The sequence below is a fragment of the Bacillus sp. SH5-2 genome (genome assembly GCF_008368905.1).
In the GTDB taxonomy this organism is placed as follows: domain Bacteria; phylum Bacillota; class Bacilli; order Bacillales; family Bacillaceae_G; genus Bacillus_A; species Bacillus_A luti.
This window is the reverse complement of sequence record NZ_QOSD01000002.1, coordinates 57,672-114,072: the sequence shown is the minus strand read 5'-3', so window position 1 is coordinate 114,072 and position 56,401 is coordinate 57,672. Positions and strand designations below refer to the sequence as shown.

The following is a 56,401-nucleotide window of genomic DNA, read 5'->3' as shown; positions in this document are numbered from 1 at the left end:
AACTCACTGTCCTCATGGGAGTAGAAAAAGAAGAATGTAACTTAGATAATCCTTTGTTCCAAAAATATTTACAGGCATTAGATGCTACTGGATATTTAGAATAATAAAGGAAGGGTACTATATGTATCTATAATGCGTAATCATTTAGTACCCTTCCTATTATTATAATATTTTCGTCATAAGGATGTGCGGAATACCATCTTCCATAAATACATCAGAAGAAGTTTGATAGCCTAATTTTTTATAAAATCCTTCCGCTTGTGTTTGCCCATGTAATTTCACTTTTGTTGCATCTTTGTTTCGAGCAATCTCTTCTAATGCTTGAATAATTACTTTACCTAGTCCGTATTTACGATAGTCTTTTAAAATGCAAATGCGCTCTAATTTTCCTATGCCATCAACAAATCGTATACGTCCTGTACCTACAGGAAGTTCGTTATAATAAACTAAAATATGTTTGCACGACTCACCGATTGCATCAAATGTATCGAATTCATCTTCAAGAGGGACACCTTGTTCTTTTACAAATACTTCTTTTCGAATATGAAAGGCAATTTCTAAATCTGTAAGTTCTGTTATGAGTTTGGATCGCAAAATGTTCAGCCCTTTCTAGTATGATGTGCGTATGTTTTCATAGTATATCATAATAAGATGCTATTAAGAGAAATAGAACATATTAAAAAGCCGACTTTAAAAAGTCAGCTTTCATGATAATTCTTTTATCCCATTGTTAGTTCCGATAATTGCTTTATTCGTCATATTTATAAATAAACCTGTTTCCACTACACCAGTAATCATTTTTAATTTTTCGTGTAAAGTAGCTGGATTAGATATATGATTAGGGAACACACAATCGATAATCATGTTATTGTTATCCGTTATAAATATATCGTTATTTTTTAAACGTAACGTTGTTTGACACCCTAAAGATTGAATTTTATTTTCAGTTTGTTTCCATGAAAAAGGTATAATTTCAACAGGCAATGGGAAAGTACCTAAATGTGTAACAACTTTTGATTCATCAGCAATTATAATTAGTTCTGTGGAGGAGGCGGCAACAATTTTTTCGCGAAGTAAAGCACCACCGCCACCTTTTATTAGCTGTAAATTCGAATCAATTTCGTCAGCTCCATCGATTGTCAAATCAAGCGTTTGTATGTCATTTAACGAAATCAGTGGAATGTTTAGTTGTTGTGCTAATGCTTCTGTTTCCTTAGATGTAGGTACAGCTTGAATGGATAACCCTTCTTGTACACGTTGTCCTAACTTTTGTATCATCCAATATACAGTTGAGCCTGTACCAAGCCCAACTTTCATTCCATCTTGTACAAAGTTAGCTGCGTATTCACCTGCAAGCTGTTTTAAATTCATCATATTACTCCACCGGACGTGGCCCAGCATCAAGACCGGAATTTTCGACTGTAAGCACCGGGCGAACAACTATATCTTTATGTACGCGCATTTGACAAGATAGTCGTAAATGATCTTCAATCCCTTTTTCCGTCATCGCATTTTTTTCATTCGTACTCACTTCACAGAAGTCACCTGCTATTATTTCTACTCTACAAGTTGTGCAACGTGCATTCCCACCACAACGATGGAGAATGTTGACACCGCTATCTTCAATTGCTAATACTAACTTTGTTCCTTCTTTTACATCAAAAGTTCCCGTACCTTCAATTGTTAATTTTGGCAAAATTGTTCCTCCTCACGTAAAATTGTACATAACATATTTATGACCGCGAATTATTGAACATAAACATAAATTTTTTATATACCCCGTAACTTTTTTATTTGTTGTATCGTTTATAAAGTAAGCGCTGAAAAGGAGTGGTTATTTTGTGCACAAAAGTAACTGAGATTTTAAAGAATCATATCGATATGAATCATTCAAATAAAAGCTTTTTAATCGAGAACTATGCAGAGCTAAAAAGGTACTGCACATTTTTAACGAAAAACAAATGGGACGGAGAAGATCTCGCCCAAGAAACAGTTTGTAAAGTTCTCCAAAAATACGGTAATAAAGATATTTGTATGACACTTCTATATAAAATAGCTAGAAATCGTTGGTTAGACCAGATGAAGTTAAAATCAGTTCATAAAAAAATAAAGGAACAAATTACTTTTGAAGAACCACATGAGAAAATTGCAGATCTACATGAAATGGTAGGGAAAGTATTAGCATCATTAAATGTACAGCAATCCGCAATTTTATTATTAAAAGATGTGTTTCAATATAGTATCGCTGATATTGCTAAAGTATGTGCTGTATCGGAAGGTGCAGTGAAAGCTTCTTTATTTCGGAGTAGAAATAGGCTAAAAACTGTAAGTGAAGAAGGAATTGAGATAGTCGAATTCACAGATGATATTGATATTGTTGTAACGTCTATTCGTGAAGAAAGCCCGGAATTATTAACAAAACTTCTTCCGACAATAGATTTTACTAAGTTACCATCTAAACAGCCAGTCTTATTATTTAATGCGAAAAAGCCTTCTTCCTACAGTTGTATGCTTTGCGCAGCATAACAATTATTGGAGGGATTAAAAATGAATACAATTCCATACGTCGTAGAACAAACGAAATTAGGAGAACGTTCCTATGATATATATTCAAGGTTATTAAAAGACCGCATTATAATGATCGGTTCAGAAATTAACGATCAAGTAGCGAGTAGTGTAGTGGCTCAATTATTATTTTTAGAAGCAGAAGATGCGGAGAAAGACATATTCCTGTATATTAATAGTCCTGGCGGTTCAACGACAGCAGGTTTTGCGATATTAGATACGATGAATCTAATTAAACCGGATGTGCAAACACTTTGTATGGGATTTGCGGCGTCATTTGGTGCATTGTTATTATTATCAGGTGCAAAAGGAAAACGTTTTGCATTACCTAATAGTGAAATTATGATTCATCAGCCGCTCGGTGGTGCAAAAGGGCAGGCAACGGAAATTGAAATAACTGCAAAAAGAATATTAAAGTTAAAGCATGATATTAATAAAATGATTGCAGAAAAAACAGGGCAATCACTTGAACGAGTAGCCCATGATACAGAAAGAGATTATTTTATGACCGCAGAAGAAGCAAAGGAATATGGGATTGTAGATGATGTTGTTGCGAAAAAATAACATGAAGCAGGCTAGAGAGTAATGGATATTCTCTAGCCTGCTTTTTAATCTTTCATCCATTCATCAACTAACGATTGATTCTTTTTAATCCACTCCCGCGCAGCTTCTTCTGGATCTTTCGTTTTATTTAACATGACCATTAACGTACCAAGCTGTTCATCATTCATTTTCCATTTATCAAAGTATTTCACAACTTCTGGATGATCCGCTTCAAAACCTTTTCGTAATGAGTAATAAATGTCATCTTTTTCACCATATACTTTCTTAGGGTCTTTTAAATATTTTAAATCAAATTCTGAAAAGCCCCAATGCGGATTCCAAAGCGTAACAGCGATTGGTTTCTTTTTCGTATATGCTTTCTTTAGTTCACTCATCATCGCGGCTTCAGAAGATTGGACAAGTTTTAGTTTTATATCATATTCCTTCATTGCTTTATTCGTTAAATTCATAAGACTACTACCGGGTTCTATACCGACGATTTTGTTATCTAGTTCATCTTTATGAGCATTTAAATCCTCGATACTGTTTATGTTTTTCATATAAGAAGGTACGACAAGGCCAAGTCCAGTACCTTCATACCATTTTGATTTTAAGACAATATCATCTTTATAACGATCGTTTAGCGGTTTATCCGTAACGGGTAGCCATACTTCTAAATTAGCATCAACATCACCGCGAGCGACACCAGTCCAAATTGCCGCTTTTTCTAAATACATCAGCTCAACCTTATAGCCTTTTTGTTCTAATAGAACTTTCCACATGTTTGCTGTTGCGATGTTTTCTTTCCAACTTGTTACACCAAGTTTAATTTTTCCTTTCGAATTTGCATTTGTTGCATTACATGAGGTGAAAATCATAGTAATAAATAATGCAAGGCAGATCAGCCATATTTTCTTTCTCATTGAAAACCTCCTAAGAAACGTTTGCCTTGTTAAATAAATGTATAAGTAAGCATTCTTATTATGAACGGAAACGAGAATTTTAAAGAAATCTTATGAATGTCATTTTTATGTAATATTTCTTTGTAAAATCGCAACACTATGTGAATAGATGGGTAGAAAAGGAGTAGTGACATGGATAATACAAAGGTGCGTGTTGAAAACGTAACAAAAGTATTCGGGAAACATCCGCAAAGAGCCCTTTCCTTATTAAAAGAAGGAAAAAGTAAATCAGAAATTTTGAAAGAGACAGGAATGAACGTTGGTGTGAAAAAGGCAACGTTTGAAGTGTACTCAGGAGAAATTTTCGTTATTATGGGATTGTCAGGCAGCGGGAAATCTACGTTAGTTCGTATGTTAAATCAATTAATCAAACCGACAGCAGGTCATATTTACATAGATGGTGAAGACATCGCTACGATGGGAAAAGAAGAGTTGCGGAGAGTAAGAAGAACGAAAATGAGTATGGTGTTTCAAAAGTTCGCTCTATTTCCGCATCGTACGGTTATACAAAATGTTGCATATGGTTTAGAAATACAAGGAGTTCCGGTTGAAGAGCGAGAGAAAAAAGCGTTAGAATCGCTACAGTTAGTAGGACTCGATCATCATAAAGATAATTATCCAAGTCAACTTAGTGGTGGTATGCAGCAGCGCGTTGGAATCGCAAGGGCACTAACAAATAATCCAGATGTATTACTAATGGACGAGTCATTCAGTGCATTAGATCCACTGATTCGAAAAGAAATGCAAGATGAATTGTTAGAGTTACAAGATAAAATGGAGAAAACGATTATATTTATTACGCATGATTTAGATGAAGCGCTTCGAATTGGAGATCGTATCGCATTAATGAAAGATGGAGAAATTGTCCAAATTGGAACGCCGGAAGAAATTATGATGAGCCCCGCTAATGAGTTTGTAGAAAAGTTTGTTGCGGACGTGAATTTAGGAAAAGTAATTACGGCTGAGTCTATTTTAAAACGACCAGAAACTTTATTAATTGATCGTGGACCTCGTGTAGCCCTTCAAATTATGAGGAATGCTGGTGTTTCAACTGTATATGTTGTAAACAAAAAGTATGAATTTTTAGGTATATTAACTGCGGATGATGCGAGTAAAGCAGTACAAAAACAGTGGCCAATTGCTGATTTATTACTTAATGATATTCCACATGTGTATTTAGATACTTTACTGGAAGAGACGTATGCAAAAATGGCGGAGATGAAATATCCGTTACCAGTAATCGATGAGAAGAAAAGGCTAAGAGGAATTATTAAACGTGAAAGTGTCATTCAAGCTCTTGCAGGAAACATTGAGGAAGAGGTGAAAGACGATGAATAGTATACCGCGTATTCCATTAGGGGAATGGGTCGACTCATTTGTTGCAAGTTTATATGAGCACTTTGAAGGCTTATTCCGAGGATTCTCTTATATCATCGGTGGATTCGTTGATTTACTCACTAATTTTTTAACAATAATACCAGCGATATTGATGATTATTATCCTTTGTTTCCTCATTTGGTACACAACGAGAAAAGTATCTTTAGTTATTTTTACACTTATCGGGTTATTATTTATTTTAAATATCAACTACTGGGCACAAACGATGCAAACATTAGCACTCGTACTTACATCTGTTATTATTTCAATCATTGTAGGAATCCCAATCGGAATTTTAGCTTCTCAAAATGAACGCTTCTCAAAATTTTTAAAACCGACATTAGATTTTATGCAAACAATGCCGGCTTTCGTATATCTTATTCCTGCGATTACATTTTTTGGAGTAGGTGTTGTTCCTGGTATTATTGCATCAGTTATTTTTGCAATGCCGCCGACAATTCGTTTTACTGACTTAGGAATTAGACAAGTTCCAGAAGATTTAATTGAAGCAGCGAATGCATTTGGCTCAACCGCATCACAAAAATTATTTAAAGTACAATTACCACTTGCAACGGGAACAATTATGGCAGGTGTAAATCAAAGCATTATGCTCTCATTATCAATGGTCGTAACAGCATCTCTTGTAGGAGCACCAGGTCTTGGAGTTGACGTATACCGCTCTGTAACACAAGTTAATATCGGAATGGGATTTGAAGCGGGACTAGCTATCGTCGTGATTGCGATTATATTGGACCGTATTACACAAGGATTTCATCAAAAAAGAAGATGAACAAAAAAACACACTTTAGTATACAAAGTGTGTTTTTTTGTTCGAAAAGATTACATACGAACAATAACAGAACCGCCAGCCGGTGCACAAACTTGGTTTTGCTGTTGCTCCATTGATTTTATTAATTGATTATTTTCTTCGATTAATGAGATTAATTTCGCTAATTGGCTTTCAAGACTTGCGATGCGCTGCATCATATATTGAGAATCATGGTGCAGTGTATTTCTTACTGGATGCGGGGAGTAAGTATATTGTTGATTTAAATTTGGATGCCAATGAGGATGCATTTGAATCGTTCCTCCTTCAATAAATTACTGATCTTTCCTATAGTAAATGCCTATGTATATGTAATGGTGACTTGAAAATTCTTTCAAACGAAGAGGATTATGTAGAGGAAATGGAAAAGTAATAAAGTACATTTTTTGGAATTTATTAAGTGGAATAGAGAATATATTAGGAAACAGCAACGTTCATGTAAATGGGTATTATATGGGGAGAAATTATGAGAGGAGATGCTATTGTGGCCAATAATAAAAAAAGAACTGATGCAATGACAATAGGTATCGGTATAGGGGTTGTAATCGGTGTATTTCAAGGGTACTTTACAAATAATTTAGTAATCGGAATTGTGATTGGAATTGCAGTTGGAGTGGGAATTACGGTATTGCGAAAATAATAAGTTGCAAATTTTCATAGTGAAAATAGATTAAATCGTATCTTATAAATATTAATAGAAAATAACAATTTAAAAGATAGAATTTTCGGAATAAAAAACCTATTTTTCCTTTTTTTATGATATTATATATAAAAAGGATGGTGATGGATATGTCAATAAACAATCAAGTAGAACAAAACTGCTTTATTTGTGAAAAACATAAAGGAAATATTATAGTTCCAGGTGGTACTATTTATGAAGATGATCTTATATACGTTGGACATGTCCATTGGGATAGAGAAGAAACATACCTGGGTTATATAATGATAGATATAAAAAGACATGTACCTGGCCTTGCTGAACTAACAGATGAAGAAGCGAAAGCGTTCGGACTAATAACAAGTAGAGTAAGTAAAGCGCTAAAAGAAAGTGAAAGTGCGGAACATATTTACACTTTTGTTTCAGGAAATGGTGTACCACATATGCATATGCACATCATACCGCGTTATGCAAATACACCAAAAGAGTTTTGGTCACCAACTGAAATAGCGGGATGGACAGGTGCACCTCATGGAGGATCGGAGCAAATACAAAAACTATGTGAAAGAATACGAAAGTATATGGTAAATGAGTATGCATACAACAAATAATAAACAATATTCATGGGTTGGAAGTAAGGAAATGTGTCTAGGTGAAATCTCAGTTAAGCAATATGGGGATATTGTACTTGGCAAATATGGAGGAAATATAAGTGCTGGAGCAAAAAAGAATGAAGATGGTGCTTTCATTCTATCTAATGGTGATTGGGAATTTACAGCTATTTTAGACGGACATAATAGCGCAGAAAGTGTTGAGCTAGTAGTAGACACAATTGAAAAAGAATATGAAAATATCAACACGATTATGAAAGAACCAATTGAAACAGTTTTTCGATCTGTTGAAAATCATATACTTACAATTTTTCAATCACAATCATTTAAAGAAAAGTGCAAAAGAGTAAAAGGTGAAACAGCTTGCTTAATATGTATAAGAAAAGAAAATTACATATGGTGGCTATCTATTGGCGATTGTTTAGTTTATGTATTTCATGAAGAGTTACATAAATTAGGACAATATACTTTGAATCAACGCCATTTTTATGAGTGGATTGGTAATGTTAACACATTTGATTTACCCGTTCCGTGCTATTCGTCAGGAGTTCGTGAATTGCGTACTGGTAACAATCGAATTGTAATGGTAACAGATGGGGTATTAGAGTGCGGGGAGCGTCGTTATGAAACGCCATTAAATCTGTATAATGATATGAATAGAAATAATATAAAACTTGAAGAAAGTGTTCATCATGTATTAGAGCACGTTCATCATCAATTCGGACGCGATAGTGCGACAATTATTAGTTGGGACGTAAAAAATAAAATACATGCTACGTATCCGAGTGATCAGCCAGAGAAAAGGTAAAGGAGGCACAAATGATTAGACCGTGTTTACGGGCAGAAGTAATGATTGTAAACGAAGAACACACAAAAATACTAGTACAATGTGATGAGAACGAATCATTTTATCGTTTTCCTGGTGGATCAATTGAATTTGGTGAAACGGCCCAAGAAGCTATTATGCGAGAATTGTTGGAAGAGTATGATTTAGAAGTTTTTGTTCAACAATTAGCTATTGTAAATGAGCATATTTTTACGTGGAATAACGAAAAAGGTCATCATTGTACATTGATGCATTGGGGAGCTGCTAGAGAAGTAGTTATGAATCCAATAAGGCATAAAGAACATAAGGATATTATATTAACTTGGAAAAGTTTAGATGAATTAAAGGAGAAACCAACATATCCTGAAGGGATTGTAAATTACTTAGAAAATCATAACCGTAATATAGTCCACTTTATTTTAAATAATTCAATGGAGTAATAGGAGGAATGGAAATGAGAACCTATACGTTTTGAATTATAATCTTTGTTTTTTGTATAGTTGGCTATTTTTTAGAACAATTTTTAAGAAGAAAATTGAATATGCCAAAGAAAGGCTTATGGGGATATAATAAACATGTAAATAGCTTACATAAAAAATTAGAAATAGGACTAATTTTTGTTTATTTAATAACTAGTTTCATTTATATATTCAAATTCGAAAGCGCTAATATTGCGTATGTCATTTTTACTTATTTAGGGGTTTCCTGGATTTTAAGAGCATACATGGAGTGGAAGTATGATAGAGAATCGAAAGAGTACGTTATTTCGTTATTCGGATTATCTTCATTTATCCTTATGATTTCGATGATGTTTTACTTCGTTCCGACTGCTGTATGACAAAATAATTATTGAAAGTACATTAATAATGTGATGGAATTTTAAATTGTTTAGTAGAAAGTCATATGCCACATGAATTTGCAGATATTATTATTGCTGGCACAAATAATGAAATAACTAATAAATAAGAAACCATCTACTGCTAAATGGTTTCTTATTTAAGCATTTATTTTAGCTAAAATAGATTTAACGAAATTTGTTTTATCCTCTGCATATTGATGTTTATCATTAGGATTAGCTTGTGAGAGTTGAATCTTTAACTGCTCATACTGTATACGAGAAATTTTATTATTTATTAAGTAATCTCTGAATTGTAATTGTTCTATTAAATATTTATTCCCTTGTTCATACATATGAATTTGATGAGTTCTTGGCTCGCCTTTATTAAAATAGTATCTTTCAGGCAGTACATCTTTTCTGTATTTATAATTTAGTAGTTCTAACTCCTTAATACATTTTAAACCGTCCGTATAATCTTTTAATTCGATTGCAATATCAATAATTGGCTTTGCACTTAAATGTGGGATAGACGTACTACCAATATGGTGTATCGTTACAATATGTTCACCAATTTGTTCTTCAATGAATTGTTTCTCTTTTATAAACTCAATTGCCCATTCTTCAGTCCACGGAACTAAAAATACTTTCCCGTACGGTAAACCTAACATTTAATTAGCACCTCTTTCAAAATGGTTTAAAAAGTCTATTACATTTTCTTAAAGCTTCTCAAAACAAGGTATTCCCACAATCTCCAAGGAAGAATCTTCTTCGCAAAAACCATAAATTTGACACCTTTTCCGATTGGATAACGTAAATTCGTACGCTGAGATTCAGCGATTTCTACGATTTTATTAGCAACATCTATCGGATTACCAAATGTATCACTGCCACTATTAATATGTTTTTGTATTTTATCCATATATTCTTTGTAAGGAGAAGTAGTATCAGATTGGTTTGTAGCTAGTTGTTTACCAACTTCCCAAATATTCGTGTTATAAGAACCAGGTTCGACTAAAGCAACATCTATTCCGAAAGGTTGTACTTCTAAACGAAGGGATTCACTCCATCCTTCTAATGCGTATTTTGAAGATACGTAAGGAGATAAACCAGGGAATCCGACTTGGCCACTAATGCTACTTATGTTAATGATTTTTCCACTTCTTTGTTCTCTCATATATGGTAAGACAAGTTGAGTGATTGATATTGCGCCAAAAAAATTCGTTTCAAACTGTTTACGGTATTCCTCCACTGGGATTTGTTCTACAAATCCTCCATTTGCATATCCTGCATTATTAATGAGAAAGTCTACTCTATTGATTTCTTTTAAAAATAATTGAAAGTGATGTATAGAATTTTGATCGGTTACATCTAATTGTTGAACTGTTATATTTTGTTGTAAGTTGAGTTTAGTAGCTTGAGATAGTAAGTCTACTTTTTTCTCAACATTTCGCATTGTAGCTATAACTATATAGTCTTTTTTCGCAAGTTCAAGTGTCGTTAATAGTCCGAATCCACTTGAAGCCCCTGTAATAACCGCGATTTTTTTATTCATTGGTCGCTCGCTTTCTTTTTCTTTTATCATAACGAGTTGTAAGCAGAAAATCTATTAATCTTACATATTGTTTCCATATATATTCATTTTATTTTTAATTGCAGGAACTGATGTATGGTTCAAGTACTTAGCTATTCTTAATTTGCATATGTATGGAATGGTTTTAAAGAAGGGAATTGTGCAGAATCACCGTATATAGAGTAGAGAGTATTGTATAAAAGTTGATGAAATGGAGGAAGAAAAATGGCCCATGTGAAAGATGTATTAGCTGATCAGTTATTAGCGAATGCGAATGATCCCAGTTGGTATATTCCATTTTCAGATGCAGTTAAGGATTTACCAGAGAGAGAAGCTTTTTGGAAACCGAATGAAGAGAGTAATAGTATAGCAGAAATTGTACAACATTTACTGTACTGGAATTCAACGTGGCAAACTAGGTACAAAGAATCAAATGTTAATGCCGTACCTGCTATTGGAGATAATAACAAAAGTTTTATGTTATCAAATAATCAAACATTTGAAGAATTAAGAGAAAAACTTTTAGAGAAATTGTTGCAATGGCAAGATCTCATAAATGAAGAAAAGGTTGAAAGTGATGTAACGGGATTTCCTGTTTCTGCAAAGTGGTGGGAAGTGCTAGCGAATGTCACGACCCATAATGCATATCATATCGGTCAAATTATTTACATCCGGAAGTTACAGAAGAGTTTTGATAATGAATAAGATAATAATTCTCAAATTAGGTGAACAAAAGTGGACAAAACGAGACAGATGTCTCATTTTGTCCACTTTTTTATTTTTAAAAGAAAGAGAAAAGCTATTAAATTAAGGATTAGAAATTGGCACGGTACTTGCAATATAAAAGATGAACAAGAAAATAGGAGGGCTGGATATGTTAAAAACAACTGAAAGTAAAGGGAATGAAATTACGAAAGAACAAGCTCGTTGGATGTATGAAAAAATGTTAGAGATTCGTAAGTTTGAAGATAAGGTACATGAATTATTCGCGCAAGGCGTTCTGCCAGGTTTCGTTCATTTATACGCAGGTGAGGAAGCGGTAGCAGTTGGTGTATGTGCCCACCTAACAGATAGCGACAGTATTACAAGTACGCATAGAGGACATGGACATTGTATCGCAAAAGGCTGTGATTTAAACGGTATGATGGCTGAACTTTTCGGGAAAGCGACAGGATTATGTAAAGGAAAAGGCGGCTCCATGCATATTGCCGATTTAGATAAAGGAATGCTTGGTGCGAATGGAATTGTAGGCGGTGGCTTCCCACTTGCTTGTGGTTCAGCATTAACAGCTAAATATAAAGGAACGAAAGATGTAAGTGTTTGTTTCTTCGGTGACGGAGCAAATAATGAAGGAACATTTCATGAAGGAGTTAATTTAGCGGCGATTTGGAAGTTACCAGTTATTTTTATTGCTGAAAATAACGGTTACGGTGAAGCAACGACATTCGAATATGCTTCAAGTTGTGATTCCATTGCAGATCGAGCGAAAGCTTACAATATTCCAGGTGTTCAGGTGGATGGGAAAGATCTACTTGCAGTATATAAAGCCGTGGAAGAAGCGATAGAACGTGCGCGTAATGGCGGTGGGCCAACAATTATTGAATGCATGACATATCGTAACTACGGTCATTTTGAAGGCGAAGCGCAAACATATAAAACTTCAGAAGAAAAAGAGGAACATTTAAATGAAAAAGATGCGATTGTGAATTTCCGTAAGCATTTAATTCATGAAGCTTTATTAACTGAATCTGAACTTGTAAATATGGAAAAGGCAGTAGATGAAGCAGTGAAAAGATCGATTGAATTTAGTGAAATTAGTCCCTATCCAGAGGATGAAGAATTATTAAAAGATGTATACGTTTCTTACAAATAAGAGGAGGGTGAAAAATAATGACTAGAACAGTAAGTATGTCAACTGCAATAAATGAAGCGATGAAAATATCAATGCGACGTGATGAAAATGTAATTTTAATCGGAGAAGATGTTGCAGGTGGTGCACAAGTTGATCACTTGCAAGATGATGAAGCATGGGGCGGTGTACTCGGTGTTACAAAAGGACTTGTACAAGAATTTGGCCGGAATCGTATATTAGATACACCAATTTCAGAAGCAGGTTATATGGGAGCGGCGATGGCAGCTGCTGCAACAGGTTTACGCCCGATAGCTGAATTAATGTTTAATGATTTTATCGGAAGTTGTCTTGATCAAGTATTAAACCAAGGTGCAAAGTTCCGCTATATGTTTGGTGGTAAAGCGAAAGTACCAGTTACAGTACGTACAATGCATGGCGCTGGTTTTAGCGCAGCAGCTCAGCATTCACAAAGTTTATACGCATTATTTACGAGCATTCCGGGTATAAAAGTTGTCGTTCCTTCTACTCCATATGACGCAAAAGGCTTATTATTAGCAGCAATTGAAGATGACGACCCAGTAATCTTCTTTGAAGATAAAACACTATACAATATGAAAGGTGAAGTGCCAGAAGGGTATTATACAATTCCTTTAGGAAAAGCAGATATTAAACGTGAAGGTTCTGATGTAACGATTGTTGCAATTGGAAAACAGGTTCATACAGCACTTGCAGCGGCTGAACAATTATCAAAAAAAGGGCTTGAAGTAGAAGTAATCGATCCACGTTCTTTATCACCGCTTGATGAAGATACGATTTTAGCATCTGTTGAAAAAACAAATCGCCTTATTGTTATTGATGAAGCAAATCCAAGATGTAGTATCGCAACAGATATTGCGGCAATTGTGGCGGATAAAGGATTCGATTTGCTAGATGCACCTATTAAACGAATTACAGCACCACATACTCCAGTTCCGTTCTCGCCACCACTTGAGAAGTTATATTTACCAACGCCGGAGAAAGTAATTGAAACTGTATCAGAAATGATTGGAGACCAATCGTTATTACATGTGTAATGAAACGATGAGAAGGGAGAGAAAACTATGGCTGTAGAAGTTGTAATGCCAAAATTAGGTATGGCGATGAAAGAAGGTATTATTTCGAATTGGAATATTAAAGCAGGCGATCATGTAGCAAAAGGTGAACTAATTGCTAGTATTAACTCGGAAAAAATCGAAACTGAAATAGAAGCACCAGCTGATGGAACTGTTCTTGATATAGCTGTAAGTGAAGATGAAGGGGTTCCACCTGGAACTGTTATTTGCTACATCGGTAAACCGAATGAAAGAGTAGACGTTCATGAAAGTACACATGTTGTAGAAGTAAAAACATCTAATATAGAAGTACAAAATGTACAACATCCAGAACCCTACGCGAAAGAAGTGGCGAAGCAAAGAATCAAAATATCTCCGGTAGCGAAAAAAATTGCAATAACTGAAAATCTTGATATCAAGGCATTAGTTGGTACAGGTCCTGGTGGAAGAATTACCAAGGCGGATGTATTAAAAGCGCTTGAAATAAGAGTGAACGTTCCAGAAGTACTTGAACAAGAAAAAGAAAACAGTAAAGTAATTTCTGTTACCAGTATGCGGAAAGCAATCGCAAACCGTATGCATGCAAGTTTACAAAATAGTGCGCAATTAACATTAACGATAAAAGTAGATGTTACCGACTTAGTAGATTTACATAAAAATATGGCTGATACTGTACAAAAACGATATGACAATAAATTAACAATTACAGATTTTGTTTCTCGTGCTGTTGTATTAGCACTTGGGGAACATAAAGAAATGAACAGCGCTTATATAGATGATGCAATTCATCAATTTGAACATGTTCATTTAGGCATGGCAGTCGCATTAGAAAAAGGATTAGTCGTTCCGGCTATTCGCTTTGCTAATAATCTATCTTTAGTAGAGTTATCTAAACAAATTAAGAATGCGGCACAAAAGGCACGAACAGGCAGTTTAAATAGTGATGATATGCGAGGGACAACCTTTACAATTAGTAATTTAGGTAGCTTCGGTATTGAATATTTTACGCCAGTATTAAACACACCTGAAACTGGTATTTTAGGTGTAGGTGCTATTGAACATGTTCCTGTATATAAAGGGAAAAAATTAAGAAAAGGAAGTATGTTACCTTTAAGTTTAACATTCGATCATCGTGTATTAGATGGTGCACCAGCAGCTGCATTTTTACGTACAATTAAAGATTATTTAGAAGAACCTGTAACAATTCTTTTATAAAGAGAAGGTGAGAGAATGAATAAATTAGTTGTTATTGGAGGCGGACCTGCTGGCTATGTAGCGGCAATTATCGCAGCTCAAAATGGAAAAGATGTCACTCTTATTGATGAAGCTAATCTTGGCGGGACTTGTTTAAATGTTGGTTGCATGCCTACGAAATCATTGTTAGAAAGTGCAGAAGTGCATGATATTGTGAGAAAAGCGAATCATTATGGAGTTACGCTTAACGAAGGAAGTATTTCAATTGATTGGAATCAAATACAGACGAGAAAATCACAAATTGTTATGCAGCTCGTCCAAGGAATTCAATATTTAATGAAGAAAAACAAAATTAAAGTAATAAAGGGGAAAGCGAAATTCGAAACGGATCACCGTGTACGGGTTACACAGGGTGATAAAGAAGATGTAGTAGATGGAGAACAGTTCATTATAGCAGCAGGTTCAGAACCGACCGCATTACCTTTTGCTCCATTTGATGGGAAGTGGATTTTAAATAGTAGCCATGCGATGTCTCTAGAAAAAATACCAAACTCATTATTAATCGTTGGCGGTGGTGTAATAGGTTGCGAGTTTGCAAGTATTTATAGTCGTCTTGGAACAAAAGTTACGATTGTTGAAATGGCACCGCAATTATTACCTGGTGAAGATGAAGATATCGCACATATTTTAAGAGAGAAACTAGAAAAAGATGGCGTAGAAATATTTACAGGAGCAGCTTTAAAAGGATTAAATAATTATAAAAAGCAAGCCTCATTTGAATATGAAGGAAATATCCAAGAAGCCAATCCGGAATTTGTTCTCGTTTCTGTCGGCCGCAAGCCACGTGTACAACAATTAGATTTAGAAAAAGCAGGAATTCAATTTTCAAATAAAGGAATTTCTGTGAATGAACATATGCAAACAAATGTATCACATATTTACGCAGCAGGTGATGTGATTGGTGGAATCCAGCTTGCTCACGTTGCCTTCCATGAAGGAACGACAGCAGCATTGCACGCAAGCGGAGAAGATGTGAAAATAAACTATCATGCTGTACCTCGCTGTATTTATACGGCTCCAGAAATTGCAAGCGTCGGTTTAACAGAAAAAGGAGCAAGAGAGCAATATGGTGATATACTTATTGGAGAATTTCCTTTTACAGCGAACGGAAAAGCACTTATTATTGGAGAACAAACGGGTAAAGTAAAAGTCATTGTGGAACCTAAATATCAAGAAATTATAGGGATTTCTATTATCGGTCCTCGTGCAACCGAACTAATCGGACAAGGAACTGTAATGATTCATACAGAAGTTACCGCTGATATTATGAGAGATTATATTGCGGCACACCCAACTTTATCTGAAGCGATTCATGAAGCGCTATTGCAAGCGGTAGGGCATGCTGTACATGCTTAAATAGAAATATGTATGTTTACAATTTTTTTCTGAAAGATCAGTCGGAATAAAACTAATAATTATGATTTGTGCAGTGTTATTATACACCGCTAGATGGTGGTGATATAGCTTTCAATTCATGCACAATGTTATCATAACGGATTTTTTAACTATGTTTGGATCTTCTATAATGATCGTTATTTCTATAGGGAGTAAGCGTATTAAAAATATTCTTTTAATGAACCCTATAAACTTTATTAGTAAAATTTCATATAGCTTGTATTTATATCACTGTGTTACATTATTAACTTTTTGTCACTGGCTACAATATAAAATGAGTTATCTTTTTATATTAATACTAAGTTTCGTATGTGCAATGATATTAGCGACCTTATCATATTATTGTATTGAAAAACCTTCTATTAGGTTAGGTAAAATATTAGTTAGAAACTATAGTTCATCCGCTATAAAAAATTATTTATCAATTAAATTAAACAAGCGAAACATGTAACTATGGAGTGATCTGGATAATATGTTATAAAAGAATTCATAATGAGTAAGATGAATTTCGAAAATTAAAAACGGACTGTGATTAAAAATAGAACTTTTAAGATTTATTCTTAAGTTCTATTTTTTTGTAATTTATTTGGATAATTCACGAATGTGAAACGTGTAATAAGCACAGGAAGCAAAAGAATCTTCATATGTATTGTGAACAGATAAAAACGTGCCTATAATTAAAATAAAGATTAAATTTCTGAATCTTCAATAACGGTGGTGGAAACATGTTTACTGAAGAGCGTAGAGAGAAAATTTTAGAGTTACTTAATAAAGATGGGAGGGTAATCGCAAAGGAGCTTGCGGAAAGTTTCGATATGTCCATCGATTCTATAAGAAGAGATTTGTCTATTATGGAGAAGGATGGTTTATTAAAAAGAACGCACGGAGGTGCAATGGAACTTACGCGAGTGAGAAACTTAGTTGCCGAACCATCTAAACGTAGCAGTGATAACTCAAGAGGCGAAGAATCGATCGCTAAAGTTGCTGCAGGCTATATACAAGAAGGAGATTCCGTTTTTATTGGTGGGGCTTCTATTCATTATGCCATGTTAAAATATTTACCTGAAACACCATTTACAGTTATTACGAATTCTATAGAAATTGCTAGTAAGTTACGGGAGTATAAGAATGTTGATACGTACTTAATTGGTGGAAAGGTGAACCCATCAGGAAACATGACAGATACACTTGCCTCTGAATTGATAAGTAGATTTTCTATTGATCTTTATTTTTCTACAGGTGGTGGTATTTCATTGAATGGTATAAGTAATGAAACACCGGAAGTTTCATATTTAGGAAAAAAAGTAAGTACAATTGCAAGAAGAAATATTTGTTTAGCTCCTCATAATAAACTTGGAATAGACTGCTTTATAAAAGGAGAGTCACTGATTGAAATTGACCTTATAATAACAGATTCGGAGGCTAGTAAAGAAACGATTCAAGAATTTGAGAAACAAGGTAAAGAGATTGTAATAGCGTCAATAGACTGCATTTAAAAGGAGTTTGAAATGATTATAAAAGGACAAGAGTTTCATATAAATGGATTAACTTATACAATTCGTTCTGCATTTGAAACAGATGCGGAGCAGTTATCGGAAATTAGAGTTCAGATCGATGGAGAAACTGAAAATATGGATAGAGAAGCTGGAGAGGGATTTATAGATAAAATAGGATTTCAAAAAATAATAAAAACAGATAGTGTAGAGACGAAGAATCTGTTTTTAGTTGCAGAAGTGCACAACCGAATCGTTGGGTTTTCTAGATGTGAAGGGTCAAATCTGAAGAGATTATCTCATAAAGTAGAATTTGGCGTTTGTATTTTAAAAGAGTTTTGGGGATATGGAATGGGTAAGAGTCTATTGCAACAATCTATTCATTGGGCTGATGAAAATGAGATTAAAAAGATATCATTACAAGTATTAGAGACAAACCAAAAAGCCATTCAACTTTATAAAAAATTAGGTTTTGAAGTAGAAGGTATTTTAAAAAATGATAAAAGACTGTCGGATAGGAAGTATTATAATACGGTTGTAATGGGAAGATGTATTTGAGTCTGTGCATAAAAGAGGTGGGAATGTATGTTTTATAGAAGAAAGTACTATATAGTAAAAAGTGAATTTATTAAAATATTTAATGATCATTTTAATAATACGAACTTACCTAATCAGTTAAAGCATGGCTCTAGGCTAATAGGACGCTGGATGAAAGATAATAAGAATGGTACGACTGAAGTGTTTGCCATATGGGAATATGATAGTTATGAACATTATAAAGAAATTGAATCAAAAATTAGAAGTGATGAGAAGCATGTTAGAAGAATACATGATTGGTATGAAAAGCATGGCGGGAAAGAATATGTTTTACAGGAGTACATAGTAGAGATGAAAAATGAAGAGTTAGTATGTACTGTAAAGTGATAGAGGGGTGAGGAATAATGGGAATTAAAACAAAATTATATTTTAGTTTAGCATCCACTATTTTATTTGCGATAGCGGTGATAGTTTTCTTTATAAATGATACGCCACAAAAGTGGTTTTGGTTATGTATTTTCTTTGCGTCCATTATACAAATTATAGTGCTACTAAAAAAGAATAAAGAAGCGAATTAAGATATTCAAATTATTAACATATTTGTGTCGTCTTTCTAGTTTGATTGAAAACGCTTTTATTCAGTTTTATAATAAAAGTATGTTTTTTAATCTCCAAAACAATTAAAAGGGAGATGATACAATGTTAGCTTCACCATTTTACTTACATACATGGAAAAAGTTTGTTGATGAAGGAGTACTTGATTCGAACCGTATAAATGAAAGAATTTCAGAGTCATGGCATCGATGTAAACAAGCAAATGTGAATCCTCATATGAATAAAGGTCAGAAAATTTTGTCTTCTAATATTTTTCAAGACCAAAAGAAAAAGAGTGAAATCTTCCTAGATATAGCAATACCACAAATACAAAATATGAGAAAAACCATTGATGAACTGCAAATGATGGCATTATTAATTGATCCTGACGGTTACGTTTTATCGTTAAGTGGAAATCAACAAACATTGAAAAGAGCGAAACATATTAACTTCATTGAAGGTGTGAAATGGACGGAAGCAGCTGTTGGCACAAATGCGATCGGAACAGCGTTAGAGATTGAAGAGGCTATTATGGTAAGTGGAACAGAACATTATTCTGTCGCATCTCATAGCTGGAGCTGTGCGGCCGCTCCCATTCATAATGATGATGGGAAATTAATAGGCGTTTTAGATTTCTCTTGTCCGATTGAGTTTTCACATCCATATATGCTCGGGATGGTAACTTCGATTGCACATGCGATTGAACGTGAATGTAGTATTCGAGTGCATCAAAATGAACTACATTTAATCCATCGTTTTTTAGATGTAATCGACAGTGATGAACAAGTTGTTATTTGTAATCATCGTGATATTATCGTTTCTGCGAGCAAGCGAATTCGTGAACGAGTATGTAATTGGTCACGAATGAAACTTGAAGATTTAATGCACAATGGATTGAAATCTAAGTTAGAAGTACCAGTATACAGTAATAATAGAATGATTGGGAAATGTATTTATTTAAAGGAAAATAAACAAGAACATTTACTTTCTACTTCCTCATTTATAAACGGAATTGCTTTCCCTGGAGTTATTGGGACGAGCAGTGCATTTCAACATACTTTAGAAGAAATTAAGCTTGTATCACCAACTGACGCTAGTGTATATGTGTGCGGGGAAACAGGTGTAGGGAAAGAATATGTTGCGAGATCAATTCATGAAAATAGTCCAAGAAAAAGTGGTCCTTTTATAGCTGTTAACTGCGGTTCATTACCGAAAGAATTAATGGAAAGTGAACTATTCGGTTATGCTGAAGGAGCGTTTACAGGTGCGCGGCGCCAAGGATATAAAGGGAAATTCGAACAAGCAGATGGAGGAACAATGTTTTTAGATGAAATTGGTGAAGTGCCGCCAGAGATGCAAGTAGCATTATTGCGTGTTTTACAAGAACGAACTGTTACACCAATTGGCAGTTCAAAAGAGGTACCAGTAAATATTCGTATTATTACTGCGACACATAAAGATTTATTGCGATTAGTAGAAGAAGGGAAATTCCGTCAAGATTTATATTATCGTTTACATGTTTATCCACTTTATGTTCCATCGTTAATAGAAAGAAAAGAGGATATTCCGTACTTCATAAAACATTTTTGCGAACGAAAGAATTGGAATGTTGTATTTCCAAAGAGTATTTGTAATCAATTTTATCAACATACATGGCCAGGAAATATTCGAGAATTATTAAATGTATTAGAACGCATTTACATTTTGTCGCAAGGACGGGAAATATGCGAAAAACAAATCTCTTTTTTATTACAAACAATGATGGGAAATCAACATCAACTTGAATTGCAAGCAGAAAATAAAACAGAGAACACATTAAATTTCCGTGAAAAAATACAGCGGGATAGCATGATTGAAGCGCTAGAAAAGACGAATGGAAATGTTTCGTTAGCTGCAAAACTTTTAGATGTACCTCGAAGTACATTTTATAAACGAATGCAAAAATATAAGCTATAAAGTAGATTTTTGTAATCTACTTTTTCTTTGTGAGCTCATGTTCTGTCGGAATATGCGCTTACCGGGGAAATAATAGAATAGTTAGAAATTAATTTCCGAAAGGGGAACTTATGTGAAGTATATTGAAATTGGCATCGGAAATAAGTGGTTTGTTCGAACAGAAACCGAAAATAAAGATGGAACTGAATTTGAAGAAAGAGGAATTATAAAACCTATTTATTTTGAGTCATTATATGTACGAATGTGGTTTCGGAAAACGTGTTTAATTTTTGATACGAAAGAAGGGTTTAAGAAAGTTAAGAAAAAGAGGATTGAATATAAATTTATAGTTGGAATTGTAAGTAGACTGAATAAAGAAAAAGTGTGCTAACATACATAATTATATTGGCCAGGAAATTCTTTTGATTGATATCAAATTCATAAAAACAATTTTAGTAAATATAAATTGTTAATAAAACCACTAAGGAAACTTAGCGGTTTCTTTTTTTATAGGAGGGATTTTCATATGAATAGGATCTTAACGATTATACTTGCAATTATTGTAATGGGGTATTCCATGTATAGTTGGAATGATGCTTCGGAACAGAGTATGCTAATTTTACAAATGCTTTTAGGGTTTATGTTAGTTAGTTTAGGGGTGCAAAATTTTAAAAATAACGAAAAAGAAAATAGAAGTATAGGGATTGCTTTACTACTTGTGGCTTTGTTTTTAATTGTTGTATCTTTGATAAAATATTTTGTATGAATAAGTATTTAAATTACTTAAACATGATTTTCTTATTACGATAAACATTCTCGCAATAAAACTTAAAATTCCACTTGTATTTCACTATATAAAATATGGCATAATGATTTAGTTAAAATAGAAATGGATAGGGTATTTGAGAGGGGCAGTTTAATGAGTTTCGCGCTAGAAATAGTAATAAAAGCACCAGTTGATGTAGTATGTGACTACATAATAGAAGATGAAAAAATAAAAGAATGGAATACGTTTATAATAGAAAATCGTTATCCTTTAAATATGGATCAAAAGAGTCCATGTGTAGGAGATAAATATATTTCTGTTCAAAAAATCGGTAAGAAGATATTCGAGGCAGAAGTAGAGATCCTTGAATACGATGCACCGCATATTATTTCACTAGGTAGTGAAATGAAGCAAGGTTATTCAGCAATGACTTATATGTTAGAAGAAGATGAGGAAGATACAGTACTAACATTAATTTCAGAATATGAACCCAGTAATTTTTATTATAAATTTATGTATAAGTTAACAGGCTGGATTTCAAGAGGTTTAACTATGGAACAAATTGAGCGTCTAGCAGAATGTGTAGAAACTGCTTATCATAAAGAAGATTAATATTAAAGACATATATTAAGGTTAAAGCGTTACTCAATCTCTTGAGTAACGCTTTTACTGTTTGAAGATTTTTTATTGGAAATCTCAACAGCTCTTACATATATTTCTTTATCAATACAATTTTTTTGTTATCTAATAAGTAAGTTCAGAAAGGTTAAGGATATGTTCTATTTGTTTATCTGCGAAAGTGCGCTATGCATACAACCCTGTCGTATACATTTCAGTTAACGTATATACTATTTCTTCTAGTTCTACCTCTTTGTTATTTCGCACAATCGTCCAAAGAAACACCTCATTCATTGCGAACCAAGCACGCGCAACAATTTCTTTATTTAATTCAGGATGAGCTAATCCATTTCCTTGAGAGTACGTAATATCCTGCGCAATACTTTTTATAAATCGTTCTCGAATCTCATCCCATTTTTGACGTATCTCTTTTGATAACCCGATCGCTTCTTCTACAACTTGCAAAATAGCCCGTTCTTCTTCAGCTAATTGGAGGAATGCTCTCACTTGATTTTGAATCATATTACGTGCTTCTTCTTTTGTTTGAGGAGAAAAGGAGCGCTCAGCAATGTCATAAAATTGATTCATGACATCTTCCATTAAAACGATGAGGAGATCATCTTTGTTTTTAAAGTATACATATGCCGTTCCGTAACCAGTTTCTGCATGTTTAATAATTTGCGTAATGGTTGTTTTCTGAAATCCGTTACTTATAAAAATAGTGTAACCAGAGTGTAATAGTTTCTTCTTTGTCTCTAAGGAGCGGTGTTTTCTTGGTGAAAGAGTACTGTTTTTCAAAGAATCACCTCTTTATACTGAAATATCTGAAAATATAACTGTATTGTAAAAGAAGTTCATATATAAAGTCAACTGACATAATATCATTGACGTTGTATCAACTAAGGTGATATATTTCAATTAGTTAGAATAAAAAGAAAATTAAAAGAAGGTGACACCATGTATAAAGAACCATTTCAACCAACTTATGAATTTGCGCTTGAATGTGATAAACATGATGAGCTGAAAGATTTTCAAACTGAATTCTATAAAAAAGAAGAAACAATATATTTAGATGGAAATTCATTAGGGCTACTTTCGAAAAGAGCAGAAAAATCGTTACTTACTTTACTGGATTCATGGAAAGAATATGGCATTGACGGCTGGACCGAGGGTGAGCATCCGTGGTTTTTCCTTTCGGAGAAATTAGGTGAATTGACTGCGCCTCTTATTGGAGCTTTACCGGAAGAAACTATTGTAACCGGTTCCACGACAACGAATATTCATCAAGTAATCGCAACTTTCTATGAGCCGAAAGGAATACGTACAAAAATTCTTGCTGATGAATTAACATTTCCATCAGATATTTATGCGCTTCAAAGTCAAATTCGTTTAAAAGGATTAGATCCAGAAGAGCATTTAGTACGAGTTAAAAGCCGAGATGGTAGAACACTTTCTGAAGAAGATATTATTCAGGCAATGGAAGATGATATCGCTTTAATTTTATTACCTTCTGTTTTATATAGAAGTGGTCAAATTCTTGATATGAAACGTTTAACAGCGGAAGCTCATAAACGAGACATTCATATTGGATTTGATTTATGTCATTCAATAGGATCTATTCCACATCATTTCAAAGAGTGGGATGTTGATTTCGCCGTATGGTGTAATTATAAATATTTAAATGCAGGACCTGGCGGTGTTGGGGGCCTTTATATAAATAATAAACATTTTAATAGACTTCCAGGATTGTCTGGTTGGTTTAGTTCTAGAAAAGATAAGCAGTTTGATATGGAACATACATTAACAGCTGCTGATCATGCAGGTGCTTATCAAATTGGTACACCGCACGTATTAAGTACTGCACCTTTAATCGGTTCACTTGAAATATTTAAAGATGCTGGTATAGAACGGTTACGTGAAAAATCCCTACATATTACAAGATATATGCTTAATTTAATTGAGCATGAATTAAAAGATTTCGGATTTACAATTGGAAATCCATTAGAAGATGAAAAACGAGGCGGACATATTTATTTAGAGCATGCAGAAGCAGCACGCATATGTAAAGCGTTAAAAGCAAATGGAGTTATTCCTGATTTCCGTGCACCTAACGGAGTAAGACTCGCGCCGGTCGCTTTATATAACACATACGAAGAAGTGTGGAAATCTGTACAAATATTAAAGGAAATAATGAAAAATGAAGAGTATAAGCAGTTTAAAAATAAGCGAGAGGTTGTGGCATAAGTATGAAAACATCAGAGTGGATTGATATTTCACAACCGCTAAATAATGATATTGCCACTTGGCCAGGTGATACACCGTTCTCGTATGAAGTTTCATGGTCGAAAGAAGAGAGTGGCTCAGTAAATGTCGGAAAGTTAACGATGAGTATTCATACAGGTACTCATATTGACGCCCCTTTTCATTTTGACAATGATGGGAAGAAAGTAATAGATTTAGATATTCAAGTTTACGTCGGACCTGCGCGAATTATTGACGTTTCTAATCTTGAAAGCATCGGGAAAAAGGAACTAGAAAGCTTTCATTTAGAAGGAGTAGAACGATTGTTGTTACGCACATCTTCACATGGTAAAGCTAATGAATTCCCAGATGTAATCCCGCATTTACGTGCGGATATAGCACCGTTTCTTTCAGAGAAAGGTATACGTTTAATCGGGGTGGATGTACCATCAGTTGATCCATTAGATGATAAAGAATTAGCAGCGCATCATCAATTGTTTAAATATGGAATTCACATTTTAGAAAATGTCGTACTAGATCATGTAGCAGACGGCGATTATGAATTAATTGCATTACCGCTTGCCTTAACAGATGCAGATGGAAGTCCAGTTCGAGCAGTTATTAGACCAATATAAGTAGAAATATATAAAAGGGGCGTTTGGCTAATATGAAAGAAAACGAAAAGATAATTATGGAAAAAGGAATTCATACGGACTTTAAAGAGAATATGACGTATGGGGAGTATTTACAATTAGATAGTTTACTATCTTCTCAAAAGAGATTATCAGATCATCATGATGAAATGTTGTTCATCGTAATTCACCAAGCAAGCGAACTTTGGATGAAGCTTATTTTACATGAGTTAAACGCAGCAATTGAATCGATTAAACAAGATAAATTACAACCAGCATTTAAAATGTTAGCACGTGTATCAAAAATTCAGTCTCAAATTATTCAATCTTGGGATATTCTTGCGACATTAACGCCATCAGAGTACATTGAATTTCGTGACTCGCTCGGTCAAGCTTCAGGTTTTCAATCGTATCAATACCGTATGATTGAGTATGCACTTGGCTATAAAACGCCGCACGCATTAAAAATTTATGAAAAAGATCCAGAATTACACGCTCGACTTCATACAGCGCTACATGCACCAAGTCTGTATGATGTGGCAATAGAGGCTCTTGTAAAAGAAGGATTCCCTATTCATAAAGATGTGTTAAATCGTGATATTACGCAGCCTTACGAAGAAGATGCAACAGTGGAAGCAGCTTGGATAGAAGTGTATGCGGACGTGAAGAAATATTGGAATTTATATCAGCTTGCTGAAAAATTAATCGATATTGAAGATTGGTTACAACAATGGCGTTTCCGTCATATGAAAACGGTAGAACGTATTATTGGACATAAAATGGGAACAGGTGGCTCTTCTGGTGTATCCTATTTAAAACGAGTACTTGATCAACAGTTCTTCCCAGAGCTTTGGAATGTTCGCACGAAATTATAAAAACAAACCTGTCAGTTAAACTGACAGGTTTGTTTTTTATTTGAACTCACTTATGTTTTAATAGAAGCTACAAGATATAATAATTGAGTAACTATTTAAATGGAGGTAAAGTATTGAATTTCAAGCAGCTAGAAAATAAATTTGAAAAGAGAAAAGTAAATACATTTCTTGTTTATCAAAAAGGGGAATTAACAACTGAGTATTATAAAACACCCGAATGTGCAAATAACTTATATAAAATAAATTCGATTACAAAAAGCATTGTATCTATATTAATAGGTATTGCAATAGGTAAAGGATATATAAATGATATACATACACCAATAACAAAATGGATTCTAAATGTACCAAAAGAAAAAAGCGAATTAACAATTTGCCATCTATTAACGATGACAACAGGAGAAGACTGGAAGGAGTTTGGGAATGGGGTCGTTTTCCCAAATGATTTTGTTGAATCAGAGAACTGGGTGCAGTACATATTAGCAAAGCCAATAATTGAAGAACCCGCTACAAAAATGAATTATAACTCAGGTTCTTCGCATTTACTTAGTTACATTATCCAAAAAGCTACTGGAATGACGACAGAGCAGTTTGCGAAAAGATATTTATTTGATCCATTAGAAATTACCGAATATGAGTGGCAACAAGACCCACAAGGAATACATGTCGGCGGCTTCGGTATGAAAATGAGGTCAAAAGATTTATTAAAGCTAGGAATATTATGTTTACAAAATGGATATTGGCAGGGGAATGAAATCGTATCATCGAAATGGTTAGAAGAATCAAGTACGGCTCTATTTGAAACGTATGAACATGTCGGGGCATATGGATATCACTGGTGGGTATTGAATAACGAAAGATTTCACATACCGTATTGTATGTACTTTGCTATGGGATATGGCGGGCAGTACATCGTTATCATTCCGCAGTTAGAAGTCGTTGCTGTAATAAGTAGTCATATGCCTAAACGTGGGCTCGTTCCATTAAAGTTATTTATCGGGCATGTACAGGAGAATTATAAGTTTGTATAAGAAGAGGAGGGACTGTATGAGGGATGTAAAAACATTATCTATATTTTAGACTATGTTTAAGCCTTCTAGCATTTAGTGCAATCATTACGCAATTTATAATACGGGCACAAGTGAAACCGTTCAATCCAGTTAACTTTTTTAGTTTCTTCACTATCGAAAGTAACATTTTAGTTGCATGTATTCTCCTTTTAAGTAGTATCGGAACAGCTACATTTGGTCGATCAGAGCAGTTTGGTATACTTCGTGGTGCAGCAACGGTATATATACTTACGACAGGACTCATTTATTTTTTACTATTAAGAGGATTAGAAGAATCACTTCAAACCGCAATACCATGGGTAAATACGCTGCTGCATTATATCATGCCAATTGCCATGCTTTTAGATTGGATATTAAATCCACCAAATAAGAAAATCGCTTGGAAACAAGCTTCAAGTTGGCTCTTATTCCCGTTTTTTTACGTTGTATATAGCTTAATTCGTGGTCCAATCGTAAATTGGTATCCATATCCGTTTTTAGATCCGAGAATAGGTGGATATGGTAGAGTATTTTTATACAGTATCGGGATAGCAGTTGTAATTGGCGCTATTTGTATATTGGTAAGATTTTTAGGGAATCGAAATTTTAGAAAAGAATTTTAGAAATGAAAGAAACCCGGCTGTTATGAATCTAAACAGCGGGGTTTCTTTCATTTTATCTACTCGTCTTCTGAAACGACATCTTTATAAATTTCTCCGTCTTCGTTTCAAATTCAACATCAACAAAAACACCATATTCTTTTCCGTCCTCACGTAGCCACAATTTAAATTTTTCAACTGTTACTTGAACGGTTTTGGGTTTTCTACCTATATGAAGATAATCGACAATTTCTGCTTTTGGGTATTGTTCTTTCGTCTTTTCTACAGCAAGTTTACCCCATTTCGCATAAGGTGGCTGCGCATGAACAATTGATGAGCCGGTATATATATTTGAACATGTTGTTATAAACAGAATGACGAGTGCGACACGCTTTAACAATTTCTTCATGATGAACTCCTTTTATTATTTTTGTATATTGTTTACATATTTTTTCAACGATATTAGTTTGGATTTTTTTGTCTTCTTTACATAAAAGCGAGGCTTTTACAAAACATAACCAAGAATTCATTTCTGTAAATAAGGAGGGAAATCTATGCGTCAAAAAGCTGTTTTTAAAATAGCGATGTTGCTTGTATTCATAGGACTATCTTTGATGGTTAGTAGTATACAACTAAAAAATGTAGAAGCTTTTTCTAATCAAGTCATTCAAAGGGGAGCATCTGGCGAAGATGTCATTGAACTGCAATCTCGTTTGAAATATAACGGATTTTATACGGGAAAAGTGGATGGTGTTTTCGGATGGGGTACATACTGGGCACTTCGAAATTTTCAAGAGAAATTTGGTTTACCTGTTGATGGTTTAGCTGGAGCCAAAACGAAGCAAATGCTCGTGAAGGCAACGAAGTATGATAAGTCAACTGCTAATAAAGGAACGACAACGAATAAAGGAAATAGTGGTGGTACTGCACAAGAAAATAAACCATCTCAAAATAAAGGGACAAATGTTCCAAATGGTTATTCCCAAAATGATATACAGCTTATGGCAAACGCGGTATATGGAGAATCACGTGGGGAACCGTACTTAGGACAAGTTGCAGTAGCTGCGGTTATTTTAAACCGTGTTACAAGCGCATCGTTCCCAAATACCGTTTCAGGAGTAATCTTTGAACCAAGAGCGTTCACTGCGGTAGCAGATGGACAAATATATTTAACACCAAATGAAACAGCGAAAAAAGCTGTACTCGATGCGATTAACGGATGGGATCCAACAGGAAACGCATTATATTATTTCAATCCGGATACCGCAACAAGTAAATGGATTTGGACTCGTCCACAAATTAAAAAGATTGGTAAACATATTTTCTGTAAATAGAGCGGAGGTGGCAACATGTTACGAGGTATTATCATTGTATTATTAACAGTCGGTGTAGTAGGAACAGGATATTGGGGTTATAAAGAACACCAAGAGAAGAATGCGGTATTAATTCGAGCGGAAAATAGTTATCAACGTGCGTTTCATGATTTAGCGTATGAAGTTGATTTATTACACGATAAAATTGGCACAACTCTTGCGATGAATTCGCGTTCATCTTTATCACCTGCATTAGCGGATGTGTGGCGTTTAACATCTGAGGCTCGTTCAGATGTAGGACAACTTCCTTTAACATTAATGCCATTTAATAAAACAGAAGAATTTTTAGCAAATATCGGTAATTTTAGTTACCGTGCAGCCATTCGTGATTTAGAAAAAGAACCGTTAAATGATCAAGAATATAAAACGTTACAAACTTTATATTCTAATGCAGGAAATATACAAGATGAACTAAGAAAAGTACAACATCTTGTTTTGAAAAATAATTTGCGCTGGATGGATGTAGAAATGGCACTTGCATCAAACCGTGATCCAGCAGATAACACGATTATTGACGGATTAAAAACTGTAGAAAAAAACGTAACATCATATTCATCTACAAACTTTGGACCGACCTTTACAAGTGCACAAAAAAATAAAAAAGGTGGGTTTGAAGCGGAAGGGAAAGCAATTTCGAAAGATGAGGCTGTCAAAATTGCAAAATCGTTTTTGAATTTGAAAGGAAATGAAAAAGTCGATGTTGAGAAAAGTGGAAAAGGTGCAAAAGAGTCTTTCTATAGTGTGAAAATTAAAGATCCGACAACAAATAATGAGTATTATATGGATATTACAGGTAAAGGCGGATATCCAATTTGGGTTATGAATAATCGAGAAATTAAAGAGCAAAAAATTAGTTTAAATGATGCAGGAAGTAAAGGATTGACATTTTTGAAAGATCATAAGTTTAAAAATATGGAGCTGTATGATAGTTCTCAGTACGACAATATCGGTGTGTTTACGTATGTAGTAAATGAGAACGGCGTACGCATCTATCCGGAAGCAATCCAAATGAAAATTGCTTTAGATGACGGTTCTATCGTTGGGTTTTCAGCGAAAGAATATTTAGCATCACATCAAAAACGAACAATCCCTTCGGCAAAGCTAACTACAGCAGAAGCAAGAAAGAAAATCAATCCTGATGTAAAGGTAATGGAAGAGCGAAAAGCAATGGTAGTAAACGATTTGCATAATGAAGTGCTTTGTTATGAATTTGTTGGTACTTTAGGAAAAGACACGTACCAAATTTTCATTAATGCTAATAACGGTGCAGAGGAAAAAGTGAAGAAAATGCAAGCTGTTGAAAAAATTTATGATTAAACTTTAATAGTAAAGTGGTGAAAATAGTGAAAACCCTAATATATATGTTGATACTCTGTTTCGTTATTACTGGATGTAGTATCGGAAAAAAAGACAATCCAAACGAAAAACCGGAACAAAAAAATGTCTCAACGAAAAATGTTAATTATACAAATAAATCAAATAAGCCAAATGAAAAAGCAGCAGATCATTTAGCATCGTTAGCTGCAAGTGTACCTGGTGTGAATGATGCGACAGCAGTAGTAGTTGGGAAATATGCTATTGTAGGTATTGACGTAAAAGCGAAACTAGACCGAACTCGAGTAGAATCAATTAAGTACTCTGTTGCAGAAAGTTTAAAAAACGATCCAGATGGTGCGAATGCAGTGGTTGTAGCAGATGTTGATACGTATGAAAGACTGAAACAAATTGGAAAACAAATTAAAAAGGGAAAAACAGGCGAAGGTATACTCGATGAGTTAGCAGCAATTGTTGGTAGAGTTATGCCACAAGTTCCAAATGATATGATTGAAAATCGAGAAACGAATCCAATTAAAGATAATGATAAACAATTACCTAAAGATGAAGAGAAAGAACTGAGAAAAGAACAAGATGACCAATCAAATAATCATTTAAATAAGTAAAATAAGCCTCGTACTACATTGTGCGAGGCTTATTTTACTTATTATTAAATATTCAGTTTATTTATAAGGGAATATATGGTTTAATTATGTATGGGAGGGACAACTGTTATGATGAAAAAAAGTGCATTTATATTATGTAGTTTATGCCTCAGTTTCAGTATGACAGCGTGTGAACAGACGAAAGAAGTGAAACAGCAAACAGCCACTTCTTCTACTGTGACGGAAATTCAGCAGAAAGAATCTATAAATATAAACCATTTCACGAAAATAAATGAAGGAATGACTTATACGGAAGTGAAGGATTTAATAGGTTATGAAGGGGATTTACTCATAGAAGAAGGAGTAGAAGACTCTGCACAAATTAAACAAATTTTTGCTTGGAAGGGAAGCAGTCCTAAATCAATTGTTGAAATTACATTTCTAGATGGAAAAGTACATTCTAAATCACAACAAGGTTTAAGTTAAAAAGATAAAAAACGGGAGATTAGCATGAACATACATACTGGGGAAATTCAATTAGTTCCATATAAAGAGCAATATAAAGAAATAATTCAATCATTTACTTTACCAAGTGAACAAGTTCAATTCACATCCGATCCAGGTGAATTACTGGAAAAAGCCAAAAGTGATCGCTCGAAAAATGTGGTTGTTATTTTAGATTACAACGGGGTACCTGTAGGTGTTTTCGCATTGCAAACGGGAGATAGAGTACAGGAATTTACAAATAATGAGAATGCTTTACTTTTAACATCCTTTTCTATAAATCACAATCGTCAAAGGAAAGGATACGCTAAAAAGTCATTGTTATTATTATCAGAGTTTGTAAAACACTATTTCCCAATAAAAAATGAAGTTGTACTTGCTGTGAATGAAAGGAATATTCCAGCACAAAATTTATATGAAAAAGTTGGCTTTCAAGATAAAGGTTTTAGAAGAATGGGCCCCATTGGCCAACAAATCATAATGCATTTACCTATAATGAAATAATGAGATGAAAACTTGCTCTTGAATAATCATGTAGTAAGTTTTTTTGTTATAATAATTTTCGATGTAAAATATATGTGTATAAAATGAAATTGTTAAGTCCATTTAAATGTAAGGGGTAATGATATGATAATCTATATCGCACTATTAAGGGGAATTAATGTAGGTGGACATAAAGTAATCAAAATGGCTGATCTGAAAAAAGTGTTTGAATCAATAGGATTAAAACAAGTAAAAACATATATACAAAGCGGTAATATCGTGTTCGAATCTGTGGAAGATATAGACTTTCTAAAGGGACGAATACAATCTGAAATTAAAAATATTTTCGATTTTGATGTTCCAGTCATGCTAAGAACACATGATGAATTTATAAACATTATAAAAAAGTGTCCTTATGAAGTTAATGCATTGCTAGAGGGAGAAAGTCTACACGTTGCTTTCTTAGCGAATGAACTTTCTGAAAAAGAAAAGGATCAGTTGCTTATGCAAAAAAATGAGACTGAAGATTGTTATATACATGAAAAAGTTGTGTATTTGTTTTTCAAAAATAGCATTCGGAATTCTAAATTAATGAACCAGTTTCAAAAGTTACATACACCAGCTACAGTAAGAAATTGGCGAACTGTGAATAAATTAAAAGCGATAGTTGAGGGTATGTAAAAATAAAAAGATGAGATTTTCTGAGTATAAAAGAATGAAGAGCACAGGGCGATAAAAAGAGGAAGGTTTTTAACCCCATCTAAATTGGAACCCATAGAAAACCCTTCAGAGAAGAGTAATATAAGGAACATTACAACTACGAGCGTAAAATATGCAATTTTAGAGCTTTTATATGTAATTTGTTGTCCCATTTCATCCTGACTTTCTTCTGATACACCGTGGGAATCTCCCCATGTAATATGATTGATAAGGTAGCTAATTATTATAGCGCTAGTGAAAATTGTGCCACCTAAAATTTCACCTTCAGCGATGTATTTATAAACTCCATGTATAAGCACTCCAAGTAATGATAAAACGACTGTTATTAAAATGAATTTTTTGCGATTCATATGAGAAATGGCACCTCCATTGTTGTAAAAAACTCTTTACAATTATAGTATAAAATTGGAAAAGTTTCATGTCAAATATTTTTTACATATAGAGCCGAGAATATGATATTTTGTTTTTACGATTAATAAAAAATTACATTACATTTGAATGTAAAAGAATGGGCTCGCATATATTTGGAAGGGATGTCAGATTAATTTAGGGGGTAGTTATGTCTATTCTTTTAAAAGCTGGTGCTGATGCAGGAAATAACGGTTTGAAGTTAATGGTGAAAGGGCAAGACCCTGTTTTTATTCCGAGTATATATTCTTTATATATAGGAGAGCCTACAGGATTGTTAGATGAGGGAGATGTTTCATTATCTGAATTAGAAAATCACATTGACGTGACCATTAGTTCTCCATCGTTAATGTTAAATAATGTGCGGTATATCGTTGGAGAAAAAGTCATTCAAGATCAATTAAAAGGTACTGAGGTTGAGAAGAAATCGAATAAGTCAACGGATGAGTTAATGGTTATTACGATTCTATCTGGTTTAGCCGTAAGTGCTATGCGTCAAAGTCCAACTTCTAGTCATATTAATATCCGTTATGATTTATCTGTCGCCCTTCCTATGCAACTTATTACGCAAGAAATAGCTGCGGAAAATGCAAAACGTTATATGGGTAACCATAAAGTTGTGTTCCATTATCCAAACGGACGTGATGTGACAATTAATATTTCTATCGAATATTGTAAATGCCTACCTGAGGGCGCTTCTGGGACGTGGGGCATTGTATATGATGAAGAAGGCAATGTTGTGAAACATAAAATAGAATGTGAACAAAATCAAGTTTCAGAAATTGATTTTGTTGATAAAACATTATTATCTTTTGATATTGGTGCAGGGACGACAGAAGAAGTAGTTTCACTAGGCGTGAACTTTCGACCGCAACTAAGTAAAGGTTTATCATACGGTGTGAAAGAAACGTTACTACAAATAATTACGAGATGGAACCGGAAGTATCCAACAAAGACGATTGATAGTATTACAGAGTTTAACCAAATTTATTTAAATGAAAAGCATCCAAGAAATGCGTTATTAGTTGAAGAATCACAACCAGCATTATTAGGTTTAGCAGCGCGTGTCGCAACGGATATTATAAACAAAATTGATGATATGAAAGACGATCCATACGTGTTTATTTATGGTGGGGGCGCAGTTATCATTAAAAATAGCTTGAAAATGATTTTAAAACAAAAAGGACGTTTAACAAATGTAATCTTTGTAGATAATCCATTATTTACAAATGCAAGAGGGTTATTAGTCTACACTTGTTCGCCAAAGTATAGAGAACATAAACAAAAAGAGTTAGGATTTACAAACTTAACGATAAGTTAGTTGGTGGAAACATGCGATCTAGGCGATATAAACGTGGTGATCGAGTAAAAATCAATATTCATAAATCAGTATCACCTGAAATGCTTGCATGGCTGAATAAACAATCAAACCCAACTAATTTCTTTTTCTTTGCAGCACAGCAACTATTTAAACAAGTAGGAGATATTGATGTATCAAAAATTATACCAAGTAGCCATGTTTATTCATTATATATAGAGCCATCATCACTATTAAAGGTTGAAGTAAATCCGTTTAAAAACGTACCAGTTGAAGTAAATAAATCCACCGAAAATGTAAAAAAAAAATCATGGGATTCTGTTGATCAATTAGATTGTCCTTTCTTTTAAACATAGAAAAATTAATGAAGCGCCCATCACTATACATACGGATGCAGTGATGGGCTTTTGTTTGTATATAGTCAATAAATAGAAGGAGCACATCTAGTGCCCCTTCTATTTATTGGTTTCATCTACATTTTTGATGTATGTTCTATAACTGCTTGAATCATGTCCTCCCAGTCATCAGGATGATTTTCATGTCCCGCCCCTTCAAGAGTTAATAGTACTGATTTTGGAATTGCATCAATTAGCGCCAGACCATGTTCAAACGGGAGTGCCGTATCATCTGTTCCGTGAATGACTAATGTAGGTGCTTGTATGGAGTGAAGTATACCTTCATAAGCATCATCACCTTGAAGTAAAGCGTGATTAAACATACTCAATAGATTGTTAGCACGTTCTATTTCTTGTTTTACTTGTTTATAAACCCTATTTTCATCAAAGATTCGTTTTGATCCGCAAAGTAGACGAGACCCTGCGACTAAATACTCTGCTACAGCATTTTGATTTGCCCAATCTATATTTTTACCATTTACGTGATGTATTAATATTCTTTCATCCATTGGGGGCAAATCACGAGTGTTGTTATCAGATCCTATTACACTTGTAGCTAGTAAAGTTAACGTTAATATTCTTTCAGGATGTTTTACAGCGGCAATTTGAGCAATCATACCACCTAATGACATACCAAATAGATGTGCTTTATCAATATGATACGCATCTAGTACCCCAATTGCATCTTCAGCCATATCCGTAACGGAATAATTAGAAGTTCCAGGTTCATATGCGACAGAGCGCCCCACATCACGGTTATCAAAACGAATAACAAATTTCCCTGTGTTCGCCAACCGTTCACAAAACTCTTCATCCCAATAAACCATTGAGCACGTAGCACCCATAATTAATAAAATAGTTGGGTTTTTAGGGTTCCCAAAGCTTTCTGTACATATATCAATCCCATTTATTTTAAAAATTTTTTCAGTCATAGCGTTCTCTCCATCTCTTTTGAATTTAATTAAAAATACAATTTTGAATGATTGTTAGCTGTGTGTAAGTTTCGTTTTGGAATTCATTATGCTTCTTACGTAATTACCCCCAAAAATAAGTTTATGATAATTCAAAGCAAAAAATTTTGAGAAATAATTGTATGTTATTAAAATAAACAGCAAGGAGGAGAGGAAATGAAAGCAATTGTTATAGATCAATATGGTAGTGTCGAAGAATGAAAAGAAAGACAAGTTTTAAAACCGGTTGTTAAGAATAACGAGGTATTAATACGTATTCTTGCGACATCTGTTAATCCAGTTGATTGGAAAATAAGAAAAGGAGACTTACAAGAGCGGTTGCGATTTTCCTTTCCAATCACTTTAGGTTTAATGGAATGATAATGAAAATATTATTTATATGGTGAGTTTTATTTAATAAAAAGCAATTAGAACGCTTCAGAATTTAATACCCCAAAATATTTTGGGGTATTTGCCTATCTTTGCTTTTATAGCATAAACTTTCGCATTGTATCATGTAATCTCTCTAATCCAATGATCATATCTTTTTCATTTAACATCGAATAGCTAACTCTTAATTGATTATTATTTGTTTCGGGATTTAATAGACAAGCTGTTCCTGGTAAAAAAGAGACATCTACTTCATTTGCTTTTTGTAATAAAGTAAATGGATCTATTGAATTAGGAAGTGTAACCCATAAATTAAATCCGCCTTTTGGTATTTCAAAATTGATTTCTTTTAATGGGGATAATATATCAATTGTTATATCACGTCTAATTTGTAATGCTGTACATAATTTTTCTAAATGATTTTTCATACGTTCTGCACGTAAAAACGGTAGGAGTGCTTTTTGTGTTAATAAAGGGCTACCAATATCCATAGAACCTTTCACAGCGTATAGCCATTCAAAAATAGGCCCTTCGGCTATAAGAGCAGCGATCCGCAGTCCTGGTGCTAACGTTTTACTAAAACCTTTTAAATATATTACATGACCATTCGTATCAAACTTTTTGATAGGAGGAGGGACTATAGCATCCTCAAAATATATTTCTCCGAAAGAATCATCTTCAATTATAAAAAATTGATATAACTCCGCTAGCTCTATAAGTTCCATTCTCCGTTCTTTACTCAATACTGTACCTGTTGGGTTTTGGAAAGTTGGATTCGTATACAATAAAACGGGATTTTTACTTTGGCAAATATCATCGATTAAGTCGGAGCGAATTCCATGATTATCCATAGATATAGGAATGATTTGAACACCTTTATTGACAAAAACATCAAGTGCAGCGCCGTAACAAGGACTTTCCACTAATACTATATCACCAGGCTTTAATAATGTTTGAGCAATTAAATCAATTCCTTGCTGGGCACCGCTCGTAATTAATAATTGAGATGGGTCCGTCACTAATTTCTGGTGTTCTTTTAAGTAATTAACAATTTCAACTCGCAGTTCATAATCACCTTGAACAGGTCCATAAGTTGCTAGAATCATTTGGTTTTTATTAAGTATTTTATGCATTTCGTCTGCCAAGAACGGATTAGGCAATAAACGAGGATACAGAATCGCTTGTGAAAAATCATAATATTTACGGTGTTGATTCATTGCATATTGAGAACGCATAACATTAATAGATTTCGTTTGTTGCCATTTATACGGAATTGGTTTGAAATCTTTCTTTACATGTTTATGTATATAAGCGCCTTTTCCTTGCTTGATGCGTATATAGTCTTTCGTTTCTAATTGCTTATACGCTTTACGAACAGTTAATAGGCTGATCTGTAAATCTTCAGCCATGGAACGTAAAGATGGGAGGGAGTCACCATGTGCAAGCATGCCATTTTGTACTCTTTCAACAATCTGCATATATATTTGCTTGTAATACGGAATGTTGGATTCTTTTCGTAGTACAATTTTCATAGCTTCACCTTTTTTTCTTTTTAATCTAATTAAAGCGAAAAATATTTAGGGAATCAACTACAACTTGAAGTAACTGTTATATGCACTGATACACTGTTATACACCATACCCTTTATACTCATTTTAAGAGTATAAAGGGGGGAAGAAAAATGGTTATTTTCAATTATATTTTAGTATGTATTATCTTCGGGACAACATTTTTAACGATAAAGATTGGAATTGAAGCAGGAGCACCACCATTGTTTGCAGCAGGAATTCGTTTCTTTTTAGCAGGAGTAATCTTGATGATTATATTTAAGTTAAAGCGAAAAGAAATTATGCCACATGTATTTTCGAAACGTATTATATATGCTGGCTTTTGCTTAACGTTTATGACATTCGCAACATTATACTGGGCTGAACAATATATTTCTTCGGGATTAGCTGCTGTTCTTTCTGCTACAGGTCCAATGATGATTTTGTTATTACAAGCCAAAAGAAATAAGACAAAATTACAAAAGGAACAACTCGTTGCTTTAGTTATCGCACTAATAGGTGTTATCTTTGTTTCTTTACAAGGAATGCATCAAGAAGTTAGTTACATATGGGGTATTGCTTGTATTGTTTTAGTAGTAGGAGAGTTATTTTACGGAATAGGCTCTATTCACTCAAAAAAAATACTCTCGGATTTATCCAATGTCTCACCATTTCTCATTAACGGTATTCAAATGTTTTATGGAGGAGTTTTATTACTAATCGTATCTGTCATAGTGGAACAGCCAAATGTAGCTGTATTAACATCATGGAGTGTACAATGGCCTATTTTGTATCTCGTATTTATTGGATCAATCGGTGGGCATGGTTTATATTATTGGCTTTTATCAAAAACAAATCCAGTATTTCCATCGACGTGGTTATATGTTTCTCCGTTAATTGCTATTATTGTTGGATATATCATGTTAGGAGAACCTTTAAATCCTGCAATAGGAATTGGGGCTTGTTTCATATTGATTGGTGTGTTTTTGGCTAATCGTTCTATACTCCGAACTTACTTCAAGCAAGGACGGTTGTTAGAGAAGGAAATGCAGTCAGATAAAGAAACAGCCCTGTAATATACAGGGCTGTCATGTTCATAAAGATTGAATTAATATTTGGGATAAATAAAGAAAGCGTTACGGTCTAAAATAGCAGAAAAATCATTTATGACATGGATTAGAAATACAAAAGTTAATTTAGAAGGGGATAATTTAATAATATTTTGTGATGATTCGTTTCATCGTGATTTGTTTGAAGGGGAATATAATTTCAAGTACCGTACTGAAATTATTAAGAAAGAATACAACATTAGGTTTTATATAGAATCAAAAACCATACAATTTATTAGAAAAAGTGAATTGATATATTAGTGGGGAAATTAGAGATATTAGAATCAAAAACACAGTTGGAAAAATAACCAACTGTGTTTTTTACTTAATTCGCTTTTTTTATAAAACCTTTATAATGACGTTTTACAAGTTGAGTTTCTAACGTTTTCATCGTTTCTAATGCTACACCAACGATAATCAGTAAGCTAGTACCACCAATTTGAGCAGAAGGTGGTAACGTAGCAATTTTTGTGAATAGGAGCGGTAATATTGAAATTGCACCTAAGAAAATTGCACCGATAAATGTTAGTCGGTATAAAATTTTAGTTACATATTGTTCTGTTGTTTTACCTGGACGAATACCTGGAACATATCCGTTTTGCTTTTTCAAATTCTCAGCCATTTGTTCAGGGTTTACTTGAACAAATGCATAGAAGTAAGTGAAAGCAACGATAAGACCAACATAAAGGATCATTCCGATTGGATGTGCGAAATCAAGATTCGTAATTAACCATTTTGAAATGCTTGAATCAGGGAATAGCTGCGCGATTGTACGCGGCGTCATTAAAAATGCAGAAGCAAAGATAACTGGAATTACACCAGCACTATTTACTTTAAGAGGTAAATGAGTATTTTTTGCTCCTTGATATTGATTGTTTCCTGATACAGCTTTTGCATATTGAATTGGAATTTTACGAACCGCTTGTTGGATGTAAATAACCCCAACAACTATCGCTAAAATTACGAGTCCAATTAAAACCATTTTTACAATGTGCATAAATAACTGATCGCCTGCGTTTTGGAATTGTTGTAAATAAATTTGATTTGCAACATTAGGAATCGCTGCAACAAGTCCGGCAAAGATAATCATAGAGATACCATTACCAACACCTTTAGCAGTAATTTGTTCACCTAACCAAAGTAAAAATGCAGTACCTGCAGTTAAAACTGTCGCAATAAATAAGTATGTAGTCCAGCTTTGATCTGTTATTAATTGTCCACCTGCTATATTATTAAAACCATAAGACATCCCAATGGATTGTATGAATGCGAGAATGATTGTAAAGTATCGAGTAAATTGAGCTGATTTCTTACGGCCCATTTCCCCTTGCTTTGCCCATTCTGAAAATTTAGGTATAACGTCCATTTGTAGTAACTGTACTATGATGGAAGCTGTAATATATGGTGTAATACCTACAGCAAAGATTGAGAAGTGTTGCAATGCTCCTCCGCCAAATACGTTCAGCATACCTAAAACATTGGCTTGATCTTGTACTTTTAATACCTCTGCGTTAGTATGAGGAACTGGAATAAACGTGCCAATTCGAAAGACAATTAGCATCGCTAGTGTAAAAAGAATTTTGTTTCTTATCTCAGCTACTCTCATGAAATTTGAAATCGTACGAAACATTATGTCGCCTCCTATATTTTTATCAGTTCAAAACTGATTATTATACCCTAATGAAGTAACCACAAACCTCCTTCCGCATTAAATTCATTTGACAAATGGATTTCATACATTTTGTAGTTTTCACGGATATAAAAATATAAGGTGTTTTTTAGCGACCTATAAGCTTTTCGTAATCATTCAATACACATAATATATCGAATAAATTAACAAATGTACATACATACGCATGAAAAATGAGTGAATAGAGGCATTTTTTACATGTATTTAACGATAAATTGAAAGAACATTGCTTTTCATTATTATATTTCTAGTAAGTTGCTAGGACGATGAAAGAGATTCTTTATTTAGAGTTAAAATAAAATTTTACACACCTATAACTTCTACAAATTTAGTAATGTAGTACAGATGAGTTAAACATAACTTCTAATTTCAAAGAGTTGAAATCAGCATGTAGTCGAGTCGCAACTAATAAATATGGAGTGAATACAGCTGAATTTCAAGCAGTTCAAAAGACATTTGATGCAGCAAAAATTAAGTACGTTAGAAATATAGTTATCATTCATATATTAATACATTGTGAAAACAGCTAATGTCCTTTTAAGGATATTAGCTGTTTTTTACTTAACTATGTATTAGTGAAAATAAACTTACTAAGCAATGATTAGGCTAGGGATCTTCAATAAGTTGCGACAGACATATAAGGTTTATAGTATATAAAAACAGAAAATTAATAATATATTGACCTCTTTGTAGAAAGTACTATAGAATGAAAGCGATAACAAACGATTGCTTTAAAATAACTTCCCTGATCTTTTAGTATTTACAAATATATGAAGACATAAATAAACTATTTTTTTAAATATTAATGCAAACGTTTTCGTATTAAAAGATCATTGAAGTACAGATGTGAAAATAGCCAATATGGGGGGGAAGTAAAAGAGATTTCTAAATTAATTTAAGTAGCGTAATTTAGTATGAGCATAATAAATCGTTCGTACTATTTAAAGAAAGGGTGTATGTGATACCAATGATAAAAAGATTAATTAACAAATCAGTTTTATTACTTACTATAATCGTTATGTTATCATCTGTTTTCTCTTTTCAAAGTGTAAAGGCAGTTTCAAATTCGAAAACAACTGAAGTTATCATTCATTACAAAGAGCAGTCTGGAAATACAAAAGACTGGAACCTATGGATATGGGGAGAAAATGCAAATGGTAAATCATATGAATTTACTGGTGAAGATGAATTTGGAAAGTACGCTAAGATGAATATAGATGGTGACTATAATCGTGTAGGATTTATCATTCGTACAAATGAGTGGGAAAAAGATGGTGGCGATCGTTGGATTGAAAATATAAAGGACGGTCGTGCTGAGGTATGGATTCTTTCTGGTGATGAAAAAGTATATAATTCTAAGCCTTCTTCGGATCTATCAATTCAAAAAGCAACTATTGATAGTTTCAATGAAATTACTGTAACAACTAATGTCCCGTTTAATATTAAGGAACGGAAGATTGATATTGAAGGCATTAAAATTAAGAATATTAGTCCTTATGATATAAACAGTGGAAATGTTACTAATAAGGTTAAAATAATTACGGAGCAGAAAATTGATTTAAAACAGACATACAAAGTTAAAATTGAAAACTTAGCAACTACGAATACTGAAATCGGTAAAGTCATTCGTAGTAAGGAGTTTGATAATTTATTTTATTATGGTGGTAACGATTTAGGTAATATATATACACCACAACATACTAAGTTCCGTGTATGGGCTCCTACTGCAAGTGAAGCAAAGTTAGTTACATATAAAAAATGGAACGATAAAATAGGTACTGAAATAAACATGCAACAAGGTGAAAAGGGCACTTGGAAAGCAGAACTTAAAGGGAACCAAAAAGGTCTCTTTTATACGTATAAGGTAAAAATTGGTGATAAGTGGACTGAAGCCGTTGATCCGTATGCACGTGCTGCTTCTGTAAATGGAGATAAAGGTGCGGTTGTTGATTTGGAAGAAACAAATCCGAAAAAATGGAAAGAAAACAAAAAGCCAAAATTTAAAAATCCGGAAGATACTATTATTTATGAATTGCATGTACGTGACCTTTCTATTCAGCCCGAAAGTGGCATTAAACATAAAGGAAAATATTTAGGTGTAACAGAAAAAGGAACAAGAGGACCTGAAGGTGTGAAAACAGGACTTGATCATATGAAAGATCTTGGTGTTACTCACGTTCAGCTTTTACCGATATTTGATTATGCTTCAGTAAATGAAGAGAGTTTAAACGAACCACAATATAACTGGGGATATGACCCGAAAAATTTCAACGTTCCAGAGGGATCCTATTCTACAAATCCATATGAGCCAACTGTTCGAATAACTGAATTAAAGCAAATGATTCAAACACTACACGATAATAATCTTCGTGTTGTTATGGATGTAGTCTATAACCATATGTATAGTGCTACTGAATCTAATTTTCATAAGTTAGTTCCAGGTTATTATTATCGTTACAATGAAGACGGAACATTTGCAAATGGAACCGGTGTAGGAAATGATACTGCTTCAGAACGAAAAATGATGAGGAAATTTATGGTCGATTCTGTAGCGTATTGGGCAAAAGAATACAATTTAGACGGATTCCGTTTTGATTTAATGGGTATTCATGATTATGAAACGATGAATGAAATACGTAAAGCTGTTAATCAAATTGACCCTTCCATTATACTGCATGGAGAAGGCTGGGATTTAAATACACCTCTTGCAGCTGAGTTGAAAGCAAATCAAAAAAATGCAGAGAAAATGAAAGGGATTGCACATTTTAACGATAATATACGTGATGGATTGAAAGGCAGTGTATTTGAGGAGAAAGAAAATGGATTTGTAAATGGAAAGGAAAACATGGAAGACCGTATTAAAAAAGGGATTACGGCAGGCATTGACTACGATACAAATACGTCTACTTATCAAGATCCGGAGCAGGTGCTAACTTATGTGGAAGCACATGATAATCATACATTATGGGATAAACTTGAATTGACTAATCCAGGTGACAGTGAAGAAGTGCGAAAACAAATGCACAAATTGTCTTCTTCGATTTTATTAACATCACAAGGCATTCCATTCTTACATGCAGGACAAGAGTTTATGCGTACGAAATATGGTGATCATAACAGTTACAAATCTCCAGATTCAATTAACCAGATGGACTGGTTGCGTCGTGCAGCGTTTAATAATGAAGTAGATTATATGAAGGGCTTAATAGAATTACGCAAAAAGTACCCAGCCTTTAGAATGACATCTGCAGAACAAATTAAAAAACAAGTATCATTTATTGATGCTCCAAAAAATGTTGTGGCTTATTCAATAGATGGAAAGGACAATGGAAATAAAAACGAATACTTTATGGTGGCTCACAATGCAAATAGAGAAGTCGTTGAAATAACGCTTCCATCAAAAGGTCCTTGGAAAGTACTAGTAGACGGTAAACAGGCAGGTAGTAAAACACTTTATGTTGTCCGTGATAATAAAATTAAAGTTCCTGCATTAAGTTCATTAGTTTTAAAAACAGAGAAAACGATTAAATAAATGCCAAAAGCGGAGTGAAGGTTGTTTTCACTTCGCTTTTAAAGTTAAAATAGTATAATTTCACATACTGTAATTATATTACAATTTAATAAACAAAAAGAGAAGAACTCACCAAGGTTCTTCTCTTTTTTATGTGTAATTAGAGTTTCCCTAGTTGTAGATATAAGAGTTTATGAATATATCAAAAGGCAAGACGATAAACAAATTTACAAAATGACAAGAAAATGACAAAACTGTAAGAATGCATGAATGTTTGTAAGAAAGTTCGATGTTTTCTTTCTTCTTTTTTTATTAAAGTGAAAAAGAAGAAAGCGATGTCATAAGAGATTGATATTTTTAGATGAGTACAATAACCAAAACTATTCATGTAATGAAAGTATATGGCATTCAGTAAAACACCTTACTAAAAAGGAGGGATTTGAAATGTCTTTTTCTCAATTCAATATTGATATTTTTCGAGCGATTAATGATTTAGGTAAACAATATTCATTCCTAAGCTCAACCATGGTATTTTTGGCAGAATATATGGTATATATTTTAGCTTTAATTATTTTAGCTTATTGGTTTACTGGGTCCAGAAAAAGTAGGATGATGGTTATCCAAGCGATGATTGCTTTTGTGATTGCTGAGGTGATCGGAAAAATAGCAGGGAAATTTCATCTAAATTATCAACCGTTTGCAGTATTGCCTGATGTTAATAAACTTGTCGACCATGCTGTAGATAATTCATTTCCTAGTGACCATACAATTCTCTTTTTTTCGATTTGTTTTTCGTTTTGGCTTGTGCGTGATAAGACTAGATGGTTATGGCTTATACTTGCGTTTTGTGTAGCGATCTCTCGTATTTGGGTGGGGGTTCATTATCCTTTTGATGTTGCAGTAGGGGCTTTAATAGGATGTATTTCAGCGGTATTTTCGTATTGGTTAGTACCGAAATTGTCTTTTATTAGGCAATTACTTACTCAATATGAAAGAGTAGAAAAACATGTTTTACCATCCAAAAACAAATCAAAGGGATTTTGAGTATAGCCCTTTGTCATCCTCATAACTATTCTCCACAAGTTGAATGGGCCGAGACATTCAATGCACTTATTTACATCCACGAAGACGAAAAGGAATGGGGAGTACGTCTAGGTAATAAAATAGTTTATTACCTAGACGTATGATCTAAATACTGTCCCGTTAACATTTTTAATGTATCGTTATTGCAGAATTAAACCTACAATCATAATTAAACTAAATAGTATCATCCAACCAAACGCACAATAGCCGAAGATTCTAATCCATTTTGGTAATTGATTCATGTTAACTTTATTTGTGGAAACTCCTTGCATAAAAAACATCATTTTTTGATCTCTATCCCTATTATTTTGTTGTTCATACATAATATCATCACCTTTCTAGAACTATTGTGTTTATAGTATATCAGTCTGAAGAAAATTATGTATAAGGGCTAATTTGCATCTTATGTGGTGAATTTTATAAATAGTGAAAAAGAGCCCTACATCAATGGAACTCTTTTTCTTCAAGTATTAACTTACTGGATATGCATTAGAACCAAGATAACGTTCTTTTATAATTTGTAGATGATGAAGCTCATGTCCAGCTATGATGTATGCTAATGCACGAACTGTAACTTCAGATTTGTTCGCATTTCCTCTTTGTAACCAAGAGTCTTTATCTAAGCTTTTAAGTAAATGCACGGTAGATTGGCGAACAACTATTAAATTCTCAAAAAGATCTTGCATAGATTGCTTATCAAAAGCAGCTTTAAGAACATACATATCATCGTTATAGCCTGGAAGTTCTGCTGTCTCGCCTCGAGCAATAGATAACAAGCGATACGCCATAATACGTTCTGTATCTGCAATATGGCCGATTACTTCTTTTATACTCCATTTAGTAGGAGCATATCGGAAAAGTCCCTCACTATCAGAAATCTTCTTTAATAAAAGATTCGTTTCCTTTATTTGTTGCTCTAGAATATGTATGATATTTCCGTCTGATACTAAGTTAATATACGTTGCATAATAGGAGTTATATTCACTTGCTTTTGGTCTAATTTGCATACGAATCATCCTTTGTATTTAATCTTTAAGTACAGCTTATCACAAAAAGGGTTCGTATTAATCTGAAAATTTGAAATTGAAATCAAAAAGTTTACCTACTATCTTAGCCGAAAAAATTATTGTATTTACTTAGGAATTTACAAGCTTACATAACAAGTCGAAATAGTGTACTTTCACATCAATTAACAAACAGAAAAAGGACTTTTGATTTAACTCTTAGAATATCGTTCTATTACGAGTTCTTTGATATGAATTGCTTTTTTGATTACTTTTGAATATAGAAAGGTTGTGAATTTATTTGATGGATTATAAAGCTATGTTGTTTGATTTAGATGATACGTTACTTAATAGGGATAAGGCAGTAGATAAATTGTTTTTATTTGTTTTAGAAAAGTGTTATGAGGATGTTAGTGATGTAGTTAAAAACAACATGTTACAGAAATTCAAAGAATACGATAAAAGGGAATACGGCATGAGTGATAAAACGATAGTTTTAGAATCATTGTTTGATGAATTCCCGCCGAAGTATAGATTGCCACGCAATTACATCCAAGATTTTTGGAATGAAAAATTCCCTAATTGTTTTTCGATAGACCAAAATACTATTCAATTCTTAAATCATATAAAGAAGCACTTTAAAGTTGGAATAATAACAAATGGCTCAACTCAGAGGCAAAAGGCTAAAATAATTAACACGAATTTAAACAATTACTTTGATACGATCATTATTTCTGAAGAAGTAGGCTTTAGTAAACCTGATAAACGTATATTTGAACTAGCATTAAAAAAGCTTAATGTGCAACCAGAAGATGTATTATTTGTTGGAGATGACTTAGAAAAGGATATTGCTGGTTGTCAAAATGCAAATATAAAGGGCGTGTGGTTTAACCCTCAAAAAATCAAGAATACTACCAAAATACAATCATATGCCGAAATTAATACTTTGGATAGTTTGTTAAGATATGTTACGCCACAATATTTTTATAACAAGTAAAATCAATTTCATATATATTCAAAAATATAAAAAAGAGAAACTATCATTAATTTCATTGACCGTATTAATAATATAAAAATATATAGTTACAATAAAAAATTGGAGATTTTAATAGCTGCGGCTAATTTAATCTATGATTAATACGAAGTTTTGTAAAACAATTTTACTCATACTGTGTAAATAATAAAGGGGTGGGACTATGGAAATAAAGAAAGTGGTAATTGACGGATTAAATATTGCAATCATAAGAAATGATAAGGTGCTAATATCTGATGTTCAATCTGCATTAGATACTATGGCAACAGTTCAATATGAGGTAGATGCGAAACATATTATTATCCATAAATCTTTAATAAGTGAAGATTTCTTTGATCTAAAAACACGTCTTGCGGGCGATATCCTTCAAAAGTTTATAAACTACAAGGTAAAGTTTGCTATTGTTGGCGATTTCTCTATGTATACTAGTGAAAGCTTAAAGGACTTTATTTATGAATGTAATAAAGGTAAAGATATTTTTTACTTAGCAACTGAACAACAAGCAATTGAAAAACTAAGTACATTAAAGCAATAATAATACCCAAGTAAAATCTCCCTTTTTTTCACATCGCTTATTATTTACAACATATAAGAACTGACGTTTGTGGTAAACTAAGAAATGAATAAAGGGGGAGTTTTCTTGAACAATTTTAATGATATGATCCGAAATTTAAACAATATAGTTTACAAACCTAACAATTTAATGATTACGAATCTAAAAGAAGAAAAGCAAAACGCAGAATATGCAGGATGTTTATTTCACTTAAATAACAAAACCATTCGTTTTAGAAAATCAAAAATTACTCCTAATAAAATTGGTCAATTTGTTTCTTTTTGGGAAAAAGATGATAATATGCAAAATCAAACGTTTTCTTATGACGCTGCTCCTGACTTATTAGTTATCACTTGTATAGATGATCATAAACTAGGACAATTTATTTTCCCTAAAGAGATTCTTCTTAAGGAAAAAATCTTGAGAACACAAAATCAAAAAGGCAAGATGGCTATGAGGATTTATCCTATATGGGATAACCCTGTCAGCAATCAAGCTAAAAAGAGCCAAATGTGGCAACTTCAATATTTTGTTGATTTCAGCGATCATAATAATTTACCCATAGACAAACTATTAAATTTGTATTCGTAGCTTCTTATTTTAAGTAATCTTGTGGGTTAGACTTTTTGTACCGGTACAGTTAAACGAAATGTACATTGTTTCAGTACCCCATCAAACTTACAATCAGCATATACTATTTTAACTTATACATTTTAAGGGGTGCTGACTATGACAAGTCTACAACATAAGCTTTTTACAAGATTAAATCTTGCAAAGCGTACTGAAGTGAAGTTTGAAGAATTAAATACAATTCTCTTTGCATTTGCACACACTATACCATTTGAGAATTTAGATGTTATAGCACGTAATACGAATACAATTACTATGGAAAATTTACAGGATAAAATTTTAACTAGATCCCGCGGCGGACTTTGTTATGAATTAAATACTCTTTTTTACTACTTTTTAAAAAATTGTGGTTATGATGTACAACTTGCATTAGGTACCGTATATAAAAATGATATAAACGCATGGGCACTTGAGGATGGACATATAACGATTATTCTAAATTATGATAACGTACGATACGTAATTGATGTAGGTATTGCTTCATTAGTACCTCTAGTCCCTGTACCTTTTACTAGTGAGTCTGTTTCTTCTAAAAATGGTACGTATCGAGTGAGACAAAAAGATACGAGTAAAGGGAATTACGTTCTAGAAAGAAAAGATACGAACGGTGAGTGGAAAGTTTGTCATGCTTTTTATAATCGTATGATTGATGAGGCAGTAGTGAATGATGTTCAAAAAAGAGTAGTAGAAGATGAGAAATCTATTTTCAATAAAGGACCAATTGCAGTCAAATTGACGGAATCTGGCCATGTCTCTTTAACAAATACTAGTTTAACTGAAATAATTCATGGTGAAAAAACAAAACGTGAAATTACAGAAGATCAATATAGAGAGTTTTTATATGCTTTATTTGCTATTGAGTTGTGAATATACAAATAGCCGGTTCTTATTCAGAATCGGCTATTTGTATAATTTTTGGTTTAAAAGGTTTTCTTCTAATGTGTTTAGGGAACTGTGGTATAGTTAATGTTTTTAATGTTTCTGCAGCCTCTTCGTATGAATTAAAAACTGGTTCTTTTCCATCATCCCCCTGTAAAAACAATCCTTCATCTCGGATTACATACGGCATAAAACGACCCCTTCAAATAAAGATTTTGGTTCTTTTGAAACAGAATAACACTATTAAAGTTTGATTTTCTTAATAGATATAATACACTAGAACAGTATAAAAACGAATGTAAAATGAATTTTGAATGTAAAGGAAGATTTTTATGACAGTTATCGATAAATTGAAGCTTAATAAGTATACGAATATGGTGGTTATTAATGAACCAAGTGATTACGAAGTTTTTACAGGTAAAGAAACTGTATTTTCAAAAGAACACGATGCCATTTTTATTTTTGTAGAAACACTTGATGAAATGGTGAAACAAACGAATTATATTATTAATAATGAAGAATTACTAATTGAAAAAGGTTATGTGTTTTTCGCATATCCGAAAAAAGGTAATGCTCGTTATAATACTTTTATTCATCGTGATGAAATGTTTCCGGCTTTAAATGTTGGAGAAGATGGGTATGTAGGAAAGAGCGATATTAAATTTGCGCGAATGGTAAGTATGGATGACGTCTTCACTGTTGTAGGCTTAAAGCGTGAGAAGAAAAAAGCGACGAAAACACCTGCAATGAGCCAATGTGTAGCTGATTATGCAGATCGAATTCAAGATGTTGAAGCTTTATTAGCTAATCACCCAAATGAACTTAAGTTTTATCAAAGTTTAACGCCTGGATATCAGAAAGATTGGGCACGTAATTTATTTTCTGTAAAACAAGAAAAAACACGTGAAAAACGTTTTGAAAAAATGATTGAAGTTCTATCACAAGGCTATAAAACAATTGATTTATTCCGCAAAAAGAAAAAATAAGATTAGGAAAGTCACAATGATGCAACAATTAATTGTGATGAGTACATTGAAAAAAGTATTCCTTCCATTATACTAAGGAATGTTCTTATATTTATATAATTAGCAAAAGAGAAAAGGTGTTTGAAATGAAATCGTATATTGTAGTTGGATCTGGAATTTTAGGAGCGTCTACTGCTTATCATCTTGCTAAGGCTGGTGCGAATGTTACTATCGTGGATCGTCAACAAGTAGGTCAAGCAACTGATGCAGCAGCAGGTATTGTCTGTCCATGGCTTTCACAACGTCGTAATAAAGCATGGTATAAAATCGTTAAAGGCGGTGCACGTTACTATTCTTCGTTAATTCAGCAATTAGAAGATGACGGTGAAACGGATACAGGTTACAACCGTGTAGGTGCAATTAGTTTACATACTGATGAGAAAAAGTTAGATCAAATGGAAGAGCGAGCTTATAAACGTCGTGAAGATGCACCAGAGATCGGTGAAATTACGCGTTTATCAGCTGAAGAAACGAAAAAATTATTCCCAGCATTATCAGAAGAATATAGTTCTGTTCATATTAGTGGTGCTGCACGAGTAAACGGAAGATTATTACGCAATGCATTAATAAGTGCTGCGAAAAAACATGGTGCAACTTTTATAAAAGGAGATGCAGTATTAGTCCGTGAAGGTAATCATATTACGGGAGTTATAATAAACGATGAAACAATTTTTGCAGAAAAGGTTATTGTAACTGCAGGTGCATGGGCGAACGAAATCTTAAACCCTTTAGGAATTAATTTCTTGGTTACGTTCCAAAAAGGACAAATTGTTCACCTGCAAATGGAAAATACAGCAACAGAAAATATGCCAGTTGTTATGCCGCCAAATGATCAATACATTTTAACATTTGACAATGGTCATGTCGTAATTGGTGCAACACATGAGAATGATACCGGTTTCGATCACCGTGTAACGGCTGGTGGTTTAAATGAAGTTTTCCATAAAGCATTAACAGTTGCACCTGGCTTAGAAAATACTACCATGATTGAAACGAGAGTTGGATTCAGACCATTTACGCCAGGATTCTTACCTGTAATTGGCCCGCTTCCTAACTTTGAAGGTATTCTCGTTGCAAACGGATTAGGTGCTTCAGGTCTAACTGCCGGTCCATATTTAGGGTCAGAACTTGCTAAATTAGCGCTGGGACAACCAATTGAATTAGATTTAAATGATTATGACGTTGCTGGCGCAATTGAATAACATCGGGTATGAAAAAAACAAGCTAAGCAAATTCGATAGGAAATAAGCAGTTTTTTTCTCCATTAAGAGTAAGACTGTTTATGAAAAAATAAAATTCTTTAAAAATAGAGGGCTGACACCATAAACTTGCATTATTAATGTAGAATTGTGATGTTGGCTCTTTATTTTATATTTATTTAAAGCTTATTTTCGAGAGGAGGTTAAGCAATGAGAGCACCATATCAAGTATTGATATTTCCTTATATAAAAACTGACGAGTCTATTCAATATGCGATTTTCAACCGAAGTGATTATGGTTATTGGCAAGGGATAGCTGGTGGTGGAGAAAACGGTGAGATTCCTATTGAATCAGCAAAACGGGAAGCGTTTGAAGAGGCTGGTATTACAAGTGAATGTTCATATATACAATTAGATTCTGTGTCTTCACTACCAGTAGAGGATGTAGTTGGGGGATTCCTTTGGGGAGATGAGGTTTATGTAATAAAAGAATTTTCTTTTGGAGTTAAAGTCCCTACAAAAAACATCTCATTATCTAAAGAACACTTAAATTATAAATGGTTATGCTTTGAGGAAGCAGTAACGCTTTTGAAATGGGATAGCAACAAAACAGCATTGTGGGAATTAAACAAAAGACTATTAAAACAATAAAATTGTTAGCTAACAAAGATATTAGTGGAACAAAAATTGAACAATTTAAAAAACCCTTGCTACACTGCATTTGTAGCAAGGGTTTTTTCTTAGTGTCGTTTTTTAAGAATCAAATATGAATTTGGCATGGCCAATGAACTAAGAGAACTTGCACTAAGAAAGACCTTATACAGTTGCCTCTAAAAAAATGAAAATAGTTAAAAATATTTTTATGTTGTACGGTTTTTGACTATGAATAGCGGAATACATATGAAGTATTCAACAGTTCAAATAGAACGAGTCCTCTTTTTATTTTTAAGAAGAAAGATGACTCGTTTTATGCTAAAATTCGCTTAGTGTATATTTCGTTAAAATGTGGGTGGGACCCCTTTTAGCAAAACCGGAGTGGAAATGATGAGTATAAATAGTTTTGTGGAATTAATAAAGGACGAATTATTAAAAGAGGTAAGCATAAGAAGTGAGGATGAATTCGATCCAGTAGTAGTTAAAGATATTCCTAGACTTTGGAAGTGTTTAGGGAAAGGTAACTATGCCGCAGTATTCATGCACAGAAAGTACAAAGATTGGGTCGTGAAAGTTTACGCGCGAGAAGGAGAAGGAATTGAAAAAGAGTCAGAAGTATACCGAAGAATCGGAAATCATCCTTCTTATTCGAAGCTTATATATAAAGGGGAAAATTTCATAGTATTAAAACGTTTAAAAGAAATTACCTTATACGATGCTATTCATAAGGGGATTAAAATTCCTAAGCAGGTGATCCTTGATATCAATGAAGCTTTAGAGTATGCAAGGAAGCAAGGATTAACTCCTTGTGATGTTCACGGGAAAAATGTGATGATGGAAAAAGGAAGGGGATATGTAGTCGATGTATCTGATTTCTTAAAAACAAAAGAAGATAGTAAGTGGAGAGACCTAGAAAAGGCATATTTTACATTTTATTTGCCTTTCATTTATAAATTGCCTTTCCCTGTTAGAATACCGTATTTCATGTTAAATATTGTTAGACATTCGTATAGAAAATATAAGAAAATTAAAAAGAAATTCAAATTGTAAAAGGATAGCATACTTATCTTTAGGTTAGATAAGTGAACCACTAGTAAACAAAAGGACCGTACACTTTAGATATGTCTAATATGTACGGTCCTAATCTTTTTTATGTATACATATTTTTGTTAGTTATATCACTATCAATTCCAAAACGAGATATTTTGAATCAATGAAACCGTCAAAATAAGTGTTGATGCGGAACCAGCAGTTAATAACATTACTATTTTTCGTCCATTCTGTTCATTTGAAGATTTTATAAGTTCTGTAATCAACACAATCCATATTATTATAGAAACTATAGAAATAATATTTATAGACATATGTAACACATCCCTTCGTGTTTTTACATAAACATTTCTTTTTTTATAAAATAAAAGCAGTCTACTAAGAAAATATGTACAGCATTATAAATCAATATTCTCCTGTTAAACCACCTTTTTTAAATAGAAATACGACTGATAAAACGATAACAACAGCCTTCAAACTGCCCCAATATGGATAAATAGCATGATCTGTTAGATTAGCATGTTGAAAAATGTTCTCTAAACCAAAAATCCCAATAATGACTGCTAAAAGAAAAGCGGCTTTTCCAATAGTCGTATTACGATGGAGGGTAAATAAATATAGTGCAAATATTAGTGGTAAGATGATTTGTAGTAAAAGTGTCATAAGTAGACCCCCTAGTTTATTTATAATTATATTATATACAAAATTGTAATAAAAAGGAATTCAACTTGTTTGATACTAATAAGTTCACTCTAATCATACTCTTCTATTAAAAAGAATAAAAAGGGGTGTAAAGTTAATTGACAAAAGTTAAAGTTAGTTTACGACCCATTGTTCATAACATAAATTTACCTACTGTAATAAAAACAACTATTCTTCCAGGTGAGTCGGCTGAAAGACTATTTATTACAACCCAATTAGGGGAGATTTTCTACATAGGAGACGGAGTCATAAAAACATTTTTAAATATTCGTCAACGGATTATTACATTAGGCACATCTGAAGAAGGCGTTTCTAGTAGCGGCTATGATGAACGGGGATTGCTTGGACTAGCATTTCATCCGCGATTTTATCAAAACGGGTTATTTTATCTTCATTATTCAGTTGCTGGAACTCAAGGACCTGGTACACTTTCTGAACAATTTAAACCGAATCCTTGTGATCCGAAAACTTTAAACTTAAAGTGGGTAAATAGAAATACTCAATATGACCATATTGATACAGTTGAAGAATGGATATTACAATCAAACGGTCAACCTCAAAAACGCAGAACATTACTTAATATAAAACGCCCATTTTTTAATCATAATGGCGTAAATACTTTAAATTTTTCTCCTGAAACGGAAAAACTTGTTTTTACAAATGGAGATGGTGGTTCGGGTTATGATCCTTTTAATTTAAGCCAAGATGATTTAGAAATAGCGGGTAAAATAATTGAAATCGATGTAAGTAGAGATACAGTCATAAATAATCCTCCAGTAGTTTCGCGCTTTAATGAACTTCCTTTATCTATACAAGAAACACTTACAGTAATTGCGAAAGGTATTCGTAATATAACCGGTATTTCATTCCAAAGGTTTTATAATCAATATATTAAATATGCAGGTAATGTCGGACAGGATATTGTGGAGTCTATTTTTTCTTTTGTTCAATATAAACCGATACCGGTTACCGAACTTGTTAAAATGCATGTAATGAGACTCTCTCCCAATCAAGATGGGTTTATTAATTTTGGTTGGCGGGGATGGGAAGGGGCATTACCTACTTCTTTTATAAGGCACTGTTCTGATAATCCTGCTTTGGATGAGAGAACAATGGCTTATTATAATGAAACAATAGAATTATCCGCAAAGCGTATTCAGCCACTAATTAGTTATTTTCATAAAGACCCCAGACCAGATAAGTTTGGAGGAACTTCACTTACAGGAGTTCAGCCATATATGGGAACTACAATCCCAAATTTAAACGGTAGCGTTGTATTTACTGATCTTGCTAAGAAAGAAGAGTCTCGGCCGCCAGTTAAAGGTTTTTTAGCATATACTAGAGCTGGTACAGACGGTAAACATACTGACTTTCATGTTATTGAAACCAATTATGATTTTGGTACGCAAGCAGCTTATTATATGAGTTTAGGAACAAATTTGGATCAAACTAGGTTATATTTAGGGGTTTACGGTTCTATGAAAGTAACTGATTTTAACAAAGGTACCATTTTTGAAATTATCCCTTAATACGATATACACTCGCAGTTTAATAATACAAGGAATTCAATTTGTTTCAAAACACACAATTTCCCCCCCTAAAAGTCTTTTATTGTTTAGTAACTCATAACAAGTAGAAAGCAGCTCATAAACCACTAGTGTATGAATAATATAGAAATTGATGAATTAGATATCTTTAGGGGGTATTTTGATGAATCGGTTTGTACGTTATTGGTGTCAACTTATGATAGAGAATGATGGGAACTTTGTACCTAAAGGAAATTTGGCCCTCGCAAATAAGCTAGTCATTACAGCTTTAATGAGTGCTTTGGCCACCATGTTTCAAGCAGCAGGTAACTTAATTCCTGGTATAGGGTTATTTATTAGCCCATTTGCGACATTACCAATTTTTTTGGCTATTTGCTACTCTACTCGCGAGGGAGTACTTTCTTATCTTCTTACTATTCTCCTATTATTTATTATTGAGCCAAGTGAACTAATTGTATTTCCCTTTACTACAGGCTTATTAGGTATAGCTTTAGGACTTTCCTTTATACAATTCAAGAGGAGAATTTGGGTAGTTTCCTTTTCTGCGATTTGTCTACTTATAGGAATTATGATTGTTCTAGATATTTTCCGTTTTCCCGTACTTGGTCCTGCTATTCATACAACTATGAATATAAAAATTATTTTATCAATATTTATACTAAGCTTTCTATACTGCTGGATCTATGCAGGGCTTTGTAGAATATTGTTGAATAGATTATATAAAGTATGGTTTTAACAATTGTATAGAATGGAGATTTAAATCATGTATAACGTTGCAATTAGGAGACCGAATTCGGATGATTTAGAGGAACTTCACTTATTTTTCCGTATAGTTATTACGAATACATATAAAGACGAAGGATTGTCACAACTATTGGATGACATAGAAAATGAAATTAACATGAAAAAGCAATATTTGAAAACAGATTTTGATAGTAATGGAGAAAAACGTTACTTTTTATTAGCAATTGATACAAATAACGATAAAATCATTGGAACAATTGAAGTTGGTCCAGCA

The 56,401-nt window shown here is 33.4% G+C and carries 66 protein-coding genes and 5 pseudogenes (2 of these 71 only partly in view); 53 read left to right on the top strand and 18 right to left on the bottom strand.

The annotated features are described in order from the left end of the window. Positions 1-104 carry the 3' portion of a hypothetical protein gene (locus DN410_RS02320; RefSeq protein ID WP_149175156.1) on the top strand. It extends 409 nt beyond the left edge of the window, so only the last 104 of its 513 coding nucleotides appear in the window; its start codon lies off the left edge, out of view; its stop codon occupies positions 102-104. Positions 105-162: 58 nt separating this feature from the next. Here DN410_RS02320 and DN410_RS02315 read toward each other — a convergent pair whose 3' ends face one another. The 3 genes from DN410_RS02315 to DN410_RS02305 all read right to left on the bottom strand — a co-directional run bounded on the left by DN410_RS02315 (position 163) and on the right by DN410_RS02305 (position 1,696). Further along, complete coding sequence (locus DN410_RS02315) at positions 163-594, bottom strand: GNAT family N-acetyltransferase (protein WP_149175155.1); 432 nt, start codon at positions 592-594, stop codon at positions 163-165. A gap of 111 nt (positions 595-705) precedes the next feature. Then, a complete protein-coding gene (gene rpiA, locus DN410_RS02310) occupies positions 706-1,371 on the bottom strand; it encodes a ribose 5-phosphate isomerase A (RefSeq protein ID WP_149175227.1) in 666 nt (221 codons plus the stop codon). Positions 1,372-1,375: 4 nt separating this feature from the next. Continuing rightward, positions 1,376-1,696: a 2Fe-2S iron-sulfur cluster-binding protein gene (locus tag DN410_RS02305; RefSeq protein WP_149175154.1), complete on the bottom strand. Its 321-nt coding sequence runs from the start codon at positions 1,694-1,696 to the stop codon at positions 1,376-1,378. A 143-nt stretch (positions 1,697-1,839) separates the two neighbouring features. Here DN410_RS02305 and DN410_RS02300 point away from each other — a divergent pair, with 143 nt between their 5' ends. Together DN410_RS02300 and clpP are read left to right on the top strand one after the other, a co-directional pair. Further along, entirely contained in the window at positions 1,840-2,526 is a 687-nt protein-coding gene (locus DN410_RS02300; protein ID WP_149175153.1) for an RNA polymerase subunit sigma-70, read from the top strand. Between the two features lie 21 nt (positions 2,527-2,547). Then, positions 2,548-3,129, top strand: coding sequence for an ATP-dependent Clp endopeptidase proteolytic subunit ClpP (clpP, locus tag DN410_RS02295; RefSeq protein ID WP_071711998.1), 582 nt, complete (start codon positions 2,548-2,550; stop codon positions 3,127-3,129). A gap of 44 nt (positions 3,130-3,173) precedes the next feature. On the opposite strand, the gene DN410_RS02290 is transcribed toward clpP, so the two are convergent. Continuing rightward, positions 3,174-4,031 carry a glycine betaine ABC transporter substrate-binding protein gene (locus DN410_RS02290; RefSeq protein WP_149175152.1) on the bottom strand — a complete coding sequence of 286 codons (858 nt, stop codon included), beginning with the start codon at positions 4,029-4,031 and terminating at the stop codon, positions 3,174-3,176. A 171-nt stretch (positions 4,032-4,202) separates the two neighbouring features. On the opposite strand from DN410_RS02290, the gene DN410_RS02285 reads away from it, so the two are divergent. Next, a complete protein-coding gene (locus tag DN410_RS02285; protein WP_000370606.1) occupies positions 4,203-5,408 on the top strand; it encodes a quaternary amine ABC transporter ATP-binding protein in 1,206 nt (401 codons plus the stop codon). Beyond that, positions 5,401-6,237: an ABC transporter permease gene (locus tag DN410_RS02280; RefSeq protein WP_001084762.1), complete on the top strand. Its 837-nt coding sequence runs from the start codon at positions 5,401-5,403 to the stop codon at positions 6,235-6,237. The genes DN410_RS02285 and DN410_RS02280 overlap by 8 nt, the downstream gene beginning before the upstream one ends. Positions 6,238-6,287: 50 nt before the next feature. Here DN410_RS02280 and DN410_RS02275 read toward each other — a convergent pair whose 3' ends face one another. Then, positions 6,288-6,524 (bottom strand): hypothetical protein, encoded by a 237-nt coding sequence (locus DN410_RS02275; RefSeq protein WP_149175151.1) that lies wholly within the window; start codon positions 6,522-6,524, stop codon positions 6,288-6,290. Between the two features lie 215 nt (positions 6,525-6,739). Between DN410_RS02275 and DN410_RS02270 the strand changes: the two genes are divergently transcribed. The 6 genes and pseudogenes from DN410_RS02270 to DN410_RS28705 all read left to right on the top strand — a co-directional run. After that, a complete protein-coding gene (locus DN410_RS02270) occupies positions 6,740-6,913 on the top strand; it encodes a glycine zipper domain-containing protein (RefSeq protein ID WP_149175150.1) in 174 nt (57 codons plus the stop codon). Between the two features lie 116 nt (positions 6,914-7,029). Continuing rightward, positions 7,030-7,542 carry an HIT family protein gene (locus DN410_RS02265; protein ID WP_149175149.1) on the top strand — a complete coding sequence of 171 codons (513 nt, stop codon included), beginning with the start codon at positions 7,030-7,032 and terminating at the stop codon, positions 7,540-7,542. Next, positions 7,526-8,350, top strand: coding sequence for a PP2C family serine/threonine-protein phosphatase (locus tag DN410_RS02260; RefSeq protein ID WP_149175148.1), 825 nt, complete (start codon positions 7,526-7,528; stop codon positions 8,348-8,350). Before DN410_RS02265 ends, DN410_RS02260 begins: the two co-directional genes overlap by 17 nt. Before the next feature lie 11 nt (positions 8,351-8,361). Continuing rightward, positions 8,362-8,808 (top strand): NUDIX domain-containing protein, encoded by a 447-nt coding sequence (locus DN410_RS02255; protein ID WP_149175147.1) that lies wholly within the window; start codon positions 8,362-8,364, stop codon positions 8,806-8,808. Positions 8,809-8,843: 35 nt separating this feature from the next. Next, positions 8,844-9,206: a DUF4181 domain-containing protein gene (locus DN410_RS02250; protein ID WP_255446638.1), complete on the top strand. Its 363-nt coding sequence runs from the start codon at positions 8,844-8,846 to the stop codon at positions 9,204-9,206. A gap of 53 nt (positions 9,207-9,259) precedes the next feature. After that, positions 9,260-9,334 (top strand): annotated as a pseudogene (locus DN410_RS28705) (uridine kinase); the annotation flags it as partial. Positions 9,335-9,364: 30 nt separating this feature from the next. On the opposite strand, the gene DN410_RS02240 reads toward DN410_RS28705, so the two are convergent. After that, positions 9,365-9,874 carry a GrpB family protein gene (locus DN410_RS02240; RefSeq protein WP_149175146.1) on the bottom strand — a complete coding sequence of 170 codons (510 nt, stop codon included), beginning with the start codon at positions 9,872-9,874 and terminating at the stop codon, positions 9,365-9,367. Positions 9,875-9,912: 38 nt separating this feature from the next. After that, on the bottom strand, positions 9,913-10,758 hold the full coding sequence (locus DN410_RS02235) for an oxidoreductase (protein ID WP_218947453.1): 846 nt from the start codon (positions 10,756-10,758) through the stop codon (positions 9,913-9,915). Positions 10,759-11,001: 243 nt separating this feature from the next. Between DN410_RS02235 and DN410_RS02230 the strand changes: the two genes are divergently transcribed. From DN410_RS02230 to DN410_RS02175, 13 genes are all read left to right on the top strand, one after another. Further along, positions 11,002-11,481, top strand: a complete 480-nt coding sequence (locus tag DN410_RS02230; RefSeq protein WP_149175144.1) for a DinB family protein — start codon at positions 11,002-11,004, stop codon at positions 11,479-11,481. Between the two features lie 169 nt (positions 11,482-11,650). Continuing rightward, a complete protein-coding gene (acoA, locus tag DN410_RS02225; protein WP_149175143.1) occupies positions 11,651-12,649 on the top strand; it encodes an acetoin:2,6-dichlorophenolindophenol oxidoreductase subunit alpha in 999 nt (332 codons plus the stop codon). 17 nt (positions 12,650-12,666) lie between these two features. Continuing rightward, entirely contained in the window at positions 12,667-13,701 is a 1,035-nt protein-coding gene (acoB, locus tag DN410_RS02220; protein ID WP_000198893.1) for an acetoin:2,6-dichlorophenolindophenol oxidoreductase subunit beta, read from the top strand. A 27-nt stretch (positions 13,702-13,728) separates the two neighbouring features. Next, the gene (locus DN410_RS02215) at positions 13,729-14,934 is read left to right on the top strand and encodes a dihydrolipoamide acetyltransferase family protein (protein WP_149175142.1); all 1,206 of its coding nucleotides are present in this window, start codon (positions 13,729-13,731) and stop codon (positions 14,932-14,934) included. A 15-nt stretch (positions 14,935-14,949) separates the two neighbouring features. Further along, entirely contained in the window at positions 14,950-16,329 is a 1,380-nt protein-coding gene (gene lpdA, locus DN410_RS02210; protein ID WP_149175141.1) for a dihydrolipoyl dehydrogenase, read from the top strand. 764 nt (positions 16,330-17,093) lie between these two features. Continuing rightward, complete coding sequence (locus DN410_RS02205; RefSeq protein WP_149175140.1) at positions 17,094-17,864, top strand: DeoR/GlpR family DNA-binding transcription regulator; 771 nt, start codon at positions 17,094-17,096, stop codon at positions 17,862-17,864. A 12-nt stretch (positions 17,865-17,876) separates the two neighbouring features. After that, complete coding sequence (locus DN410_RS02200; protein WP_149175139.1) at positions 17,877-18,419, top strand: GNAT family N-acetyltransferase; 543 nt, start codon at positions 17,877-17,879, stop codon at positions 18,417-18,419. A 27-nt stretch (positions 18,420-18,446) separates the two neighbouring features. Then, positions 18,447-18,785: an NIPSNAP family protein gene (locus DN410_RS02195; protein WP_149175138.1), complete on the top strand. Its 339-nt coding sequence runs from the start codon at positions 18,447-18,449 to the stop codon at positions 18,783-18,785. A gap of 17 nt (positions 18,786-18,802) precedes the next feature. After that, positions 18,803-18,976, top strand: a complete 174-nt coding sequence (locus DN410_RS27785; RefSeq protein WP_179958560.1) for a hypothetical protein — start codon at positions 18,803-18,805, stop codon at positions 18,974-18,976. 121 nt (positions 18,977-19,097) lie between these two features. Then, on the top strand, positions 19,098-20,948 hold the full coding sequence (locus DN410_RS02190) for a sigma-54-dependent Fis family transcriptional regulator (protein ID WP_149175137.1): 1,851 nt from the start codon (positions 19,098-19,100) through the stop codon (positions 20,946-20,948). 112 nt (positions 20,949-21,060) lie between these two features. Beyond that, on the top strand, positions 21,061-21,318 hold the full coding sequence (locus DN410_RS02185; protein ID WP_149175136.1) for a DUF3977 family protein: 258 nt from the start codon (positions 21,061-21,063) through the stop codon (positions 21,316-21,318). A gap of 135 nt (positions 21,319-21,453) precedes the next feature. Continuing rightward, positions 21,454-21,693, top strand: a complete 240-nt coding sequence (locus DN410_RS02180) for a YczI family protein (protein ID WP_149175135.1) — start codon at positions 21,454-21,456, stop codon at positions 21,691-21,693. 153 nt (positions 21,694-21,846) lie between these two features. Continuing rightward, the gene (locus DN410_RS02175) at positions 21,847-22,305 is read left to right on the top strand and encodes an SRPBCC domain-containing protein (RefSeq protein ID WP_149175134.1); all 459 of its coding nucleotides are present in this window, start codon (positions 21,847-21,849) and stop codon (positions 22,303-22,305) included. A 192-nt stretch (positions 22,306-22,497) separates the two neighbouring features. On the opposite strand, the gene DN410_RS02170 is transcribed toward DN410_RS02175, so the two are convergent. Then, on the bottom strand, positions 22,498-23,109 hold the full coding sequence (locus DN410_RS02170; protein WP_149175133.1) for a TetR/AcrR family transcriptional regulator: 612 nt from the start codon (positions 23,107-23,109) through the stop codon (positions 22,498-22,500). Positions 23,110-23,268: 159 nt separating this feature from the next. Here DN410_RS02170 and kynU point away from each other — a divergent pair, with 159 nt between their 5' ends. The 5 genes and pseudogenes from kynU to DN410_RS02145 all read left to right on the top strand — a co-directional run bounded on the left by kynU (position 23,269) and on the right by DN410_RS02145 (position 27,731). After that, positions 23,269-24,555, top strand: coding sequence for a kynureninase (gene kynU, locus DN410_RS02165; protein ID WP_149175132.1), 1,287 nt, complete (start codon positions 23,269-23,271; stop codon positions 24,553-24,555). 2 nt (positions 24,556-24,557) lie between these two features. Further along, complete coding sequence (gene kynB, locus DN410_RS02160; RefSeq protein WP_149175131.1) at positions 24,558-25,187, top strand: arylformamidase; 630 nt, start codon at positions 24,558-24,560, stop codon at positions 25,185-25,187. Between the two features lie 32 nt (positions 25,188-25,219). Next, positions 25,220-26,059: a tryptophan 2,3-dioxygenase gene (gene kynA, locus DN410_RS02155; RefSeq protein WP_098228401.1), complete on the top strand. Its 840-nt coding sequence runs from the start codon at positions 25,220-25,222 to the stop codon at positions 26,057-26,059. Positions 26,060-26,172: 113 nt separating this feature from the next. Next, the gene (locus tag DN410_RS02150) at positions 26,173-27,090 is read left to right on the top strand and encodes a serine hydrolase domain-containing protein (RefSeq protein WP_149175130.1); all 918 of its coding nucleotides are present in this window, start codon (positions 26,173-26,175) and stop codon (positions 27,088-27,090) included. A gap of 16 nt (positions 27,091-27,106) precedes the next feature. Next, a pseudogene (locus tag DN410_RS02145) lies at positions 27,107-27,731 on the top strand (Pr6Pr family membrane protein). 52 nt (positions 27,732-27,783) lie between these two features. Here the strand turns inward: DN410_RS02145 and DN410_RS02140 are convergent. Then, a complete protein-coding gene (locus tag DN410_RS02140; RefSeq protein WP_149175129.1) occupies positions 27,784-28,116 on the bottom strand; it encodes a DUF3889 domain-containing protein in 333 nt (110 codons plus the stop codon). Positions 28,117-28,261: 145 nt separating this feature from the next. On the opposite strand from DN410_RS02140, the gene sleB reads away from it, so the two are divergent. The 6 genes from sleB to DN410_RS02105 all read left to right on the top strand — a co-directional run bounded on the left by sleB (position 28,262) and on the right by DN410_RS02105 (position 32,667). Beyond that, positions 28,262-29,041 carry a spore cortex-lytic enzyme gene (gene sleB / locus DN410_RS02130; protein ID WP_149175127.1) on the top strand — a complete coding sequence of 260 codons (780 nt, stop codon included), beginning with the start codon at positions 28,262-28,264 and terminating at the stop codon, positions 29,039-29,041. 15 nt (positions 29,042-29,056) lie between these two features. Beyond that, a complete protein-coding gene (ypeB, locus tag DN410_RS02125; protein ID WP_149175126.1) occupies positions 29,057-30,397 on the top strand; it encodes a germination protein YpeB in 1,341 nt (446 codons plus the stop codon). A gap of 26 nt (positions 30,398-30,423) precedes the next feature. Next, positions 30,424-31,020 (top strand): YhcN/YlaJ family sporulation lipoprotein, encoded by a 597-nt coding sequence (locus DN410_RS02120; RefSeq protein ID WP_149175125.1) that lies wholly within the window; start codon positions 30,424-30,426, stop codon positions 31,018-31,020. A gap of 108 nt (positions 31,021-31,128) precedes the next feature. Beyond that, entirely contained in the window at positions 31,129-31,485 is a 357-nt protein-coding gene (locus DN410_RS02115; RefSeq protein ID WP_149175124.1) for a DUF3862 domain-containing protein, read from the top strand. A gap of 24 nt (positions 31,486-31,509) precedes the next feature. Beyond that, complete coding sequence (locus tag DN410_RS02110) at positions 31,510-32,007, top strand: GNAT family N-acetyltransferase (RefSeq protein WP_149175123.1); 498 nt, start codon at positions 31,510-31,512, stop codon at positions 32,005-32,007. Between the two features lie 123 nt (positions 32,008-32,130). Beyond that, positions 32,131-32,667, top strand: a complete 537-nt coding sequence (locus tag DN410_RS02105; RefSeq protein ID WP_149175122.1) for a DUF1697 domain-containing protein — start codon at positions 32,131-32,133, stop codon at positions 32,665-32,667. 29 nt (positions 32,668-32,696) lie between these two features. On the opposite strand, the pseudogene DN410_RS02100 reads toward DN410_RS02105, so the two are convergent. Next, positions 32,697-33,056, bottom strand: a pseudogene (locus tag DN410_RS02100) (hypothetical protein); the annotation flags it as partial. 209 nt (positions 33,057-33,265) lie between these two features. Between DN410_RS02100 and DN410_RS02095 the strand changes: the two are divergent. Together DN410_RS02095 and DN410_RS02090 are read left to right on the top strand one after the other, a co-directional pair. Continuing rightward, positions 33,266-34,435 carry a ParM/StbA family protein gene (locus DN410_RS02095; RefSeq protein WP_000025628.1) on the top strand — a complete coding sequence of 390 codons (1,170 nt, stop codon included), beginning with the start codon at positions 33,266-33,268 and terminating at the stop codon, positions 34,433-34,435. An 11-nt stretch (positions 34,436-34,446) separates the two neighbouring features. Next, positions 34,447-34,782 (top strand): hypothetical protein, encoded by a 336-nt coding sequence (locus DN410_RS02090; RefSeq protein WP_001257763.1) that lies wholly within the window; start codon positions 34,447-34,449, stop codon positions 34,780-34,782. A 122-nt stretch (positions 34,783-34,904) separates the two neighbouring features. On the opposite strand, the gene mle is transcribed toward DN410_RS02090, so the two are convergent. Then, positions 34,905-35,759 carry a BCA family alpha/beta fold macrolide esterase gene (mle, locus tag DN410_RS02085; protein ID WP_149175121.1) on the bottom strand — a complete coding sequence of 285 codons (855 nt, stop codon included), beginning with the start codon at positions 35,757-35,759 and terminating at the stop codon, positions 34,905-34,907. Positions 35,760-35,954: 195 nt separating this feature from the next. On the opposite strand from mle, the pseudogene DN410_RS02080 reads away from it, so the two are divergent. Then, positions 35,955-36,149: pseudogene (locus DN410_RS02080) on the top strand (alcohol dehydrogenase catalytic domain-containing protein); the annotation flags it as partial. 116 nt (positions 36,150-36,265) lie between these two features. On the opposite strand, the gene pdxR reads toward DN410_RS02080, so the two are convergent. Then, on the bottom strand, positions 36,266-37,699 hold the full coding sequence (gene pdxR / locus DN410_RS02075; protein ID WP_149175120.1) for a MocR-like pyridoxine biosynthesis transcription factor PdxR: 1,434 nt from the start codon (positions 37,697-37,699) through the stop codon (positions 36,266-36,268). Positions 37,700-37,848: 149 nt separating this feature from the next. On the opposite strand from pdxR, the gene DN410_RS02070 reads away from it, so the two are divergent. Then, complete coding sequence (locus tag DN410_RS02070; protein ID WP_149175119.1) at positions 37,849-38,790, top strand: DMT family transporter; 942 nt, start codon at positions 37,849-37,851, stop codon at positions 38,788-38,790. A 358-nt stretch (positions 38,791-39,148) separates the two neighbouring features. Here the strand turns inward: DN410_RS02070 and secY are convergent, their stop codons facing one another. After that, entirely contained in the window at positions 39,149-40,453 is a 1,305-nt protein-coding gene (secY, locus tag DN410_RS02065) for a preprotein translocase subunit SecY (RefSeq protein WP_149175118.1), read from the bottom strand. 398 nt (positions 40,454-40,851) lie between these two features. Here secY and DN410_RS02060 point away from each other — a divergent pair. From DN410_RS02060 to DN410_RS02045, 3 genes and pseudogenes are all read left to right on the top strand, one after another. Continuing rightward, positions 40,852-41,043 (top strand): annotated as a pseudogene (locus DN410_RS02060) (M4 family metallopeptidase); the annotation flags it as partial. Positions 41,044-41,474: 431 nt separating this feature from the next. After that, complete coding sequence (pulA, locus tag DN410_RS02055) at positions 41,475-44,045, top strand: type I pullulanase (RefSeq protein ID WP_149175226.1); 2,571 nt, start codon at positions 41,475-41,477, stop codon at positions 44,043-44,045. 423 nt (positions 44,046-44,468) lie between these two features. Further along, positions 44,469-45,068, top strand: coding sequence for an undecaprenyl-diphosphatase (locus DN410_RS02045; RefSeq protein ID WP_149175117.1), 600 nt, complete (start codon positions 44,469-44,471; stop codon positions 45,066-45,068). 179 nt (positions 45,069-45,247) lie between these two features. Here the strand turns inward: DN410_RS02045 and DN410_RS02040 are convergent, their stop codons facing one another. Continuing rightward, positions 45,248-45,430, bottom strand: coding sequence for a hypothetical protein (locus DN410_RS02040; RefSeq protein ID WP_149175116.1), 183 nt, complete (start codon positions 45,428-45,430; stop codon positions 45,248-45,250). A gap of 147 nt (positions 45,431-45,577) precedes the next feature. Next, positions 45,578-46,114 (bottom strand): DinB family protein, encoded by a 537-nt coding sequence (locus DN410_RS02035; RefSeq protein ID WP_149175115.1) that lies wholly within the window; start codon positions 46,112-46,114, stop codon positions 45,578-45,580. A 301-nt stretch (positions 46,115-46,415) separates the two neighbouring features. Here DN410_RS02035 and DN410_RS02030 point away from each other — a divergent pair, with 301 nt between their 5' ends. The 4 genes from DN410_RS02030 to DN410_RS02015 all read left to right on the top strand — a co-directional run bounded on the left by DN410_RS02030 (position 46,416) and on the right by DN410_RS02015 (position 49,194). Beyond that, complete coding sequence (locus tag DN410_RS02030; RefSeq protein ID WP_149175225.1) at positions 46,416-47,108, top strand: HAD family hydrolase; 693 nt, start codon at positions 46,416-46,418, stop codon at positions 47,106-47,108. 199 nt (positions 47,109-47,307) lie between these two features. After that, positions 47,308-47,679: a DUF4180 domain-containing protein gene (locus DN410_RS02025; protein WP_149175114.1), complete on the top strand. Its 372-nt coding sequence runs from the start codon at positions 47,308-47,310 to the stop codon at positions 47,677-47,679. A gap of 84 nt (positions 47,680-47,763) precedes the next feature. Then, positions 47,764-48,288 (top strand): MepB family protein, encoded by a 525-nt coding sequence (locus DN410_RS02020; protein ID WP_149175113.1) that lies wholly within the window; start codon positions 47,764-47,766, stop codon positions 48,286-48,288. 138 nt (positions 48,289-48,426) lie between these two features. Further along, positions 48,427-49,194 (top strand): arylamine N-acetyltransferase family protein, encoded by a 768-nt coding sequence (locus tag DN410_RS02015; protein ID WP_149175112.1) that lies wholly within the window; start codon positions 48,427-48,429, stop codon positions 49,192-49,194. A 19-nt stretch (positions 49,195-49,213) separates the two neighbouring features. Here DN410_RS02015 and DN410_RS02010 read toward each other — a convergent pair whose 3' ends face one another. Beyond that, the gene (locus tag DN410_RS02010) at positions 49,214-49,396 is read right to left on the bottom strand and encodes a hypothetical protein (protein WP_149175111.1); all 183 of its coding nucleotides are present in this window, start codon (positions 49,394-49,396) and stop codon (positions 49,214-49,216) included. A 142-nt stretch (positions 49,397-49,538) separates the two neighbouring features. Here DN410_RS02010 and DN410_RS02005 point away from each other — a divergent pair, with 142 nt between their 5' ends. From DN410_RS02005 to DN410_RS01990, 4 genes are all read left to right on the top strand, one after another. Continuing rightward, entirely contained in the window at positions 49,539-50,192 is a 654-nt protein-coding gene (locus tag DN410_RS02005) for a YdeI/OmpD-associated family protein (protein ID WP_149175110.1), read from the top strand. 125 nt (positions 50,193-50,317) lie between these two features. After that, positions 50,318-51,433: an NAD(P)/FAD-dependent oxidoreductase gene (locus tag DN410_RS02000; RefSeq protein ID WP_149175109.1), complete on the top strand. Its 1,116-nt coding sequence runs from the start codon at positions 50,318-50,320 to the stop codon at positions 51,431-51,433. Between the two features lie 207 nt (positions 51,434-51,640). Next, on the top strand, positions 51,641-52,081 hold the full coding sequence (locus DN410_RS01995) for an NUDIX hydrolase (RefSeq protein ID WP_149175108.1): 441 nt from the start codon (positions 51,641-51,643) through the stop codon (positions 52,079-52,081). A 393-nt stretch (positions 52,082-52,474) separates the two neighbouring features. Further along, a complete protein-coding gene (locus DN410_RS01990; protein WP_149175107.1) occupies positions 52,475-53,134 on the top strand; it encodes a protein kinase family protein in 660 nt (219 codons plus the stop codon). A gap of 134 nt (positions 53,135-53,268) precedes the next feature. Here DN410_RS01990 and DN410_RS01985 read toward each other — a convergent pair whose 3' ends face one another. Together DN410_RS01985 and DN410_RS01980 are read right to left on the bottom strand one after the other, a co-directional pair. Further along, on the bottom strand, positions 53,269-53,448 hold the full coding sequence (locus DN410_RS01985; RefSeq protein ID WP_149175106.1) for a hypothetical protein: 180 nt from the start codon (positions 53,446-53,448) through the stop codon (positions 53,269-53,271). A gap of 91 nt (positions 53,449-53,539) precedes the next feature. Continuing rightward, on the bottom strand, positions 53,540-53,797 hold the full coding sequence (locus tag DN410_RS01980) for a hypothetical protein (RefSeq protein WP_149175105.1): 258 nt from the start codon (positions 53,795-53,797) through the stop codon (positions 53,540-53,542). A 137-nt stretch (positions 53,798-53,934) separates the two neighbouring features. On the opposite strand from DN410_RS01980, the gene DN410_RS01975 reads away from it, so the two are divergent. The 3 genes from DN410_RS01975 to DN410_RS01965 all read left to right on the top strand — a co-directional run. Beyond that, positions 53,935-55,365, top strand: coding sequence for a PQQ-dependent sugar dehydrogenase (locus DN410_RS01975; protein ID WP_149175104.1), 1,431 nt, complete (start codon positions 53,935-53,937; stop codon positions 55,363-55,365). 181 nt (positions 55,366-55,546) lie between these two features. Then, a complete protein-coding gene (locus tag DN410_RS01970; protein ID WP_149175103.1) occupies positions 55,547-56,119 on the top strand; it encodes a hypothetical protein in 573 nt (190 codons plus the stop codon). A gap of 27 nt (positions 56,120-56,146) precedes the next feature. After that, positions 56,147-56,401: the beginning of a GNAT family N-acetyltransferase gene (locus tag DN410_RS01965; RefSeq protein WP_149175102.1), read on the top strand. Its footprint extends 309 nt past the window's final position; the window shows 255 of its 564 coding nt (coding positions 1-255); its start codon is at positions 56,147-56,149; the stop codon falls past the right edge of the window.

Excerpts from the sequence above, each read along its gene's own strand:
- rpiA (WP_149175227.1), bottom strand. The coding sequence starts at position 1,371 with ATGAATTTAAAACAGCTTGCAGGTGAATACGCAGCTAACTTTGTACAA.
- clpP (WP_071711998.1), top strand. The coding sequence starts at position 2,548 with ATGAATACAATTCCATACGTCGTAGAACAAACGAAATTAGGAGAACGT.
- DN410_RS02290 (WP_149175152.1), bottom strand. The coding sequence starts at position 4,031 with ATGAGAAAGAAAATATGGCTGATCTGCCTTGCATTATTTATTACTATG.
- DN410_RS02285 (WP_000370606.1), top strand. The coding sequence starts at position 4,203 with ATGGATAATACAAAGGTGCGTGTTGAAAACGTAACAAAAGTATTCGGG.
- DN410_RS02280 (WP_001084762.1), top strand. The coding sequence starts at position 5,401 with ATGAATAGTATACCGCGTATTCCATTAGGGGAATGGGTCGACTCATTT.
- DN410_RS02275 (WP_149175151.1), bottom strand. The coding sequence starts at position 6,524 with ATGCATCCTCATTGGCATCCAAATTTAAATCAACAATATACTTACTCC.
- DN410_RS02270 (WP_149175150.1), top strand. The coding sequence starts at position 6,740 with ATGAGAGGAGATGCTATTGTGGCCAATAATAAAAAAAGAACTGATGCA.
- DN410_RS02265 (WP_149175149.1), top strand. The coding sequence starts at position 7,030 with ATGATATTATATATAAAAAGGATGGTGATGGATATGTCAATAAACAAT.
- DN410_RS02260 (WP_149175148.1), top strand. The coding sequence starts at position 7,526 with ATGCATACAACAAATAATAAACAATATTCATGGGTTGGAAGTAAGGAA.
- DN410_RS02255 (WP_149175147.1), top strand. The coding sequence starts at position 8,362 with ATGATTAGACCGTGTTTACGGGCAGAAGTAATGATTGTAAACGAAGAA.
- DN410_RS02240 (WP_149175146.1), bottom strand. The coding sequence starts at position 9,874 with ATGTTAGGTTTACCGTACGGGAAAGTATTTTTAGTTCCGTGGACTGAA.
- DN410_RS02235 (WP_218947453.1), bottom strand. The coding sequence starts at position 10,758 with ATGAATAAAAAAATCGCGGTTATTACAGGGGCTTCAAGTGGATTCGGA.
- DN410_RS02230 (WP_149175144.1), top strand. The coding sequence starts at position 11,002 with ATGGCCCATGTGAAAGATGTATTAGCTGATCAGTTATTAGCGAATGCG.
- acoA (WP_149175143.1), top strand. The coding sequence starts at position 11,651 with ATGTTAAAAACAACTGAAAGTAAAGGGAATGAAATTACGAAAGAACAA.
- acoB (WP_000198893.1), top strand. The coding sequence starts at position 12,667 with ATGACTAGAACAGTAAGTATGTCAACTGCAATAAATGAAGCGATGAAA.
- DN410_RS02215 (WP_149175142.1), top strand. The coding sequence starts at position 13,729 with ATGGCTGTAGAAGTTGTAATGCCAAAATTAGGTATGGCGATGAAAGAA.
- lpdA (WP_149175141.1), top strand. The coding sequence starts at position 14,950 with ATGAATAAATTAGTTGTTATTGGAGGCGGACCTGCTGGCTATGTAGCG.
- DN410_RS02205 (WP_149175140.1), top strand. The coding sequence starts at position 17,094 with ATGTTTACTGAAGAGCGTAGAGAGAAAATTTTAGAGTTACTTAATAAA.
- DN410_RS02200 (WP_149175139.1), top strand. The coding sequence starts at position 17,877 with ATGATTATAAAAGGACAAGAGTTTCATATAAATGGATTAACTTATACA.
- DN410_RS02195 (WP_149175138.1), top strand. The coding sequence starts at position 18,447 with ATGTTTTATAGAAGAAAGTACTATATAGTAAAAAGTGAATTTATTAAA.
- DN410_RS27785 (WP_179958560.1), top strand. The coding sequence starts at position 18,803 with ATGGGAATTAAAACAAAATTATATTTTAGTTTAGCATCCACTATTTTA.
- DN410_RS02190 (WP_149175137.1), top strand. The coding sequence starts at position 19,098 with ATGTTAGCTTCACCATTTTACTTACATACATGGAAAAAGTTTGTTGAT.
- DN410_RS02180 (WP_149175135.1), top strand. The coding sequence starts at position 21,454 with ATGAATAGGATCTTAACGATTATACTTGCAATTATTGTAATGGGGTAT.
- DN410_RS02175 (WP_149175134.1), top strand. The coding sequence starts at position 21,847 with ATGAGTTTCGCGCTAGAAATAGTAATAAAAGCACCAGTTGATGTAGTA.
- kynU (WP_149175132.1), top strand. The coding sequence starts at position 23,269 with ATGTATAAAGAACCATTTCAACCAACTTATGAATTTGCGCTTGAATGT.
- kynB (WP_149175131.1), top strand. The coding sequence starts at position 24,558 with ATGAAAACATCAGAGTGGATTGATATTTCACAACCGCTAAATAATGAT.
- kynA (WP_098228401.1), top strand. The coding sequence starts at position 25,220 with ATGAAAGAAAACGAAAAGATAATTATGGAAAAAGGAATTCATACGGAC.
- DN410_RS02140 (WP_149175129.1), bottom strand. The coding sequence starts at position 28,116 with ATGAAGAAATTGTTAAAGCGTGTCGCACTCGTCATTCTGTTTATAACA.
- sleB (WP_149175127.1), top strand. The coding sequence starts at position 28,262 with ATGCGTCAAAAAGCTGTTTTTAAAATAGCGATGTTGCTTGTATTCATA.
- ypeB (WP_149175126.1), top strand. The coding sequence starts at position 29,057 with ATGTTACGAGGTATTATCATTGTATTATTAACAGTCGGTGTAGTAGGA.
- DN410_RS02115 (WP_149175124.1), top strand. The coding sequence starts at position 31,129 with ATGATGAAAAAAAGTGCATTTATATTATGTAGTTTATGCCTCAGTTTC.
- DN410_RS02110 (WP_149175123.1), top strand. The coding sequence starts at position 31,510 with ATGAACATACATACTGGGGAAATTCAATTAGTTCCATATAAAGAGCAA.
- DN410_RS02105 (WP_149175122.1), top strand. The coding sequence starts at position 32,131 with ATGATAATCTATATCGCACTATTAAGGGGAATTAATGTAGGTGGACAT.
- DN410_RS02095 (WP_000025628.1), top strand. The coding sequence starts at position 33,266 with ATGTCTATTCTTTTAAAAGCTGGTGCTGATGCAGGAAATAACGGTTTG.
- DN410_RS02090 (WP_001257763.1), top strand. The coding sequence starts at position 34,447 with ATGCGATCTAGGCGATATAAACGTGGTGATCGAGTAAAAATCAATATT.
- mle (WP_149175121.1), bottom strand. The coding sequence starts at position 35,759 with ATGACTGAAAAAATTTTTAAAATAAATGGGATTGATATATGTACAGAA.
- pdxR (WP_149175120.1), bottom strand. The coding sequence starts at position 37,699 with ATGAAAATTGTACTACGAAAAGAATCCAACATTCCGTATTACAAGCAA.
- DN410_RS02070 (WP_149175119.1), top strand. The coding sequence starts at position 37,849 with ATGGTTATTTTCAATTATATTTTAGTATGTATTATCTTCGGGACAACA.
- secY (WP_149175118.1), bottom strand. The coding sequence starts at position 40,453 with ATGTTTCGTACGATTTCAAATTTCATGAGAGTAGCTGAGATAAGAAAC.
- DN410_RS02045 (WP_149175117.1), top strand. The coding sequence starts at position 44,469 with ATGTCTTTTTCTCAATTCAATATTGATATTTTTCGAGCGATTAATGAT.
- DN410_RS02040 (WP_149175116.1), bottom strand. The coding sequence starts at position 45,430 with ATGTATGAACAACAAAATAATAGGGATAGAGATCAAAAAATGATGTTT.
- DN410_RS02035 (WP_149175115.1), bottom strand. The coding sequence starts at position 46,114 with ATGCAAATTAGACCAAAAGCAAGTGAATATAACTCCTATTATGCAACG.
- DN410_RS02030 (WP_149175225.1), top strand. The coding sequence starts at position 46,416 with ATGGATTATAAAGCTATGTTGTTTGATTTAGATGATACGTTACTTAAT.
- DN410_RS02025 (WP_149175114.1), top strand. The coding sequence starts at position 47,308 with ATGGAAATAAAGAAAGTGGTAATTGACGGATTAAATATTGCAATCATA.
- DN410_RS02020 (WP_149175113.1), top strand. The coding sequence starts at position 47,764 with ATGAATAAAGGGGGAGTTTTCTTGAACAATTTTAATGATATGATCCGA.
- DN410_RS02015 (WP_149175112.1), top strand. The coding sequence starts at position 48,427 with ATGACAAGTCTACAACATAAGCTTTTTACAAGATTAAATCTTGCAAAG.
- DN410_RS02010 (WP_149175111.1), bottom strand. The coding sequence starts at position 49,396 with ATGCCGTATGTAATCCGAGATGAAGGATTGTTTTTACAGGGGGATGAT.
- DN410_RS02005 (WP_149175110.1), top strand. The coding sequence starts at position 49,539 with ATGACAGTTATCGATAAATTGAAGCTTAATAAGTATACGAATATGGTG.
- DN410_RS02000 (WP_149175109.1), top strand. The coding sequence starts at position 50,318 with ATGAAATCGTATATTGTAGTTGGATCTGGAATTTTAGGAGCGTCTACT.
- DN410_RS01995 (WP_149175108.1), top strand. The coding sequence starts at position 51,641 with ATGAGAGCACCATATCAAGTATTGATATTTCCTTATATAAAAACTGAC.
- DN410_RS01990 (WP_149175107.1), top strand. The coding sequence starts at position 52,475 with ATGAGTATAAATAGTTTTGTGGAATTAATAAAGGACGAATTATTAAAA.
- DN410_RS01985 (WP_149175106.1), bottom strand. The coding sequence starts at position 53,448 with ATGTCTATAAATATTATTTCTATAGTTTCTATAATAATATGGATTGTG.
- DN410_RS01980 (WP_149175105.1), bottom strand. The coding sequence starts at position 53,797 with ATGACACTTTTACTACAAATCATCTTACCACTAATATTTGCACTATAT.
- DN410_RS01970 (WP_149175103.1), top strand. The coding sequence starts at position 55,547 with ATGAATCGGTTTGTACGTTATTGGTGTCAACTTATGATAGAGAATGAT.